Source organism: Proteiniphilum acetatigenes DSM 18083, assembly GCF_000380985.1.
Classification (GTDB): domain Bacteria; phylum Bacteroidota; class Bacteroidia; order Bacteroidales; family Dysgonomonadaceae; genus Proteiniphilum; species Proteiniphilum acetatigenes.
This window is the reverse complement of sequence record NZ_KB905697.1, coordinates 288,357-346,027: the sequence shown is the minus strand read 5'-3', so window position 1 is coordinate 346,027 and position 57,671 is coordinate 288,357. Positions and strand designations below refer to the sequence as shown.

The 57,671-nt window shown below is 43.2% G+C and carries 33 protein-coding genes and 1 tRNA gene (1 of these 34 only partly in view); 27 read left to right on the top strand and 7 right to left on the bottom strand.

All coding sequences use genetic code 11. From position 1 onward, the window contains the following. Positions 1–293: 293 nt before the first annotated feature. From F597_RS0111645 to F597_RS0111635, 3 genes are read left to right on the top strand one after another with little or no spacing between them, the layout of a single operon-like run. On the top strand, positions 294–3,422 hold the full coding sequence (locus F597_RS0111645; protein WP_019539923.1) for a SusC/RagA family TonB-linked outer membrane protein: 3,129 nt from the start codon (positions 294–296) through the stop codon (positions 3,420–3,422). A 5-nt stretch (positions 3,423–3,427) separates the two neighbouring features. Next, positions 3,428–5,269 (top strand): RagB/SusD family nutrient uptake outer membrane protein, encoded by a 1,842-nt coding sequence (locus F597_RS0111640; protein ID WP_019539922.1) that lies wholly within the window; start codon positions 3,428–3,430, stop codon positions 5,267–5,269. A gap of 35 nt (positions 5,270–5,304) precedes the next feature. Further along, on the top strand, positions 5,305–5,976 hold the full coding sequence (locus F597_RS0111635) for a DUF3823 domain-containing protein (RefSeq protein ID WP_026327383.1): 672 nt from the start codon (positions 5,305–5,307) through the stop codon (positions 5,974–5,976). A 150-nt stretch (positions 5,977–6,126) separates the two neighbouring features. Here F597_RS0111635 and F597_RS0111630 read toward each other — a convergent pair whose 3' ends face one another. Next, complete coding sequence (locus tag F597_RS0111630; RefSeq protein WP_019539920.1) at positions 6,127–6,846, bottom strand: TetR/AcrR family transcriptional regulator; 720 nt, start codon at positions 6,844–6,846, stop codon at positions 6,127–6,129. A gap of 102 nt (positions 6,847–6,948) precedes the next feature. Here F597_RS0111630 and F597_RS22400 point away from each other — a divergent pair, with 102 nt between their 5' ends. The 12 genes from F597_RS22400 (at position 6,949) to F597_RS0111575 (ending at position 27,572) form a co-directional block, all read left to right on the top strand. Further along, the gene (locus F597_RS22400; RefSeq protein ID WP_019539919.1) at positions 6,949–7,095 is read left to right on the top strand and encodes a hypothetical protein; all 147 of its coding nucleotides are present in this window, start codon (positions 6,949–6,951) and stop codon (positions 7,093–7,095) included. Positions 7,096–7,223: 128 nt separating this feature from the next. After that, entirely contained in the window at positions 7,224–9,767 is a 2,544-nt protein-coding gene (locus tag F597_RS0111625) for a glutaminase family protein (protein WP_019539918.1), read from the top strand. Between the two features lie 353 nt (positions 9,768–10,120). Next, the gene (locus F597_RS0111620; protein WP_019539917.1) at positions 10,121–13,141 is read left to right on the top strand and encodes a SusC/RagA family TonB-linked outer membrane protein; all 3,021 of its coding nucleotides are present in this window, start codon (positions 10,121–10,123) and stop codon (positions 13,139–13,141) included. A 20-nt stretch (positions 13,142–13,161) separates the two neighbouring features. After that, complete coding sequence (locus F597_RS0111615; protein ID WP_019539916.1) at positions 13,162–14,727, top strand: RagB/SusD family nutrient uptake outer membrane protein; 1,566 nt, start codon at positions 13,162–13,164, stop codon at positions 14,725–14,727. A gap of 58 nt (positions 14,728–14,785) precedes the next feature. Beyond that, positions 14,786–15,739, top strand: a complete 954-nt coding sequence (locus tag F597_RS0111610; RefSeq protein ID WP_019539915.1) for a glycoside hydrolase family 43 protein — start codon at positions 14,786–14,788, stop codon at positions 15,737–15,739. A gap of 80 nt (positions 15,740–15,819) precedes the next feature. Continuing rightward, entirely contained in the window at positions 15,820–19,827 is a 4,008-nt protein-coding gene (locus tag F597_RS0111605; RefSeq protein WP_019539914.1) for a hybrid sensor histidine kinase/response regulator transcription factor, read from the top strand. 205 nt (positions 19,828–20,032) lie between these two features. Further along, complete coding sequence (locus F597_RS0111600; RefSeq protein WP_019539913.1) at positions 20,033–21,844, top strand: glycoside hydrolase family 2 protein; 1,812 nt, start codon at positions 20,033–20,035, stop codon at positions 21,842–21,844. Further along, entirely contained in the window at positions 21,823–22,977 is a 1,155-nt protein-coding gene (locus F597_RS22235) for a sialidase family protein (protein WP_019539912.1), read from the top strand. Before F597_RS0111600 ends, F597_RS22235 begins: the two co-directional genes overlap by 22 nt. Before the next feature lie 3 nt (positions 22,978–22,980). After that, on the top strand, positions 22,981–23,988 hold the full coding sequence (locus F597_RS22230) for a family 43 glycosylhydrolase (RefSeq protein ID WP_019539911.1): 1,008 nt from the start codon (positions 22,981–22,983) through the stop codon (positions 23,986–23,988). 104 nt (positions 23,989–24,092) lie between these two features. Further along, the gene (locus F597_RS0111585; protein ID WP_026327381.1) at positions 24,093–26,120 is read left to right on the top strand and encodes a hypothetical protein; all 2,028 of its coding nucleotides are present in this window, start codon (positions 24,093–24,095) and stop codon (positions 26,118–26,120) included. 63 nt (positions 26,121–26,183) lie between these two features. Beyond that, positions 26,184–27,335 (top strand): aldose epimerase family protein, encoded by a 1,152-nt coding sequence (locus F597_RS0111580; RefSeq protein ID WP_019539909.1) that lies wholly within the window; start codon positions 26,184–26,186, stop codon positions 27,333–27,335. An 18-nt stretch (positions 27,336–27,353) separates the two neighbouring features. After that, on the top strand, positions 27,354–27,572 hold the full coding sequence (locus F597_RS0111575; protein ID WP_019539908.1) for a DUF5652 family protein: 219 nt from the start codon (positions 27,354–27,356) through the stop codon (positions 27,570–27,572). A gap of 9 nt (positions 27,573–27,581) precedes the next feature. Here F597_RS0111575 and nth read toward each other — a convergent pair whose 3' ends face one another. Then, positions 27,582–28,265 (bottom strand): endonuclease III, encoded by a 684-nt coding sequence (nth, locus tag F597_RS0111570; protein ID WP_019539907.1) that lies wholly within the window; start codon positions 28,263–28,265, stop codon positions 27,582–27,584. Between the two features lie 43 nt (positions 28,266–28,308). Further along, positions 28,309–29,871, bottom strand: a complete 1,563-nt coding sequence (locus F597_RS0111565; protein ID WP_019539906.1) for a M81 family metallopeptidase — start codon at positions 29,869–29,871, stop codon at positions 28,309–28,311. Between the two features lie 276 nt (positions 29,872–30,147). On the opposite strand from F597_RS0111565, the gene F597_RS0111555 reads away from it, so the two are divergent. Then, entirely contained in the window at positions 30,148–32,787 is a 2,640-nt protein-coding gene (locus F597_RS0111555) for an MG2 domain-containing protein (protein ID WP_019539904.1), read from the top strand. Between the two features lie 37 nt (positions 32,788–32,824). Here the strand turns inward: F597_RS0111555 and F597_RS0111550 are convergent, their stop codons facing one another. Next, positions 32,825–33,532, bottom strand: coding sequence for a 16S rRNA (uracil(1498)-N(3))-methyltransferase (locus F597_RS0111550; protein WP_026327380.1), 708 nt, complete (start codon positions 33,530–33,532; stop codon positions 32,825–32,827). 10 nt (positions 33,533–33,542) lie between these two features. After that, positions 33,543–34,136 (bottom strand): bifunctional nuclease family protein, encoded by a 594-nt coding sequence (locus F597_RS0111545; protein WP_019539902.1) that lies wholly within the window; start codon positions 34,134–34,136, stop codon positions 33,543–33,545. A 404-nt stretch (positions 34,137–34,540) separates the two neighbouring features. Here F597_RS0111545 and F597_RS21650 point away from each other — a divergent pair, with 404 nt between their 5' ends. Together F597_RS21650 and F597_RS0111535 are read left to right on the top strand one after the other, a co-directional pair. Further along, positions 34,541–35,845: a hypothetical protein gene (locus tag F597_RS21650; protein ID WP_019539901.1), complete on the top strand. Its 1,305-nt coding sequence runs from the start codon at positions 34,541–34,543 to the stop codon at positions 35,843–35,845. 159 nt (positions 35,846–36,004) lie between these two features. Continuing rightward, a tRNA-His gene (locus F597_RS0111535) sits at positions 36,005–36,080 on the top strand. Between the two features lie 126 nt (positions 36,081–36,206). Here the strand turns inward: F597_RS0111535 and F597_RS0111530 are convergent. Then, positions 36,207–36,962 (bottom strand): RNA methyltransferase, encoded by a 756-nt coding sequence (locus tag F597_RS0111530; protein ID WP_026327379.1) that lies wholly within the window; start codon positions 36,960–36,962, stop codon positions 36,207–36,209. Positions 36,963–37,164: 202 nt separating this feature from the next. Between F597_RS0111530 and F597_RS0111525 the strand changes: the two genes are divergently transcribed. The 6 genes from F597_RS0111525 to F597_RS0111500 all read left to right on the top strand — a co-directional run bounded on the left by F597_RS0111525 (position 37,165) and on the right by F597_RS0111500 (position 45,934). Further along, positions 37,165–39,189, top strand: a complete 2,025-nt coding sequence (locus tag F597_RS0111525) for a transketolase family protein (protein WP_026327378.1) — start codon at positions 37,165–37,167, stop codon at positions 39,187–39,189. A gap of 64 nt (positions 39,190–39,253) precedes the next feature. Next, a complete protein-coding gene (gene rpiB / locus F597_RS0111520) occupies positions 39,254–39,709 on the top strand; it encodes a ribose 5-phosphate isomerase B (protein WP_019539898.1) in 456 nt (151 codons plus the stop codon). A gap of 73 nt (positions 39,710–39,782) precedes the next feature. Beyond that, complete coding sequence (locus F597_RS0111515; RefSeq protein ID WP_026327377.1) at positions 39,783–40,793, top strand: S41 family peptidase; 1,011 nt, start codon at positions 39,783–39,785, stop codon at positions 40,791–40,793. A gap of 117 nt (positions 40,794–40,910) precedes the next feature. Beyond that, the gene (locus tag F597_RS0111510) at positions 40,911–42,302 is read left to right on the top strand and encodes an aminopeptidase P family protein (RefSeq protein ID WP_019539896.1); all 1,392 of its coding nucleotides are present in this window, start codon (positions 40,911–40,913) and stop codon (positions 42,300–42,302) included. 350 nt (positions 42,303–42,652) lie between these two features. After that, positions 42,653–45,016, top strand: coding sequence for a trans-4-hydroxy-L-proline dehydratase (hypD, locus tag F597_RS0111505; protein WP_026327376.1), 2,364 nt, complete (start codon positions 42,653–42,655; stop codon positions 45,014–45,016). 12 nt (positions 45,017–45,028) lie between these two features. Beyond that, a complete protein-coding gene (locus F597_RS0111500) occupies positions 45,029–45,934 on the top strand; it encodes a glycyl-radical enzyme activating protein (protein WP_019539894.1) in 906 nt (301 codons plus the stop codon). Here the strand turns inward: F597_RS0111500 and F597_RS0111495 are convergent. After that, positions 45,931–49,968 (bottom strand): hybrid sensor histidine kinase/response regulator transcription factor, encoded by a 4,038-nt coding sequence (locus tag F597_RS0111495; protein WP_019539893.1) that lies wholly within the window; start codon positions 49,966–49,968, stop codon positions 45,931–45,933. The two genes, F597_RS0111500 and F597_RS0111495, sit on opposite strands and share 4 nt — an antisense overlap. Positions 49,969–50,169: 201 nt before the next feature. Between F597_RS0111495 and F597_RS0111490 the strand changes: the two genes are divergently transcribed. The 3 genes in view from F597_RS0111490 to F597_RS0111480 are tightly spaced (at most 19 nt apart) and all read left to right on the top strand, a layout consistent with a single transcriptional unit that may run on beyond the window. Then, positions 50,170–53,232, top strand: coding sequence for a SusC/RagA family TonB-linked outer membrane protein (locus tag F597_RS0111490; protein WP_019539892.1), 3,063 nt, complete (start codon positions 50,170–50,172; stop codon positions 53,230–53,232). Positions 53,233–53,242: 10 nt separating this feature from the next. Next, entirely contained in the window at positions 53,243–54,850 is a 1,608-nt protein-coding gene (locus F597_RS0111485; protein ID WP_019539891.1) for a RagB/SusD family nutrient uptake outer membrane protein, read from the top strand. A gap of 19 nt (positions 54,851–54,869) precedes the next feature. Then, a protein-coding gene (locus F597_RS0111480; RefSeq protein WP_019539890.1) for a beta-L-arabinofuranosidase domain-containing protein crosses the window boundary here: on the top strand, positions 54,870–57,671 show its 5' portion. It continues 519 nt past the right edge of the window; the window shows 2,802 of its 3,321 coding nt (coding positions 1–2,802); it begins with the start codon at positions 54,870–54,872; its stop codon lies off the right edge, out of view.

Below are 57,671 nucleotides of genomic sequence, written 5' to 3'. Positions count from 1 at the left end.
TTACGTTCAACTCGCACTATGGGTCCCCACAAAATATCTGAATATCTCCGATTTAGTTGCATACATTCCAAATTTACAGGCGAAAATTGAGTAAGTTATTATGTAGAAAAGACCAGACCGTTAAGTAAGTGAAATCTAATTTTTAATTTAAAAAACGCAAAAGTTGTCAATTGTTTCTTGTTTGATGTGAAAGATGAAGTGCAAGATTAAGTGCACTTAAATTGTTGTGTGTTTATTTTTATTTTATAATCTAAACAAAATGAAGGATGAGAAGAAAAGTTTCGTTTAATTTAATGAAAAGTATACTATCCATATTTTTGGGGATAGTATGTTTTAGTGTGTCTGCTCAGAATATTAATGTGAGCGGTACGGTGATTGACACCTATGGTGAACCTCTTGTGGGAGTGACGGTGCAGTTGCAGGGGAAAGCTATTGGTACGGTTACCGATATAGATGGTAATTTTATATTGTCCAATATTGCACCGGATGCTGTGTTGGAAGTTTCTTATGTGGGTATGCGAACTCAGGTTGTGAATGTTAACGGAAGACATACGTTGAGTGTTACTCTTGAAGAAGATTCGGAAGTTTTGAGTGAAGTGGTTGTGACCGGATTTGGATTGGCGCAGAGAAAGGAGTCATTGACATCTGCAATTGCTGTAATTGGTGCCGAAGATATCAGCAGGTCTAAAGCTTCCACTTCATCGGGTGCCCTGGTCGGTAAGATTGCCGGTATCAATTCACGCCAGACGGATGGTCGCCCCGGCTCTACTACCAATATCCAAATACGAAATATGGGAAGGCCATTGTTTGTGATAGATGGTATACAGTCAGACGAAGGTCAGTTCAACAATATTGACTTCAATGATATCGAATCAATATCAGTGTTGAAAGATGCTTCCGCATCTATATACGGTGTGCGTGCTGCCAACGGGGTAGTTGTGGTAAATACCAAGAAAGGGTCACGTAATACCAAGAATACAGTGACTTTGAATGCTTATTACGGAATGCAGAGCCTGTATGATTTTCCAAGACCGGCAGATGCTGTTACCTATATTAAAAATTATATACAGTCTGAAACTGTCCAGGGACGAACTGATTACAGGTATACCAAAGAAGACTATCAGAAGTGGCAGCAGGGTACCGAGAAAGGATATGTACCTTTTGACTGGTATGATTACATTTGGGAAACATCACCGCAGACCTACATTAACGCGAATGTATCCGGTGGATCAGATAAAATAAACTATTACCTCAGTGTGGGGAATCTGAACCAGGATGCCATTATCGTAAATTATGGAGGATTCAACCGTACCAACGTGCAAATGAATGTGAATGCCAACATCACGGATCGTTTGAAAATTGGTGGGGGAATGAACGGCCGTATCGAGAGGCGTGTAAATCCCGGCGTACCCGGTGGAGATGATTATTGGTTGCCACGCTTTGGTACGTTCCGTAACCTGCCTACCAGAAGGCCGTTTGCAAACGATAATCCACTTTATCCGACCATGACTTCCACAGAAGCAGGAACTAATTTTGCCTGGTTAAATTACGATTTATCCGGAAAATATGAGGAAGCCTGGAGGGTTGTACAGTTGACTTTCGATGCTGAATATGAGATTATGGATGGTTTAAAGGCTCGTGCTTTGGCAAGTTATTACCTGGCAAATCAAAAGTTGGATAACCAGGAATATACTTATAAGTTGTATGATTACGACGAAAAAACAGATACCTATCCGGTGATGTTTGAAAATACCAATCCCTGGAGAGAAAGGCGGCAAGGTTATAATGAAGAGGTGACCTCTAATATTCAGTTGTCTTACAATAAGAGATTCGCCGATCACAATATCGCCGCAGTGCTTGGTTTGGAAGCCATTAAACGTGATGAACCCTCAACATGGGTACACTCAATTCCTACGTCTAACGCCCTGCATCTGATCGATTACGAGACCATGGATACTTATGATGACAGAGGCAATAATACACAGGCTCGGTTAGGTTACATGGGACGTATCAACTATGATTTTGCCAATAAATACCTGGTAGAATTATCCGGACGTTATGACGGCTCATGGAAATTTCCACCAAACCACCGCTGGGGATTCTTCCCTTCAGGTTCTTTTGGATGGAGAATTTCTGAAGAAAATTTCTGGCGTGACAGCAAGGTATCCGGGATATTCAGTGATCTGAAACTGAGGGCGTCTTATGGATTGGTTGGAGATGACAATGTGAGCGGTTATAATCCATTTGACTATATGAGCGGATATAATTACAAACAATACCGAAATAATAATGGAGATTGGGTCGGTACTGCCTCCTCCGTGATTGACGGAGTATATACGATAGGTACGCAACCCCGTGGCCTTCCCGTTACAACACTCTCATGGATTAAGGCTCGAATCCTGGACGTGGGATTGGATGCCAGCTTCCTGGGCGGAAAACTCTCTGGTTCTTTCGACTTCTTCCGTCGTATGCGTACAGGATTACCTGCCTCAAGGTATGACATTTTATTGCCATCGGAAGTAGGATTCAGTCTGCCAAGTGAAAATTTGAATTCGGATATGCACATGGGATATGATTTTGCTACTAACTGGAGCGATAAAATAAATGAATTGACTTATTCCATTGGAGCCAATGTGACCTATTCCCGTTTTTATGATTGGGAACAATATAAACCCCGTTTCAGTAACTCATGGAATGTATACCGGAATTCCATTAACCATCGTTTTGGATACCTTAACTGGGGATTGGAAGCTGACGGACAGTTCCAGAGCTGGGAAGAGATTGCATCGTGGCCGATCGATAACGACCGACAGGGTAACAGGACACTCCGTCCGGGTGATATAAAATACAAGGATGTGAATGGCGATGGTGTTATTAACGGGATGGATGAGCGTCCGATAGGTTATCGCCAGGATTCTACACCTGTTTTAAACTTCGGATTGAATTTTTCATTCTTATGGAGAGGATTTGATCTTGCATTTGACTTGACAGGTGGTGGCATGTCTACCTGGTATCAGGAGTGGGAACAGAGAAATCCATTCCACGATGGAGGAAACAATCCCCAGTATTATATGGAAGATACATGGCGCCTTACCGATATTTGGGATGCCAATAGTGAACTGATCCCGGGTAAATATCCCATGTTGTTAATCGGTAATAGCAGCCATAGTAATTACTGGAACAGTACTTTCTGGAAGAAAAACGTGAGATATATCAAAGTAAGGAATCTTGAGTTTGGCTATACGGTTCCCAAATCCATTGTAAATAAAGCTTCCATATCCGATCTGCGTTTGTATCTTGCGGGACAGAACCTGTTTGGATTGACCAACTTAATTAATGTTGACCCGGAAATCCAGGATACAAATGGTTTGGCATATCCGACTATGCGGATTATTAACGTTGGTTTAACTCTCAAATTCTGAAAATTATGAAGATAAAAAATATATTCGTAGCCTTGGCTATAATTCTTTTCTCGTTCAACAGTTGCAGCGATTTTCTGGAACGGGAACCTGATACCATCTTATCGGATGATCAGATATTCGGAGATGCTGTAATGATCAAATCTGTACTTTCCAATTTTTATGGCAGAATAACCTGGGGACAGCATATAGATGACTCTTATCCGTATACTATTCTGGATGAAGCTTCCAAATCGGATGGAGGTCCGGATACCCGTCAGGATTTTGAAAATGATCGTTGGCGGGTATATGACTATACGTTACTCCGCAATTTGAACCAGTTCCTAAAAGGGGTACGCGCATCGACTGTGTTGGATGACGAAACCCGGAATCAGTTGGAGGGTGAAGCCCGGTTTATCAGGGCATGGCTCTATTTTAATATGGGACGGGGAATGGGTGGTATGCCTATTATTGGTGACGAGGTGTTTGAATACACGCCCGGTATGGATATTACTACAATGCAATATGCCCGTTCCACTGAGGCTGGCCTCTATGACTATATCATTTCCGAATGTGAAGCCATTAAAAATTTCCTGCCGACAGATCCTTCTACTAATGCCGCAAGGGCCACCAAATGGGCTGCCTTGATGTTGAAAGCCCGTGCTGCCGTCTATGCCGGTTCAATAGCAAACTATAACAACAAAATGACTGCTCCGGTCCGGACTACCGGTGAGGAAGTGGGCATTCCGGCTGATTTGGCAGCAGGCTATTATGGAACTGCACTTGCAGCTGCTGAAGAGGTGATAGCCAGTGGCAAATATGAATTACAGCTGACTAAACCTGACGATAGGGGACGTAATTTCTATGAAGCCCTTTCGGTAAAAGAGAATAATAAAGAAGTGATCTGGGCACGTGATTACAAATACCCCGGACAAACGAACGGATTCACACAATCTAATATTCCTGCTTCGCATGCAGAAGATATCGACCGTGCATATGCAGGCCCAATATTGAATCTGGTGGAGGATTTTGAATATATCAATGACCGGAACGGACAAATCAGGACGAAAGAGGCTAACGGGGATTATGTTTATTATGACAATCCGGAAGATGCCTTTGCCAATAAAGATCCACGTTTATGGGGTACTGTTATTTATCCTGGTGCTATCTTTAAAGGTACGCCTGTAGTATTACAAGCCGGACAGAAATATTTGAGAGATGGAAAATGGGAAATAAGAACCAGTGAACCGGGTGAAAGAGATAATAATGACGTTCTTATCACATCTGTGAATGGTCCGACAACTACCAACAACCAATTTGTGAATAAATCAGGTTTCTTCTTCCGCAAATTTATGGATGAAACACCCAGTGCCTCTACCCGCGGACGCAGGAGCGAAATGTGGTTTCCCCGATTCCGTATCGCGGAAGCTTATATGATCGCTTCTGAAGCGGCACTTGAACTGGGACAATCAGGAAAAGCTTTGACATATATCAATGCAGTGCGTAATAGAGCCGGCATACAAGAACTTGCAACTGTAACCTTCAATGATATCGTTCGCGAGAGAAGGGTGGAATTTGCTTTTGAAGATCATCGTTATTGGGATTTGAAACGTTGGAGGCTGGCGCATCAAATCTGGAATGGAAACGGACAAAATGAGTATGTTGGTCAACAGTATGCCCAACAGATGGCTTTATTCCCTTATCTGATTAATGATCCCGGTAATCCCAACAATGGTAAATGGGTTTTTGATAAGTTCCCCACACACATGTCGCCTTATCCAAGACGTTTCGAGATGAGGAACTATTATAATTTTATTGATCAGGGATGGATTAATAATAATCCTAAATTGGTAAAGAATCCTTATCAATAAAAATTCAAATTGTAAATTTGTAAACGATGATAAATATGAGACTTTATAAATATTTCGTAATAATAATGGCAGCGGCTACACTTACCGCCTGTGGATTTGATAACTATGATGCTCCTCAATCGACATTGCAGGGCAAAATAACATACAACGGAGAGACATTGGGATTACGCGGTACCGGGGAAGCGATACAGTTGCAGCTTTATCAGGACGGGTATGAACTGAGAGATCATATACGGGTGTATGTGAAGCAAGACGGTACTTTTCAGGCAACACTGTTTGACGGTGAATATAAATTAGTAACCAGAAACCAGAATGGACCCTGGGTGAATACGCGGGACACGCTTGTCGTCAATCTCAAAGGATCGACCAATGTGGAAGTAAAAGTAACTCCCTATTTTACCATATCCAACGAAAGCCTGTCTCTTAGCGGTTCTGTGTTGAATGCAACCTTCAATGTAACCCAGATTGTGAATACGGCTGAAATAGACTATGTTTGTTTATTGGTCAGCAAGACCTCTTTTGTGGATGATGTGTCTTATCTTGCCCGTAAGGATTTCACAGATCTACAGGCTGGTACATTAAACTTGTCAATGGATATGTCCGGTAATAATAATTTTACTTCTGCTAAACATCTCTATGCAAGAGTAGGTGTAAGAGCCAAAGGTGCAGACCAGGCCATTTATTCCAAAGTTGTTCAATTGAAATAAAATAAAATCAAGAAACGAGGGTTGTAATGCAAAAAAATTACAACCCCTCGTTCGTTTTACTATTTTAATAATAAAATAAAAAACTGATCTCTAATTTTAAAAAAAAGTTATCGTTTTTTCCTGGACAGTATCAAAAAGCGATATAAAAACTTAAAGTTTTTGTAAAACAGTTTTTGGCACTTTCGTACATTCTGTAATAATATCACTTTCAATTCCTTTTTCTCTCATTTTCTTTGCAACTTCCAGTATTTTGTTGTCAAATGGCGACATGTTATCGAAGAAGAAATTTCCCATAAATTCGATTGCTTTGCATATTTTTCCATGTCCCTCCTCTGAATTTACATCTATACCGGCGAAAGGAGTTAAGTTTGCATGCAGCACAAGATAATAGATGCCTCCGATAATTAATGCTGAAATGACTTCTATCTCGAACGGGGCGTTTTTGAAAATCTCTTTGTATTTCTCGACTAAGGGGATTGTATGAAATTCTCTTAATCCTGCAGTACGTCGGGTCGTATCATTATGGTTGGAAATTTCCCAACGGAGTAACTGCTGCATCACCTTGTTCTCTTTTAAAGAAATGAAAAGATTCTTTATTATATGAAGATATTCCTCTTTATCGTTAATTTCCCCATCAGTTTTGGCGACATTCGTAAACCAATAGTCATATTTTTTTACAAATTCATCGATGTAATCTTCAATATTGCTATATCTGTTATAGAATACAACTGCTTCAATTTTTGCTTCTTCGGCAATGTTCCTTACTGTTACGTTTGTAAACCCTCCGGATTCGATCAGCGCAATAGCCGCTTTATTTATTATTTCGTCTATTTCTTCTTTTGATCTTCTTTTTCTTCGCTTAGTTGACATCTCGATAGATAATATTAAAATGCACCAATAATATTCTTGCTAACATTAATGTATAGACCAATTTGTCCATCGAATTTCGGTGACTTCCCATTTTCGACATAATTGCGAATATTAGCTTCGCTCGTCCCAACCATCGATGAAGATCGTACCGATCGCAGTAACTACAAGGTATTTGCTGAATTCTCAGGAGGGGAGACCGGTGGTGTTATCAATACGCAAATTCCGGATGAAGACCAGGCCATTGAATAGTAAATGACGAGTGTTACATAGGAGTTCTCTGTAAAAAGGGGGCTCCTGTGTACTTATTTCTTTATCTTTGTGGTAGCTTTGCATGAATAATTTTTCTAATAATTTAATTCTTTTAATCTCAGGAACGTATGAACAATAAATTTTTAGCGGTACTACTTTTATCAACTTTCATTTTATATGCATGTCAGCAAAATACATCCACAATCAATATAGTTTCCACCGATCTTATCACTGGGCTCCGTGCACCGGCCTATCCACTGGTTACGGTGGATCCTTATTTTAACGCATGGTCATATACCGATAATCTCTATGATGACCAGCCCCGCCATTGGACCGATAAAGGGTTTCCGTTGTTGGGAGCCTTAAGAGTGAATGGCGAAGTGTATAGGTTTATGGGAAAAGAAAGTCTGCCGTTGAAACCGCTTCTTTCAACGGTCCGTGAAGAAAAATGGGAAGGCAAATATACTTTTGATGAACCTGCGGGAGAAGGATGGAAGAGCCTGGAATTCAATGATGTATCCTGGCAAACGGGTAAGGCTGCTTTCGGCACGCCAAATGAACCCCATCTCTCCACTCTTTGGGAAACAAAAGATATTTGGGTAAGACGTACGTTCAATCTGGACGAAGACTTGAGCGGTAAAACCATCTATCTGCACTATTCGCACGACGATGATTTTGAGCTGTACATTAACGGGATCCCGGTTGTAAAAACCGGCTACACGTGGAAGTACAACGTGATAGAGGAACTTTCAGAAGAGGTGAAAGCTACACTCAGAAAAGGAGAGAATATCATTACCGCCCATGGTCATAACAGAACAGGTGGAGCCTATGTGGATTTCGGCCTGTATGAGAAAGAAGAGAATAAGGTATCGTTTGAACGTACTGCAGAGCAGAAATCGGTAAGCCTGCTGCCTACGCAAACCGTTTATACGTTTGACTGCGGCCCGGTAGAACTGGATGTAATCTTTACCACACCCCTACTTCTGAACGACCTGACACTTGTTTCACGGCCGGTAAGTTACATCACTTATCAGGTAAGATCTAACGACGGAGCATCGCATGATGTGCAGGTCTATTTTGAGGCAACCCCTCAGTGGGCGGTACACGATGATAGCCAGCCGGTCAATTTTGAGAAGATCGAAAAAGAAGGAAGAACCTTCCTCAAAACCGGCACCGTTGAACAACCCATGCTCCGGAAGAGTGGTGACGCCGTGCGCATCGATTGGGGGTATTTTTATCTGACCGGTACCGGTAATGACGGCGCAACCCTGAATTTCGGTGATAATTGGGATACCAAGGAAGCCTTTCAAACGACCGGACAGATCTCCGGGGCATTGGCCCAAGAACTTTCCGCAAATATGACGCAAGAGATGACGGTACTCGCTTACAGCCGTGATCTGGGTGAAGTGACATCCGAAAAGAGAGCCGGATTCATTATGCTGGGTTACGATGATATCTACTCCATACAATATTTCGGGAAGAACCTGAAAGGTTACTGGACTAACGACGGAACTGTGGATATTTTCCAGGCGTTCAAAAGTGCGGAAATTGACTATATATCGATCCTGGAACGTTGCGATGATTTCAACCGGACCATGATGGCGGATGCCGAAAAGGCAGGAGGCAGGAAATATGCCGAACTGGCTGCGCTGGCTTACCGGCAGGCAATTGCAGCCCATAAGTTAGTGAAGGATGAAAACGGAACACTCCTGTTCCTGTCGAAAGAGAACAATAGCAACGGTTCTATCGGTACGGTAGACATAACCTATCCCTCCTCTCCCTTATTCCTGCTCTATAACCCCGAATTGGTAAAAGGGCTGATGAACCATATTTTCTATTACAGTGAAAGTGGAAGATGGACTAAACCCTTTCCCGCACATGATATAGGTACCTATCCCCTTGGTAATGGTCAGACTTACGGAGAGGATATGCCGGTAGAGGAGGCTGGTAATATGTTGATCTTGACGGCTGCCATTGCCGAAATGGAAGGAAATGCCGGTTATGCCGCCCAACACTGGGATGTGCTGACCACCTGGACCGATTATCTGGTTGAGGAAGGATTGGATCCCGATGATCAGCTCTGTACCGATGACTTTGCTGGACATCTTGCCCATAACGCGAACCTCTCTGTCAAAGCGATCATGGGAATTGCTTCCTATGGGAAACTGGCTTCGATGCTGGAGAAAACCGATGTGTCGGAAAGGTATTTGAATATCGCTGCTGAAATGGCTGTGGAGTGGGAGAAGATGGCCCGCGACGGCGATCACCACTATAAGCTCACTTTCGATCAGGCAGGTACCTGGAGTCAGAAATATAATTTAGTGTGGGATAAATTGTTAGGGTTTAATGTTTTTGATCCGGAAATTGCCCGGAAAGAAATGGCTTATTATCTCACTAAACAGAATGAATATGGCTTGCCTCTGGACAATCGGGCCACGTATACCAAATCGGACTGGATCATGTGGACGGCGACTCTTACAGGTGATATGAATGATTTTAATGCATTGGTCGATCTCGTCTATAAATATGCGGATGAAACTTCGTCCCGTGTACCTGTCAGCGACTGGCATGATACGGTGACCGCAGAAAGAATGAACTTTAAAGCCCGCTCCGTGGTCGGCGGATATTTTATGAAGATGCTGGAACAGAAATTATTGGAGAAAGGTAAATAGTAATTATCTGTAAAATAAAATATAAACCCCAAAAGTTGGTGAAATTTTTGGGGTTTATCATGTTTGAGGATATCGGCATTCCTGTGTATTCCTTAAACAATTATTAATCATGTACATGTGAATTTATGATAAATTTTTAATACATTTTGAGACGATTATGACATGACAAGTGTAAAGAAGAAGGTTCTTTTGCTAATATAATAATTGCAAAAAATGAAAGGCGAGGCATTAATCTATTCCATCCGGAGGAAATCCATTTATTTCTTCAAACAATAGAGAAGATAAGCGTCTGATTAGCACTTATTTTTTGTAAATCTTTTTTACTTAATTCATAATCTAAACAAAATGTGAGAATGAAAAAACAAATTTTCAATTTATCGAATGGGGTTTTGTTCGTACTGATGTGGACATTATCCTTATGTTTGTATGCACAGGGAATTACCGTAAGAGGTGTGGTTACTGATACCAAAGGAGAACCACTGATCGGCGTAACAGTGCAGGTAGAAGGTACATCTACCGGAACCGTAACTGATATAGATGGTAATTTTACCTTGCAGAATGTGCCTTCAAATGCAACATTGGAAGTATCCTATGTAGGAATGACAACGCAGGTTGTCGCTCTTAACGGAAGAACATCCGTAAGCATTACATTAGAAGAAGATGCAGAACTGTTGGAAGAGGTAGTAGTCATCGGTTACCAGACAATCCGTAAGGCCGACCTGACAGGATCTGTTTCCGTATTTAATCCTGACGAGATGAAAAATACGATCGTAACCGGTACGGTGGGTGACGCATTGGGTACTCTTCCCGGGGTAACCGTACGTACTGCCGGTGCACCGGGTAGGGAAGGAAAAGTGGAAATTCGTGGTACGGGTACATTTGGAAATAGTACTCCACTGTATGTTGTCGATGGGGTTGTCTCCGGTGCAAACCGGGATTTCAATTTTAACGATATTGAAAGTATTCAGGTATTGAAAGATGCATCAGCAGCAGCTATTTACGGATCAAGAGCCGGTAACGGGGTAATTATTATTACCACCAAACAGGGGAAGGAAGGCAAAATGAAGATTGATGTATCTTCGCGTGCCACCATGCAATGGTTACCCAGATACAACCTCACGAACCGGGATCAATGGATTGAGCTGAACGACTTGGCTTTTGCCAATGCCGGACGGCAGCCGGCCAACCATTTCGATGGAAATACCGACTGGCAGGAAGAGGTATTTAAGACCGGTATCGTACAGGATCACAATATATCTTTCTCGGGGGGTAATAGCGGTAGCCGCTATTTTATTTCAGGTAACTACCAGCACAATTCCGGGACAACTATTGGGACCCAAAGCGAACGTTTTACTTTGCGGTCAAATACCTCGGCTACACGTGATTTTGGGGACAATGTTACGTTCCGTATCGGGGAAAATATTACGTTAAGCCATTTTGCTGTAGATGAACTGAATACGAATCCTATTGTCGATGTATATCGTATGCTCCCCACCATTCCTGTTTATGATGAGAACAATGCAGCCAGGGGTGGATATGGTTACGGTGATGGAAGCAGGGATGTTACTTTTGGAACAAATCCTTTTGCAAAGGAAGATTTTGAAGATACCAAAAACAGCAACTTACGCGTCAGGGGAAATCTCTTCACTGAACTTGAATTGCTGAAAGCCTTGAAATACAGGTTTAATCTCGGATTTGATTTCAGTAATGACAGACATTCTTATTTACGGAAAGAAGGCTATTGGACATACAACCAACCCTATGACCCTTCTTCTTTAAATAAAAACCAGGCTCAATACCAGGGATTGGTATTTGATAATACGCTGGAGTATAACAAAAAATTTGGCAAACACGATATCTCTGCGGTATTGGGTACAAGCTATTTTACCTCCACCTATGAGCAAATCTGGGGAACAAAGAACGATGTGTTGATGACGAGCGATGGTCGCTATTTTGATACGCTTGATGCAGCGCTTTCAAATCCAAAGACAGGAAATTACAGGGACTTACAGAAATTATTTTCGGTATTCGGCCGTGTAAACTATAACTACGACGAAAGGTATCTGTTGAGTTTCACTATGCGTCGCGACGAGTCTTCTAAATTTTCGCCTGACAACAGGGTAGGATATTTTCCTTCCGTATCGGCAGGGTGGAGGATCAGTAATGAAGATTTCTTTGAATCTTCCTGGATAGACGATCTGAAGATAAGGGCCAACTACGGGGTGCTGGGTAATTCAAATATCGGTGTATGGGATTGGGTGTCATTTATTACCACATTCCCTCAGGCTGTCTTCGGAACAGGCCAGAATGTACACACCGGTATGACGCAGATCAGACTGGCAAATAATGACTTAAAGTGGGAAAGGCTGACTCAGTTGAATGTCGGATTCGATGCCATGTTGCTTAATAACAGGTTGAATCTTGCAGTAGATTACTTCCTGAAAGAAACAAAGGATGTACTGGCTCCTATGCAGATACTGATGGTGACCGGCAATAACGGTGGAAATCCTTATGTGAATGCTGTTACCCTGCAGAATACCGGTGTGGAACTTTCTGCTACCTGGCGCGACAGGATAAATAGCGATTTTGGTTATAGCATTAATGTAAACGGTTCTTTCCTGAAGAATAAGATCACGGAGATTGCCTATAATTTGAAACAATTCACTCAATGGGATACGAAATCTCTTCCCGGAGAGCCGATAGGCGAATGGTATCTGATCAAAACAGATGGGTTATTCCGTACCCAGGAAGAAGTATATGCCCATACCAATAGTGAAGGGAAAATCATTCAACCCGATGCCAAACCCGGTGATGTGAAGTATATAGACTACAATGATGACGGAATAATAACCGATGACGACAGGCAGCACTGCGGATCTACCATTCCGAAATTCGAGTTAGGCATGAATCTTGGTTTTGAATACAAAAACTTCGATCTTCAAATCCAGATGGGAGGCGCGTTCGGACATAAATCGTTCAATGGCCCGAGAAGCGCGTTCGACCGTTTTGACGACAATTCGAATTACCGCGTGAGTTACGACCCATGGACTCCGGAAAACCCGAATGCCAAAGATCCACGTCCCATTTATGCTGATTCCCGTAATGTGCGAGGCAATCAGGACCGCTGGTTAGAGAACGGAAGCTATCTCAAAGTAAAACAGATGGCGTTGGGATATAACCTGCCGAAATCAATGCTTGGCAGTACGTTCAGTAATATTCGTGTATATGTAAATGCACAGAATCTGATCACATTTACTTCTTATACGGGATTGGATCCTGAGTTCCTCAATACCAATATCTGGGATCGCAGCTATGATGGCGGATATTTCCCAAATCCCTACGGAGTAACTTTTGGAGCACAAATATCATTCTAACCCTCAGAAAACTTATTACAATGAAAAGAATCATATATTTATTATTTGCTGTTTTCTTGTTAAATGCTTGTGATGTGACTGTGGAGAATCCGAATACCATCACTACGGCAACATTCTGGAAAACGGAGACCGATGCACAATATGGCATCAATGCAGTGTACAATATGTTTTATAAACCGGGAACATATAGCCGGTGGATATGGTTCCGGCTGGATCTTACCTCGGATGAAGGGTTTAGTCAAAGTCCCTGGGCAGAATTGAAAGAATGGACCGATTTCAGGTATAATAACTACAATTTCTGGGAAGGTAACGCCTGGACATACAGGGATTGCTACGAAGCAATATTCAGAGCCAATCAGGTATTGTATTTTGTACCTGACATAACGTTTGCCGACGAAAATGAAAAAAACAGGATTCTTAGCCAGGCATACTTTCTGAGGGGGCTTTACTATTATAATCTCGCTTTGTTATGGGGAGGTGATAATAAGAGTCTGGCTATCGTACTCGAACCGTCTACTCCAGGAATGCAACCCGAAGGGCATACTGGTTCCGAAGTATATCAACAGGCTATAAGTGATTTTACTGAAGCGCAGAAATTTTTACCGGAAGAGTGGGACGATGCCAATAAGGGACGCGCAACAAAAGGAGCGGCATTGGCTTTCAGGGCAAAATGTTATATGCAACTGCACCAATGGAATGAAGCCAAGAATGATTTACAATGGTTAGTGGAAGGTGAAGGCCAGAAGTACTACGATCTTACCGCCAATTATGCCGATAATTTCAGGAGAGACACTGAAAATAATAGAGAGTCTGTATTTGAGATTCAATATTCCGATGTGAATAAGGCGCCCGCAGGTGATGGTGACTTTGATGTAAATCCCAATCTGGGATTGAATCGCGGACAATTTTTCGCTCCTCCCGGAATAGGATGGACGGATGGTGAAATACGCCCGTGGCTCGTTGCCGAATTCAAAAAAGAGAAAAATCTGAATGATGGGTACGATATCCGTTTGAGGCATACTGCATTTTACAGTGAGCAACATCTGGATTTTCCTGATAACGAACGGATATATGGTGAGGTCAGCAACGAAGCAACGTGGAACAGGGACAACTGGAAAGGGCGTGTGTTTTACCGGAAATACAGTTCGGAGCATTATCGTGATTTTGATGATTATCATAATCCGACCAATGTAAGACTTATCCGTTTTGCAGACGTGTTGTTGATGTATGCAGAGTGTATCGTTCAATCGGGAGGAAGTGTCTCTGATGCTGTTGCACATGTCAACCGGGTAAGGGCAAGGGTGAATATGCCGGCACTTGCTGTAAACCACGCTGCTGCGACTTCCGATAAAGATGCTTTCCTGAAGCGTTTGCAGATGGAAAGAGCGCTTGAGTTGGCCACGGAAGGTCAACGCTGGGCCGATATCAAACGTTGGGGATTGGTCGACAGCCAGGCTGGCATAGACGAACTGAAATCGCGTGATTCCGATTTCAACAATTTCGTGATCGGCCGTCATAGCCGTCTGCCTATCCCGTCTGATGAAGTGAGTAATAATCCTAATATTGAACAAAATCCTAATTATTAAATTAATGATAAACCTTCCTGGCTTTCGGGTCAGGAAGGTTTTTTAAATTACAATAGAGATGAAAAAATACCGGTATCTGCTGTTTATATGTTTCTTTGTCGTAGTGTCGTCCTGTAAAGGAACTGATAAACCGGAAGAGACTATCCATAATCCAGCCCCCGTAAGATTGGCCGACCCGTTCATTATGTTACACGATGATGTCTATTATGCTTACGGCACCAATGCCAATGACGGAATTGAAGTATATACATCGGATGATTTGAAAGAGTGGAAAAAAGCGTCGGAACTGGCTCTGCATAAAGATAATTCATATGGTGACAGATGGTTTTGGGCACCGGAAGTCTATTATGTCAACGGAAAGTTTTACATGTATTATTCGGCTGAAGAACACATGTGTGTTGCAATAGCAGATTCACCTTTTGGACCTTTTAAACAACCTGTTCAAAAACCCATGCTCGAAGGTGAAAAAACGATTGATAATTCACTGTTTATTGATGACGATGGCAAACCATATCTGTTTTTTGACCGGTTCAACGATGGTTTAAATATCTGGGTTGCAGAATTGGAAGAGGATCTGATGACCATCAAAACGGAAACATTGCATCCCTGTATTCATGTTTCTCAGGAGTGGGAACAGGTCTGGCCCCGGGTCAATGAAGGAGCTTTTATTGTGAAGCACAATGGAATATACTATATGACTTACTCTGCAAACAGTTATGAAAGCCAGTTTTACGGGATCGGCTGTGCCACCGCCACAGATATTTTCGGTGAATGGACAAAATATACTGACAATCCCCTTTTGCAAAAACCCGGAAATCTGGTCGGGGTAGGGCATAGCGCTATGTTCCGGGATAAACAGGGTGATTTGCGTATTGTTTTCCATGCACATCATGATGATAAGAATATTCATCCGAGGGCAATGTATATCGCAAGAGCCGGATTTAAAAAGGTCGATGGCGTGGATAAGATGTATATTGAAGAACAATACGATACGCCGGTGATGGCTGAATAAAAATATTTCCTTATCTTGTTGTCGGAAAATTGCTGGATGCTTTCCGGAATATATGACAGGTGGTTTGTGCTTTTGGTTCAATGAGTAAGAAGAAACAGAATTTACACCATATTATTTTGTTGTTCATTATTTTGATGATGGACAGCGGGAAACTGTTCTGTTTACCAGGCTATTCCTTTAAACATTACAATATAAATAACGGATTATCCCAGAATACTGTTTTTACCATTTTTCAGGATAATCAGGGATTTATGTGGTTCGGTACAAAAGACGGTTTAAACCGTTTTGACGGTACTTCATTCAAGATCTTTAAATTCTCTCCCGGTGGGAACCTGCGTGACAATGTGTTCCACCGTATTCTTCAGGATAAAAATGATAACCTCTGGGTAGGGACTGATGACGGGATCTATATTTATAATCCCCGTAGTGAGGAGTTCAACCGTTTCGAAAAGACTCCGGCCGATCATGTATCGATGGATGGTGTTGTCAGCGATATCTTGTTGGATAACGACGGTGATATGTGGATTTCCGTAGAGGAAAAGGGTGTTTTCTGTTATAATTTCAGGGCAGATACGCTTACCTATTATCCTATACCCCAGACCCCGGGAGGGATGAGAATGATAAGTCTTTGTCTTGGCCGGGACGGACACATCTGGGCATTTCCTTATAATCTGCCTTTTATCCGGATCGATAAAAAAACGGGAGAGGTTTCCGAGCATCGCCTGAGAGACGACGAAGATCTGGTATATAATACAGGGGAGATATGGAAAGTGGTGGCAGACGAGTATAACCAACTGCTGATTGCTTCATCTACGAAAGGTATTATAAGTGTAAATACCGTTAATATGACACATCGTGTTTTATTGGATGAAGACGCATATGGTGAACCGATATTTGCCCGGTGTTTGGCGAGGATTGATCCGCAGACGATCTGGATCGGTAGTGAATCTGGATTGTATATCTATAACACTGAAACCGGAGAAGTCAACAATCTTCGTCACAACAGGTATATCCCATACTCCTTGTCCGACAACGCGATTTATTCCATTTATAAAGACAGGGAAGGTGGAATTTGGATCGGCTCGTTTTTTGGAGGAGTCGATTATTATTCCAACCAGTATAACCAATTCGAGTTATTCTATCCTGTTGCCCAGGATAACGGTATGAAAGGTAGCCGTGTGCGTGAATTTTGCAGCGCTCCCGACGGAAAAATATGGATAGGTACGGAAGATAACGGCCTGAATTTGTTCGATCCGGTAAGGAATGAATTTTTGCCGTTACCGTCTGCCTTGCAATCGCTTTATACGAATATTCATGCTCTGTATGCTGATGGAGATTATCTATGGATTGGTACCTTTTCGAAAGGATTGAACCGGTATAACCTGAGAACAGGAGAGTTGGTTACTTACATACAGTCTGATGACCCGAACTCTATCAGCCATAACAGTACTTTTGCCATCCATAAAGACCGCCAGAATACATTGTGGATAGGCAACCTGTCCGGGTTGAATATTTATAATTATAATGAAGACAACTTTACCCGTATTGAGGAATTTCAGGGAATTTATATTCAGGATATTTTTGAAGACACAGATGGGAAGATATGGGTATCTACTTTTACTAAAGGTCTTTACCGGTATGACCCTGCTACCCGTGAGTGGGACGTTTTCCTGTATGATCCTTCCGGTGCAAGAAACACGTTATACAATAAGTTGACAAGCGTTTTTGAGGATAGCCGGAAACGGTTGTGGGTTACCACGGAAGGCGGAGGATTTTACCGTTTCGATAAACAGACTGAAGAATTTATTACATTCAACAGTGCCAAAGGATTGCCAAACGACGTGGTGTATCAAATAGTAGAGGATGATAATGCCAATTTATGGCTCTCTACTAATTCAGGGCTTGTCTGTTATAATCCTTTATCGGGAACTTTCAGAAATTATACAGTGGATAATGGGTTAAAAACCAATCAGTTCAATTATAAATCGAGTTACAAGGCTTCCGATGGAACGATCTATTTCGGTTCTACTGATGGTTTTGTTCGTTTTAATCCTTCTGCTTTTAGTGAAACAAAACTTGATGTACCCATTGTCTTTACGGAATTATTTGTGAAAAATGAGCGGGTAAGTCCTGCAGACGAAAGATCATTATTAAAGGGAAGTATTCTCTATACCAATGAGTTGATCTTACCATATAGTAAGAATTCTTTCAGATTGGAATATGCCGTACTCAACTATTCCAACTTGAATGCCAATAATATCTTATATAAACTGGAAGGGTTTGATAAAGAGTGGATTCGTGTAAAGGATAAACAAGATATCATATATTCAAATCTGATGCCGGGGAAATACAGACTTATAGTCAAATTGAATGGAGATGAAGAAAATGAAAATGCGGGGAATATAAAGACGCTTGCCATTCAGATACGTCCGCCATTCTGGTTAAGTGGATGGGCTTATTTAATTTATTTCTTGCTGCTTACATTTTCAATTATACTATTATTCCGTGTTTTAAATATGCGTGAACAACGTGTTCAACGACGTAAAATGAGGATATTTGAGAGTGAAAAAGAACGGGAATTATACCGGTCGAAGATCGACTTTTTCACCAATGTGGCGCATGAGATACGTACACCGTTATCATTAATTAAAGCACCACTCGATCATGTGATCATGACTGAACAGGTCTCCGATAATGTAAAGGAGAATCTTCAAATTATGAGTAAGAATACCGATAGACTGCTCAATCTGACCAATCAGTTATTAGATTTTCGCAAGACTGAATCGGATGCTTATTCTCTGAACCTCCGCAGGCAGAATGCTTCGGAACTGATCAGGGAGACATTTCTGCGTTTCACCCCTCTGGCAAGGCAACGTAATTTGACCTTTGAACTTGATCTGCCAGATAATGATATTTTTGTGCTGCTTGATAAAGAAGCTTTCCTGAAAATAGTCAGTAATTTAGTGAATAATGCCATTAAGTATTGTGACAGTTGTGTACGGATGAAGGCGTATATTTCAACCGATGAACAGAACAACATGTTTCATCTGCTTACAGAAAACGACGGAGAGAAAATTCCGGATGAATATAGGGAGGAGATCTTCAAACCTTTTGTGCATCTCGATAAAGAGAAAGATGGTAAAACTGCAGGTACAGGTATCGGGTTGGCGCTCTCCAAATCTTTGGCTGAACTGCATAAAGGAAATCTGGTTTTGGAAAATGAGGATGAATGGATCCTTTTTCACCTTACACTGCCGGTTGGTGAGACCGATAAAGCTGTATCCGAAACAGAAAGAGAATTGGGAAAAAGGGAGCCGGGTATAAATGTTGAAAAAACGGTAGCGGCTTATACCATACTTTTGGTCGACGATGATGTGGAATTGTTGCGGTTTGAAGAAAAGTTTCTATCGTCGCATTATCATATAAAGACGGCAGAAAACGGGATGCAGGCACTGGAAATACTCCGTGAGGAAAATGTGAGTCTTATTGTGAGCGATATTATGATGCCGGAAATGGATGGTCTGGAACTGACCAAAAGGGTGAAACTCGATATTGAATTCAGCCATATACCGGTGATACTGCTCACGGCAAAAGTAAATGTAGAATCTAAAGTACAGGGATTTGAGACAGGCGCCGATGCCTATATTGATAAACCCTTTTCTTTAGAAGTGCTGATGGCGCAGATCGCTAATCTGCTGCAGAACCGGGAAAAACTGCGTGAAACATTTCTGAAAAATCCGTTTATCGGTGCCAACAGCATAGTACGTACCAAATCAGATGAAGAATTTGTTAAAAAACTACATGCCATCGTACAGGAAAATCTTGACAATTCCGAATTCATTGTGGAAGATATATCGGAACAGTTCAATATGAGCCGTGCCAGTTTTTACCGAAAAATAAAAGGTGTGCTGGATCTGACCCCTAATGAGTATATCAGGGTAGAGCGTCTGAAAAAAGCAGCACAGTTACTCAAGGAAAAAGTTTACAAAGTAAATGAGATCTGTTATATGGTTGGATTTAATTCACCTTCTTACTTCACCAAGTGTTTTCAACAGCAATTTGGGGTTTTACCCAAAGATTTTGAATAAAAGAAATCAGAATGAGATTGTATTTGTACTTTTTGACTAATTTGTACTTTTTTGTTTATTTATAAACATCTATTTTCGTAAACTCAAAATTATAATTTTATTTAAAATAATATCAACATGAAACGAGCAGGAACATTATTACACTAAAGATAATGATTAAATGCGAGTTCCATATGACTTTAATGTTAATAATAAATATTGTCTTATGAAATCGAAACTAGTTTTATTTATTTTACTTGTAACAACTTTTTCTGTCTCAGCCCAGTGGCAACCGGCTGGAGACAAGATTAAAACCCGGTGGGCAACGCAAATCGACGTGAATAATGTGTTACCCGAGTATCCAAGACCCATTATGGAGCGCGGTGAATGGCAGAATCTTAATGGGTTGTGGAATTATGCCATCCTTCCGGTTGGAAAACAAAAACCGACCAATTTCGACGGCCAGATCCTGGTGCCGTTTGCCGTAGAATCAAGCCTCTCGGGAGTACAAAAAAGGGTGGGCAGCGACAATGAACTATGGTATCAGCGTGAGTTTACCGTACCGTCTAAATGGAGAAACAATAAGATACTCCTTCATTTTGGGGCGGTGGACTGGAAAGCGGATGTATGGGTAAACGGTGTGAAAGTAGGACAACATACCGGTGGATATACCCCTTTCTCTTTCGATATTACTCCCGCACTTGTCAATGGCAATAACACACTCGTTGTAAAAGTGTGGGATTCCACTGACGAGGGATACCAACCACGCGGAAAACAAGTGAATAAACCGGAAGGTATCTGGTATACGCCGGTGACCGGGATCTGGCAGACGGTGTGGCTGGAGCCGGTACCTGAAACACATATCGAAAATATCAGGATTACGCCTGATGTAGATAAAAATATATTAGCAGTCCAGGCTATCACTAATGTGTGCACTTCTGCTGCTAAGGTAGAAGTGAAAGTAAAGGAAGGTTCCCGTGTTGTAGCAACCGGGCAGGCCATCAACAACCTGCCGGTGGAAATCACGATGCCGGAAAATGTAAAACTCTGGTCGCCTGACAGTCCGTATCTCTACGACCTGGAAATTACCCTTTGGGATGGTAATAAGCAGCTCGATAAAGTGGCAAGTTATGCCGCTATGCGTAAATATTCCATGAAGCGCGATGATAAGGGAATTGTACGTTTACAACTCAATAACAAAGATCTTTTCCATTTCGGCCCCCTCGACCAGGGATGGTGGCCCGACGGACTCTATACAGCACCTAGCGATGAGGCTCTGGAATACGATGTGGTGAAAACCAAGGAACTTGGGTTCAATATGATCCGTAAGCATGTGAAAGTAGAGCCGGCACGGTGGTATACACACTGCGACCGTCACGGAATAATTGTATGGCAGGATATGCCTAATGGTGACAGGGGCCCCGAATGGCAGATGCGAAAGTATTTCGACGGTGCGGAAAGGGTGCGTTCCGCCGAGTCGGAGGCCAATTTCCGTAAAGAATGGAAAGAGATCATGGATTATCTCTATTCTTATCCGTCGATTGGCGTGTGGGTTCCTTTTAATGAAGCGTGGGGACAATTCAAAACCCAGGAGATTGCCGAGTGGACAAAACAATATGACCCCTCCCGCTTAGTGAATCCTGCCAGCGGTGGTAATCATTACACTGTGGGAGACATACTCGACCTGCACCAATATCCCGCTCCCCAACTCTATCTGTACGATGCCCAGCGTGCTACCGTGCTTGGTGAATATGGCGGAATCGGATGGGCTAACAAGGAACATCTCTGGGAACCCGATCGTAACTGGGGTTATGTGCAGTTCAATAGTTCCAAAGAGGTGACCGATGAGTATATCAAATATGCCGAGCAACTGAAACAACTGATCCGTCAGGGATTCTCCGCCGCTGTTTATACCCAGACTACCGATGTCGAAGTCGAAGTAAACGGATTATTGACTTATGACAGGAAACTGGTCAAAGTAGATGAGGATAGAGTGAGAAAAGTGAATCAGGAGATATGCAATATATTAAGCAAATAAATCTATTTCTGTTCCTGTTTTTCACTTTCATTACTTGTCAAAGTGAGGAAAAACAGGGAAGTGAAGATTATTTCATTGCATGGGAAAAGAATACCCTCATCTGCATTGCAGATGAGGGTGGCTATCCCCGTCTGCGGAGGTTAAAGGATAACTCTCTTATCGTGGTGTATGAGAACAGGAGAGGTGATCTGATGGTGAAAAAAAGTACCGATGAAGGTACAACCTGGAGTGAACCGGTGATGGCATACGAAGCATTTAATTATACAGATGAACAAACCGGTGAAAGTACAAGAGTGAATATAGCCAATCCTGAAGTAATCCAACTGGACAATGGTGACATCCTTCTTGCCTCTAACCTGCGTCCACGTGATGAAGGTGTTTTCCCTTTTTCTATCGCATTGAAAAGGAGTAGGGATAATGGAGCTACATGGACGGAGGCGGATATTCTTTACCAGGCCGGAACTTATTTCAGGGACGGATGTTGGGAGCCTTCTTTCCTCATATTACCCAACGGTACATTACATCTTTATTTCGCCAATGAATCGCCTTATCGCGATTCCGATGAGCAGGAGATCTCTATGCTCTATTCCACTGATAACGGTGCTTCATGGTCGGAAGAACATACCACAGTCTCTTTCCGGAAAGGGAAACGGGATGGAATGCCTGTGGCAGTACATGATGGCAGTAAAATATATGTGGCTATTGAAGACAACTTGTCAAAGCAGTTTAAACCCTGGCTGGTACAGAGTCCGGTTGAACAGGCCTGGGCAAACCCTGTTCTGGAAGATTCACCTTATCGTTATTCGGCTTTGAGAGACCCACTGGGGAGTGAGGTCTATGCCGGAGCTCCTTATCTGGTACTTACCGATAAAGGGGTCTATGTGCTCTCTTACCAGACTACGAAAAACAGGTCTTCCGATTGGGAACTGTCTACCATGGAAGTTGTAGTGAGCGATAGTCCCTCTGGTTTCAGGAATCCTTCGCAGCCTTTTGATGTACCACTGTCGAAAGAGGCAAAATGGAATTCATTGTATGATTTAGGAGATAATACCATTGCTGCTCTGGCTTCTACAAACTTTAATTCCGATAAGATCGGTGTATGGATGATCAAAGGAAAAATTATTAAAAAATAAAGAATGATCCGCTTAGTTACATTTCTTTTTCTAATCACCGTGTTTACTTCTTGTAAAAGTGCTGAACCGGTAGATAATAAGCCAGTTAATGATAAAGAGAATATTTATAAAAATCCTGTAGTTAATTACAGTCTTCCTGATCCCACCATTATACGGGCAGATGACGGTTATTTCTATCTCTTTGCAACAGAAGATACCAGGAATATGCCTATTCACCGTTCTGAAGATCTGGTCAACTGGGAAATGACAGGTACCGCATTTACCAATGCAACCCGCCCTACGTTTGAACCCAATGGCGGATTGTGGGCACCCGATATCAATTTCATCGACGGAAAGTATGTGCTGTACTATTCCATGTCGGTCTGGGGTGGTGAATGGACCTGCGGCATCGGTGTTGCGACAGCGGATAAGCCCGAAGGACCTTATACCGATCACGGTAAGCTTTTCCGCAGCAACGAGATCAATGTGCAAAACTCTATCGATCCTTTTTATATCGAAGAGGAAGGGAAAAAATATCTCTTTTGGGGAAGCTTCCGCGGCATTTATGCCATTGAACTTTCGGATGATGGCCTTTCCCTGAAGCCGGGAGCAGAAAAACAACAGGTGGCCGGGACAGCATACGAAGGAGTGTATATACACAAACGGAACGGTTACTATTATATGTTTGCTTCCATCGGATCCTGCTGTGAAGGACTGAACAGTACCTATACTACTGTAGCAGGTCGTTCCGATAATCTTTTCGGCCCTTATCTTGACAAGCAGGGCAGGTCGATGATGGATAATCATCATGAAATAATTATTCAAAAAAATCAGAAATTTGTGGGAACAGGGCATAATTCCGAGATTGTGGAGGATAAGGAGGGACAGGACTGGATCTTCTATCACGCTGTATCCGTAGATAATCCCAAAGGACGTGTGCTGGTAATGGATCAGGTGCAATGGGAAAACGACTGGCCTTATATTGAAGGGGGCAGCCCCTCTTTTGAAGCCGAAAAACCCATATTTAAATAAGATAAATTTTGTATGAAACGAGCATGATAACCGTTATCACATAAGTACATGATTAAATTGTCTTGGTTCTTGTGTCTTGGTTCTTGTATCTAAATTTTAATCGTATGCAAATCAAAAAAATCACTTTATATTCTATCGCTATTTTGTGTCTGCTGAATGTGAGATACATAACTGCTCAGATTCCTGTAACCAACTTAGATGCTTCAATAGCGTTAAAAAATCCCGGTAACAACGCCGTCCACTATCCATTGAAAGGAACAACGGGAGAGCGGTCAGTTCAATTAAAAGCAGATAAGGATATTCCGGTTGTCATTACACGGACAGTGGAAAAGAATAGAATAGAAGTGGTGATCTCAGCTCAGGAAGATATCTATTTTAATTTCAAACAGCGGATCAATACCACTTACTCTCATGATGATTGTCAATTCTATATGCCCGGATTTTGGTATCGCCGTAATCTGCGTTCACCCAAAGAAGCGCCTTCTTTTCATACATCTGATAGCTGGACGGTACGTGAAGACCGGTTGAGTGTGCCGATGACCGCTGTTTTCAATGAAAGGACAGGGGAGTATCTTTCAGTTATGCGAATGGACGATTTTAAGGAAGAAGCGCTTACAACACATAAAGAAGGAGAAGTGATCGTTTCCGGTAAAACATCGATTGGTTATACCGGATTTGAAAATGTGAACAGTAATGCCAATATCTCTTTCGGGTTTCCCTATTATGAAACTCCGAAGACGTATATCAGGAAACTTACGTTGGCGCCGCCGGTAGAAGCATTCCAATATCTTGAAAAAGGAGAATCGATCAAACTGGCATGGCTCCTGCAATCGGGTAAAGTTTCTGATTTTTCGGGACTTATCCGTCAATTATGGGAATACAGTTACGATACCTGGCGTCCAGAACCAGTGGATATCCCTTTCAGCGATGATTTCGTAAAAGAAACCCTTACCGGATTTTTCACCCAGAGTTTTGTGAGCGACCATCCCCTGAAATTCAATTCGGGAGAAGCAATGGTCGTGGCTACCTGCGAAAGTGTAGGCCGGGCGGAGATAGGTTTTGTAGGGAGGGTGCTGTTGAATGCATTCAATGCATTGGAATACGGACAGCAGAATAATCGTGCCGAATTGGTATCCAATAGTTATTCCGTTTTCGATAGTTATCTGGATCATGGTTTTACACCCAACGGGCTTTTCCGTGAATTTGTGAATTTTGATGATGACAGGGCGAAACCCAATACACTTACACTTAGTATTCGTCGTCAATCCGAAGGCTTATATGCTATGTTCCATTTCCTTCAGTATGAAAAAGAGAACGGCCGAAAACATCCGGAATGGGAGAGTAAAATGAAATCTCTATTGGAGAAAATCCTGCTTCTGCAAAATGAAGACGGAAGTTTTCCACGTAAGTTTAATGATGACCTGACTATCGAAGATGGAAGCGGTGGTAGTACGCCTTCGGTAACGGTACCATTGGTAATGGCTTATAAATATTTTAACGACAAAAAATACCTGAATGCCGCTAAAAAAACAGCTGATTATCTGGAGAAGGAAATTATTTCCAAAGCCGACTATTTTTCCTCTACCTTGGATGCTAACTGCGAAGATAAAGAGGCCTCTTTGTATGCTGCAACGGCAATGTACTATCTGGCACTGATTTCCAAAGGGAATGAACAACAGCGCTATTCCGATCTCTCTCTTAAAGCATCCTACTTTGCTCTTTCCTGGTATTACATGTGGGATGTGCCGTTTGCCCAGGGGCAGATGATAGGTGACATCGGTCTGGAAACCAGAGGATGGGGGAATGTATCGGTAGAGAACAACCATATCGATGTGTTTATCTTCGAGTTCGGTTCAGTGCTGAACTGGCTATCTAAACGATATGATGAACCTCGTTTTGACGATTTTGTCAAAGTCATCTCTTCATCGATGCGTCAGCTGTTGCCGTTTGAAAACCATATGTGCGGTGTAGCAAAAACAGGATATTATCCCGAAGTGGTGCAGCACACCAATTGGGATTACGGACGCAATGGAAAAGGATTTTATAATGATATTTTTGCTCCGGGATGGACGGTGGCATCGCTATGGGAATTGCTCTCTCCCGGCAGAGCTGAAAAATTTTTATCGAAGTAAATCATAGGTACATAAATAAAATCATGTAAATTTGCGAAAGAATTTATTAAATATAAAGGAAAAATGATAAAAATCAATCGATTAATCCTGCTGCTGGCAATCATAGCCATAGCCGGATGTACCAACAAACAAAAAGAGGCTCCCGCGGAGGAAACAACACTCTCGGGATTGAAGAAGAGCGACTTTCAGGCAGTCGTAAACGGTGACTCGGTCAACCTTTATGTACTGAAGAATGCGAACGGTGTGGAGGTTACCGTAACCAACTACGGTGGAAGAATTGTCTCGGTGATGGTTCCCGACAGGGATGGTAAATTACAGGATGTAGTGCTTGGGTTTAATAACATACAGGACTATATCAATATCAACAATAATTTCGGTGCTACTATCGGTCGTTACGGCAATCGGATTGCACACGGAAAGATTACTGTGGACGGTGTGGAATATGAATTGCCCCAGAACAATTTCGGACATACCCTGCATGGGGGGCCGGAAGGATTTGATTCTAAAGTTTTTGATGCTGTCCAGCCGAATGAGCAATCAGTGGTATTAACTTACCTGTCGGAAGACGGAGAAGCCGGATTTCCCGGTAACCTGAATGTGAAGGTGACGATGACGTTGACAAATGATAATGCCATTGACCTGCAATATGAAGCTGAAACGGACAAGGAGACGGTGGTTAATCTGACCAATCACTCTTATTTCAATCTGTCGGGTGATGCCAATAACACTATCCTCAATGACCTGTTGATGATCAATGCGGATGAGTACACTCCGGTGGATGACACATTTATGACGACAGGGAAAATCGAAAAAGTGGAGGGTACGCCGATGGATTTCAGGACACCTACTGCTATAGGTGAGCGTATCGACCAATATGATTTTGATCAGTTGAAAAATGGTGATGGTTACGACCATAATTGGGTGCTGAATACCAAAGGCGACATTTCGCAGGTGGCAGCTACGGTTTATTCGCCTGTTACCGGTATTCAACTGGAAGTATACACAATTGAACCGGGAGTACAGGTGTATACAGGAAACTTCCTTGATGGAACGATAACCGGTAAGTATGGTGCCGTATATAATAAACGCAATGCTATTTGTCTGGAAACACAAAAATATCCGGACTCTCCTAACAAGCCGGACTGGCCATCACCCTACCTTAAGCCTGGGGAGAAATATACCAGCCGGTGTATTTACAAATTTTCAGTTCAATAATTTAAAACATTTTTAATTATGCCCGACAGCTTAGCAAATCTCCCGATTTGGGGCATCATTGTAATTGTGGTGCTTGCACTATTCGATGCAGTGATGAAAGTGATCGCTATGTGGAAATCGGCACGAAACAATCATCTGGTGTGGTTTATCTTTATTGCGATATTCAATACCGTTGGAATTCTGCCGATCGTGTATCTGGTGCTGCATAGGAAAAAAGAAATACCTAACGCAGAATAGACTAAAAAATTAAGGGCTTATAGAGGAGGGATTTATCGTAACACCAGATAACCCTCCTCTTTTTTTCTTGTAATACTTACACCATGGGCTGAGACCGCAGATCTCACATTTCGGTCTTCGCGCCACGCAGATGTATCGCCCATGTAGGATAAGCCAATGATGTGCTTTTGAGAGCAATTCTGCCGGAATATATTTCACCAGTTCCCGTTCTGTTTCAAGTGGTGTTTTGGAATTGTCGGTCAATCCGATGCGGTTTGCTACACGGAAAACATGCGTATCTACGGGCATGGCAGGTTTATTGAATGCGACAGCCAGCATCACATTGGCTGTTTTACGGCCAACGCCCGGGATGGTAAGCAACGAGTCGATATCGTTAGGCACTTCACCCCCGAAGTCGGAGAGCAGCTTTTTTGCCATCCCGACCAGATTTTTTGCTTTGTTATTGGGATAGGAGCAGGATTTGATGTATTCGAAAACTGCTTCGGGGGTTGAAACAGCCATCACGTCAGGTGTGGGAAACGCTTCGAACAAAGCAGGCGTGACCATATTCACCCGCCTGTCGGTACACTGCGCGGAGAGTATTACCGCTACCAGCAATTGATAATCGTTCTGGTAATGCAATTCCGTCTCGGCTGATTCCGCATTTTCTATAAACCAGTCGAGTACCTTTTTGTAACGCTCCTTTTTGGTCATTATTCAGCTAATTAATTCTGCAATATCATTTTTCCAAATCACTTTATCTTTTTATTTCGTCTGAAAGAGGAATAAACCGTGCACTGAGATCGGGATCTTCCATATCCGGGTCAAGCGGATAGATCGGGCGTTGAACTCTCTCATACGGTAACCTCAACAGATCCTGATCCACACCACCGGGTGTAAGCGCCATCACCCAATCGCCGCGCATATCGTACAATTCTGGCACAAGGTATCCTATCTTCACCACTAAAATATCAGTTTCTCTCGGATTTAATCCCAGGTCGGTGAAGTTCTTCTCGTAGTGATAGGCCGTCCTTTTTTCCGTTACAATGGTGTAGATATTGCCACTTTTCACCACAGCTTTGGCATTGTCTTCATCTTCATCAATGGCCGTCACCTCTCCCTTCAGGCGAATTGGCGGCGCATAACGATTATCCACTTCGGCACCCGCCATACCATCTACCTGTCCGCCAATCCCTGCTTCAATGGCTTGTCTGACCAATTCCGGACCGGGAATGGATGCATAGATCAAAGTTTTGTTCCCGGACGACCGGAACTCGGGGCGTTTGAAAAGCTCATGCAATGTCCAGGTGACATCTCCCGCACCACCGGCAGTAGGATTATCTCCCATATCACTAATGATAAATGGTTTTTTATCGCTTGCCAATGCTTGTGCCAATGCATTATCCAGATAAGTAGTGGGAGCTACAAAATCAAATTCTTTCCTTACGTTCCAGAAATGATGTGCCAGCTTTTCAGCTACCCTGGCTACTGCTTCTTTATCGTCTCCATATGCCATTACCACTCCATGGTTTCGCGGTGCATCAGCCCAGGGGTAAGATAACCAGACGGAGGCATCGATCACCTTATCCTCTTCAAGCAGCCCGGGAATCTGGCCGGTAAGAGTTTTCCCCGGTTCGATGCGGGTACTTGTTTTTTCACCCGGGAGCAGAATAGGAACAGGAATCCACGCTTTATAAGCTGGTTTTCCCTTTCCGCCTTCCAGCCTGTCGAGCAGGTTGGTGACGGCCCTTTTTTTCGTTTCGATAGCATCTTCGTGGGGAGAGAGCCGGTAGCTGGTTATCAGGTCGGTATTCTGTGCCAGGCGGGGTGAGACACTTCCGTGCGGATCCATCGATGTGGAGATCAATACATCAGTGCCTACTACGTCACGAATGCGAACCAGAAAATCACCTTCCGGATCATCTAACCCCTGTACACTCATTGCGCCGTGAATATCGAAGAAAACTGCGTCCAAAGGCAATATCTCTTTCAACATGTCCAAAGTCTTTATCACCAACGATTCATATGCCTCGCGTGTGACAATACCTCCAGGCATGGCATGTCCGCGGAGGGTGGGAAGCCATTCGGCACGGTTAATTATTCCCGAGTCGGGGGACATAAAGGGATAGTAAGAGAATATCTCTTCTCCTGTGCGCGCTCTGAAAGCCTCTTCATGTGTCACCGCCGGTGAAAATGTGCTGGACTCGATGGCAATGCCCGCGATGGCAATTCTTGGCAACTCTTTTTTCGCACTGTCAACATTACAACCTGTTGCAAGAAATAACAGGCCAAAAGCGAGGATAAGAAGGTTCTTTTTCATTGCAGTAATACCTAAAAAATTAATAAAAGTTGTATGTTTCGGGCAAAATTTTGATTATCAAAGTGCTGAAACGAAAAAAATATTTACCCAAGCATAATATTAAGACAAAAATACAAAAAAATATCATTTCTTCCTGCACGGTAAAGAAAGAAGTCTGATAAGGTCAAAAAGAGACAGACTTTACTCTATGGAAATGTAAAATCCGTCGAAACCTTTACTTTTGTCGGAAAAATGCCCTATATTTGCCTTAGTGATTGATAATAAATTTCTTGTATCATGCAAAAGTTAATCTCCATCCTTTTTCTTTTGAGTATTTCCGGGATTATTTTCGCCCAGGAGCCGGATGAGGTGACCAATCGGTTTATGGAACAACTGGCAAGGTTTTCCCATGAAAAAATACACGTCCAAACGGATAAATCTGCTTATTTATCGGGCGAACGTGTTTGGCTCCGAAGCCATCTGGTTGAAGCGACCACCAATATGCCTGCTTTTTTAAGCAGGTATGTGTATGTTGAATTATTCAGTCCTTTTGACCAGATGATACAGCGGATCAAAATCAGACCCGACAGCATCGGTGTTTATTCGGGTTATCTCGATCTGGATGAAGAGCTTCCGGAAGGCAATTATACCATAAGGGCATACACCCGGTATATGAAAAATCAGGGGAACGAGGCTTTCTTTAAGAAGACAATTCAGGTGCTGGATCCTTATTCCTTACAGATTGAGCCTGTCCCCAATTTTGTGGTAAACGGAAACAGGGTAAATGTGAATTTCAAATTTGTAGATACTGCAGGCAAAGATACCATAACCCCCGACATTGTGACTTTTCAACTTTTAGATGAAGCTGAAAGAAGAATCTCTCCGGATAGTAGCAGCAATTTTAAATGGGATTTCTTATTCACAAGGAAAAGGAATAACCGCAATTTGCTGTTAGGTGTTGTACATAACGGAAGAAAATATAACAAATATTATCCGATACCGTATGATACAAACGATTTTGACATCACCTTCCACCCCGAGGGAGGTTATCTCGTTCCCGGTCAGACATGTCAGGTAGGTTTTAAAGCCATTAATCCTTCAGGATTGAGTGAAGAGGTGACCGGTACCCTGTTCAATTCGAAAGACGAGGAGATTGTACAATTCAGAGCCTTGAAATTCGGTATGGGTTTTTTTAATTTTATTCCCCAGGCAAATGAAAAGTATTACGCTGTCTGCAAGACGAAAACCAGTGATACAAAACGGATAGATCTCCCTATTCCCGACTTTCGCTCAAGAACGGTTTCTGCCAGGCTTACCGGCGAAAATAGAATCGTAGTCTCGATGCTGAGAGGGAATGCGGTGCCGGATGATCCCGTATATATCCTGGTACACAACAAAGGCGTAGTTTATTTCCATCAGCTTTGGGAAAACCCATCAAGAACCTATTCCTTTGCTGCTAATAATTTCCCAACCGGAATCATAAGCATTCTCCTCTTGAGTAATAAGAATGAAATTCTCAGCGAGCGGATGGTATTTAATTTGAATCCGAATGATTTTGCTGCTTTGGATACCGAATTATCATCCCCGGCATACAAGCGGAGGCAACTCATCCGTCTCAGGCTGCGACTGGCAGATTCCGACACAATTGCCTTCTCCGACAATATAGCAGTGGCTGTGACCGATAAAAACGCTGTTCGCCAGGACACGACAACCAGCTTGCTTTCTACTCTTTTACTCTCTTCAGAACTGAAAGGTTTTATAGAATCACCCGCCAGTTATTTTAAAGACTATGCTATTGCGGATAAATATGCACTCGATGCATTAATGCTGACCCAAGGGTGGAGACGATACGATATCCCTGAAGTGCTTAAGGGAAATATAGCTGTTCCCGATCAGTTTCGTCCTGAGGAATTTCAGGAAATAAGTGGAAGATCAGAAGTTTTATTTGGAAGTCTGAAGGAAGGAGAGATTAGCCTGTATGCCACCCTGGATTCACTGTATAGCGGGGAAACAACGAAGGCAGATGAGAAAGGGCGCTTTATGTTTAAAGTGGAATATCCTGAAAACACCGAAATTACGGTACAATCATTGAGCAAGAAAGGAGGAAGACGTAATATTATTCATTTAGACCAGGAAACTTTTCCTGATTACACTTTTTCTACTATTCCCATACGCAGCCTGGCGACTGGTCAGCCGACTGTTGATTTAGACGCTTATATGAAGAAAGCCAATGAAGAGTATAGTTTGAAATACGGCATACGTACAATTATGCTGGAAGAGGTTACTGTCTCTGCTCCAAAATTAGAAAAATACAAAGAATCAATGTACTATTCTTCTCTCTATGCATCGGGACTGGTTACTGCGGAAGATCTGGAAAAACGGAATTACAGTAGCTTCCGATCGTTGTTGGTCTCCAACCCCAGTCTGGTTGTCAGTGGCTTCGATAAAGTGACCACTACTCAATCTGATAAACCCGTGTTATTTATTATTGATGGTGTAAAATACGAAAATTTCCAGATTGAATCGATTGATATAGGTGATGTCGATAACTTGTTTGTTCTTAAAAATAATTTGGGCTTGTTTACTTATGCTCCTAATACCGAGGGTGCTGTTGTAATAACGACAAAACGTGGCTTTGTTCAGAAAAACGTAAAATCGTTGAATATCGACAGGATAAAACCCTTGGGCTATCAGCTTCCTGCAGAATTTTATACACCGGCTTATGAAACGCAGGAACAGAAAGAGTCATCATCACCCGATCTCCGCACTACAATCTATTGGAGACCGAATGTGCAGTTCTCTAAGGAGGGAGAAGCATGGGTGGAGTTTTATTCTGCCGATACGCCGACCACTTATCAGGTCATTGGCGAAGGTGTTACCAGCGCAGGCAAAATAATCCGGTTGGAAAAAGAAGTTACGGTAGAAAGCACATATTAAGCTGCTGTGGCAAGATGATTTGTCTGGGGATAGATTATTATAGGGAGTTTATCACATGTATAGTCTGTACTGCCGCAAGGCAGGCAGTTTCAGTCCGAAGCCGCGATTCGCTTAGGGTGACAGGTTCAAAACCGGCAGCAATTGCTTCTTCTACCTCCTCCTGGCTGAAATCTCCTTCGGGCCCGATAAGGATAAGGACATTTTTACCCTTTTTGTAGTGTTGTGCCAGTGGTTCTTTGGGAAGATCATAGCAATGGGCAATAAATTTTTTACCGTTAAACGGCCGGGATATGATATCCTTGAATCCTGTTAACTTTTCAATCTCAGGAAGGAAAGCCTGTTGTGATTGTTTCATTGCCGAAACGGCAATTTTTTCCAAACGTTCTGTTTTGATATCTTTTCGTTCGGAATAGTGACAGAGAATCGGTATAACGGTATCAATCCCTACTTCTACGGCTTTTTCCACAAACCATTCGTTCCGTTCCATCTGTTTGGTAGGGGCAAAAGCCACCCGGAGATTATAATCCCACCCTTTAGGTTTCTCAATGCTGTTTTGAATACTCACCATGCATTGCTTTGGATTGGCCTGGATAAGTATGCATTCGTAAAAGAAACCTTTCCCGTCGGTGACGGTTAACTTGTCCCCTTCCCGCATACGAAGTACTTTTACACAGTGCTGTGATTCCTTTTCTGGAAGTCGGCAACTTTGCAGGATAGTGGGTGAATAGAAGAGTGTGTCAGCCATAAGCCTGGGTTCAGGATTTATTTTCCCTTCGGTTTATTTCATCACGCAGGCGGGTCGCCAGTTCGTAATTCTCCTCCTTCACTGCATCGTTAAGACGATTCTTAAGAGTGTCCAATCTTAGATCCGATAATTCCTCGTCCCCCTGAACGGGTTCACTACTTTCCAACTCTGTTGAACTTGCGGGTGCCTGCTCATCGAAAACGATTGCCATCTTTTGCATGATCTCCTCAGTCGTGAAAATCGGGGAGTGGGTGCGGATCGCTAATGCTACTGCGTCGGAGGTGCGGGAGTCGATGCGATACTCTTTGCCGTTTTGTAATAGTAGTAATTCCGAGAAAAATGCACCGTCTTCAAACTTATGGATCAAAACTTCCAACAATTCAATCCCCAGTTCATTCCAGATAGAACAAATAAGGTCGTGCGAAAGAGGTCTGGGTGGGATAATCCCTTCCATTACAATGGCAATGGATTGTGCCTCAGGTGTACCAATGACAATCGGTAGCCGGCGTATACCGTTCTCCTCCGCAAAAATAAGTGCATAAGCTCCGGCCTGCACCTGACTGAAAGATATTCCCAATACGGACAGTTTGACTTTTTTTGACACAGTCTATTCGTTTTTTGATTAAAACAACTTCAAATATAGTGAAAACCGAGAGACAAGCCAAACTCGTTTGAGCTTGTCCGAGGCGCATCTAATATTCTGTAAATATAATATTTTTTCGTGCAAGAAGAATATATCAGAGGAAATTTTACTGTTTTGAAGCATAAAAATCTTATGTTCGCAGGTATTGGTTCAGGTTGTTCTTCGCAATCATAATCTTTTGATTTTTGTGAATGGGTAAATTGTCAATATATTTCCATAGATTGATTAAAAATATATAAAAATTTGTTTTTGTCGTTTTATTGCTCTATATTTCAGCCACATTGTGCCTGGTTAACTTTTAATAAAAAATGATCTTCCGTTAATCTTGAAGGTAAAAGATATATCAACTTTTTAAAAGAAGTAGTATGAAACACATTATTCTGGTCTTGTTAATTGCTTTCGGATCACTTTCTCTTTCTTCTCAAACGAGAAATTACGATCAGGAATTGGTAGATATGTTATACAGATCGCGATTTGATGAGGCAATCAATTTTTACGACCACCACAAAGACAGTATTTATCACCCTTTTACTACAGATTCTTATAGCCTTCTGACAAGTATGCATCTGGATAGGCCGGATAGCTTTTTCCAGCAGTTGCCTTTGTTTCTGGAAAAATATTATGGAAGTGTGTTTGAAGATGATATGATACCTTTCTTGCAGTCTCTGTATTTCAATAAAGGAGATAATGAAAATGGTTTGAAAACGGTTGAAATTCTGGATTCGTTTCTCTTGATACAGAAAGAGAGAAAGAAGCAGAGGATGGAAGAATATGCCGGCACAATAAATGAATTTAAAGGTGACATTTATGAACTCGCAGAGTTGAAGAATATAACGCTTCCATCAATTCCCTGGCATCTGATGGTGCTCAGTTGGGATTATGCAGACTCTATACCCGATTTCCAGCGGATAGATATGGATATAACGATTGACCGGGACGTGTCGACAGATTATTTTCTCTATATAGCCCCTTTTAACGGCGCTTTTAACGGTGAGACATTTTATGCCGGGATTCAGACTAATATAGGAGGATTTACTACCAAAGAGATGACTAAAAGGGTAGGTGGAGGCAAAGGAGGTATTTTCTCTCGTTGGAGTCGTGACCACGTAACTCCCATAGGCCTGGAATACGTGGAGATGTACGAGAACGGACTGTGCGAGAGTGCGGGATATGAAGGGGAGTTTTGCAGTGTAAGGCGGCCTTATGAATGGACGGAAGGAACCTATACGCTATCATTGGTCAAGGAAGAGACTATAGAGTTCAAAGGGGAATCCCATTCCTGGGTCTGTATGATGGTAACCGACAAAAAGGATGGCACGGTAACTCGGATAGGGCGTTTGTTATTCTCCGGTGAAAAGCTTGAATGGAGAAGTGGAAATCATGCCTTCGTCGAAACATATGATTTTAAGGATGGCTTTAGGCATGTGCCTGAAGCTGCGATAACATTTCATCGCCCGATGATCGGTGATAAAACAATTCCATTGACATACCTTAGGGCTCATCAACCTATCTCTGGTGTTGAGGAACCAAATGGAAATACCCCAAATTGCGCTTATATCACCTCTGAAAATACCGATGTAACGGTGCATATTACATCAGATGTGAGGCCTCAATCCAAGAATGAAATCTATTATGTTATTATACCTGACGGAATTGCAGCAGATTTTTAATGATCGCGTTTATAACGGATAGCGATGATATGTTATTAAACGCTGGTACATGTGGTAGATAACCATTATTGTGAATTTAAAAATTTTGGACTGGAAATTTTTGCTGATTTGTGTGAGAATTTAGAAAAAAGATGTACCTTTGCACTCGATTTGAAACACGGTGGATGTAGCTCAGCTGGTTAGAGCGTCGGATTGTGGTTCCGAAGGTCGCGGGTTCGAGCCCCGTTCTCCACCCACTCTCACGGAAGTGAGTTTTTATCCTTTTTAGATTTGTTTTAGGTGATCACGTATTTTACATACGTGATTTTTTTTTTTGCTTTATCCTGTGTATAGCCGAGCAGGGGGCGGTTATCCGGAAAAACTACCGTGCCCTACGCCGAAACTCCGCACAGGTGATAGCCGTGGCTGCTGCCACGTTCAATGATTCGGAAGTAGCTCTTCCTTCCGGAAAATTCGGGATAAAAAGTTTTTTGTTGATCAACTTCTTCGTTTCATTGCCAATACCCCTGCCTTCACTTCCCATAACAATGAAACCGTTATCGGAAAGCGTAGTAGAATAAATATCATCCCCTTCCAGGAAAGTGCCGTAAATGGGAAGATGCGATTGTTGTCGCAGGAACTCAACAAGATCGGTATAAAATACAGTTACCCGGGCAATGGCTCCCATGGTAGCTTGTACGGTTTTAGGGTTAAAGATATCCACCGTATCGTAAGAGCTGATGATATGTTCAATTCCGAACCAGTCGGCAATACGGACAATGGCCCCCATATTGCCCGGATCCTGAATGCCGTCGAGTACGAGGCATAACCGGTTATCGAAATCAATTTTTTCAATCTTTTGCGATGGATGATAAAAGACGGCTATGATTTGCGGTGCTGTTTTTAAAAAAGTAGCCTTTTTTAATTCGTTTTCATCCGCCGTGATAACCTCTTCTGCCTTTAATTCGGGATGAGACGATAAGATGGAAGGTAGTGCCGCAATAAGTTGACAACGGCAGGTGGCTATCAGGTCGAAAACCAGTTTTGTTCCTTCGGCCACGAAAGTATTGTGTTCGTTGCGAAATTTCTTTTCATTCAACGACCGGATATATTTTATTTTGCTTTTACTTAAACTCATCACACGCAAAAATAGCAATATTCCCCGGTAAGATTGGCAAGCTAGCATGAAAATCCGTGAAATCATGCCAAAAAAAGTCTCAAACATATCAATTATTTCAGTCTGAAAATTAAAAAAAGAATTACCTTTGTGAATAATAACCCTTTCGATATTAAATTACATGTGAATTGTAAATTAAGACTTTATATTTTACCGATATTTTATGAACGATAACACCTTAATGAACAAAGCGGCCGATAATATTCGAATTCTTTCGGCATCGATGGTAGAGCGGGCAAAATCAGGCCATCCCGGCGGACCAATGGGGGGAGCCGATTTTATCAATGTCCTTTTTTCTGAGTTTTTAGAATATGATCCCGAAGATCCGACATGGGAATCAAGAGACCGGTTTTTCCTTGATCCGGGACATATGTCGCCGATGCTGTATTCTGTGCTTTGTCTCAGCGGCAAATTTTCCCTGGATGAATTAAAAGAGTTTCGTCAGTGGGGTAGTCCCACACCGGGGCATCCTGAGATCGATGTGATGCGGGGTGTAGAGAATACCTCCGGTCCGTTGGGACAAGGTCATGCTTTCGCAGCCGGGGCGGCTGTTGCAGCCAGATTTTTGCAGGCGAGGTTGGGAGATATCGTAGATCATACTATTTATACCTATATCTCCGACGGAGGCATCCAGGAAGAAATTTCTCAGGGAGTAGGGCGTATTGCCGGCCATTTGGGATTGGGTAACCTGATCATGTTTTATGATTCTAACAATATACAGCTCTCCACTACTACGGACGTAGTCACCAGTGAAGATGTGGCCAAAAAGTATGAAGCATGGAATTGGAAAGTGATATCTATCGATGGTAATGATGTGGAGGAGATCCGCAGTGCATTGACAGAGGCGAAAGCCGAAAAAGAGAAACCGACACTGATCATAGGGGATACCGTGATGGGACGTGGCGCATTGGCGGCAGACTGTACTTCGTTCGAATGCCAGGTATCTACACATGGACAACCATTAAGTGCTGCAGGCGCTGATTTCGACCAAACGATCAAAAATTTAGGCGGTGATTCCGAAAATCCTTTTGTGATCTTCCCGGAGGCGGAAAAACTGTATGCCGGACGGAAAGAGCAACTGAAAGAAATAGTATCGGCAAAAAGGGCGAAGCAGGAGGAATGGGCCAAAGCCAATCCCAAACTGGCGGAGAAAAAACGTAAATGGTTTGCACGCGAACTGCCGCAAATCGATTGGTCAACTATTCAGCAAAAACCGAATAGCGCCACCCGTGCAGCTTCGGCTGCTGTGTTGGGCGAATTGGCTAAACAGGTGGAAAATATGGTGGTGGCATCTGCCGACCTTTCCAATTCCGATAAAACAGACGGTTTTTTGAAATATACGAAAGCTTTTGCAAAGGATGATTTTTCAGGCGCTTTCTTGCAGGTTGGAGTTTCTGAATTTACCATGTCCTGCTTGTGCATCGGAATGAGCCTTCATGGAGGTGTTATTCCTGCTTGCGGAACATTTTTCGCTTTCTCCGATTATATGAAACCATCCATTCGGGTAGCAGCGTTAATGGAAACACCAGTCATTTTTATCTGGACGCATGACGCGTTCCGTGTGGGGGAAGACGGACCTACCCATCAACCGGTAGAACAAGAGGCACAGATACGCCTGCTGGAGAAATTGCAGAATCATCACAGTAAAAACTCCATGCTTGTGCTTCGTCCTGCCGATGCCCATGAGACGACCGTAGCCTGGAAAATGGCAATAGAAAACAGTGGGACGCCGACAGGTCTGATCCTCTCCCGTCAGGATATCAAAGACCTTCCGGCCGGTGAGTCGCGTTTCAGTGAAGCGCTGAACGCAGCAAAGGGGGCCTATATTGTACAGGACGATACAAATTATGATGTGATATTGCTTGCATCAGGATCGGAAGTGGCTACTTTGGTAGAAGGAGCGGACCTGTTACGCGCCGATGGAGTGAAGGTACGCATAGTTTCCGTTCCTTCAGAGGGATTATTCAGAGCTCAATCCCCTGAATACCAGGATTCCGTGTTACCCAAAGGAAAGAAAAAGTTTGGCCTTACTGCAGGACTTCCCGTGACCCTGGAAGGGTTGGTCGGTTCTGACGGAGCAGTATGGGGAATGACGTCTTTTGGATTTTCTGCGCCTTATAAGGTCCTCGACGAGAAACTGGGATATACCGGTAAGAATGTTTACGAACAGGTGAAAAAACTGTTATAATAAAAAGGCACGGACGGTTGTCGGCGATTATAGCGGATGACCGTTCCTACTTAAACTGATCAACATGTCTTTATTCGATAATTCAGAAAAGCCTATAGGATTGGCATCCGATCATGCGGGCTATAAAGTAAAGCAATTCATCATCAAAGTGTTTGAAGAAAAAGGAATCCCTTACAGGGATTTTGGGGCCTACTCTGAAGAAAGCAGTGACTATCCCGATTTTGCGCATCCTTTGGCAAAGGCCATCGAGAACGGCGAATGTTACCCGGGAGTGGCTATTTGCGGAACAGGAATAGGAATCAGCATTGCGCTGAATAAACACCAGGGAGTCCGTGCCGCTTTGTGCTGGAATCCGGAAGTGGCTTTCCTGGCAAGAGCACATAATGATGCAAATGTACTCGCACTGCCGGGCAGATTGCTCAGTGAGGAGGAAATCTATGAAATACTGGTGATGTTTCTGAATACACCTTTTGAAGGAGGACGCCACGGAAGGAGAGTGAGTAAGATCCCTTGCGGATAAACTTTATACTGTCCGGCTCATATAGCCCGGGACATTCTATAATTGGAACTGTCTTCCCCTATTCAATATGCGCATGAAGAAGAGGAGAATGTACACTGCACTTTTATTATTGCAACTTGTCTTTTGGCTGGGTTGTAGTGATATGGGTATGCAATTCGATAACCATCCGAAAGGTAATTTCGATGCATTATGGACTATTCTGGACAGGAATTACTGTTTTTTTGAATATAAGGATATCGATTGGGATGAAGTGTATAAGGAGTACAGCGTGCGCATTACTTCCGAGATGGACAATGATGCCCTCTTTAAGCTCATGGGACAGATGCTCGCAGAATTAAAGGACGGACATGTAAATTTATCTGCTGCCCATGATGTAACCCGTTATTGGGAATGGCAGGACGATTATCCTGCTAATTTTGACTCATCTATCCAGGAATATTATCTCGGGAAAGATTACAGTATTGCCTCCGGAATGAGGTATAAGATACTGGAAGACAACATCGGTTATCTCTATTACGGAAGTTTTTCCAATGATGTGGGACATGGGAATCTTGATCAGGTGTTGAACAGGATGGCTATTTGCCAGGGACTTATTATTGATGTAAGAAGCAACGGAGGAGGGAGCCTTACCAATGTGGAAAGGATTGCAAGCCGCTTTTTTAACGAACGCCGGCTTATCGGTTATATTTCCCATAAAGTCGGACCCGGTCATAACGATTTCTCCTCCCTGTATCCGAAATATGTGGAGAGTTCCGACAGGGTACGTTATCAGAAGCCGGTGGTCGTTCTCACCAACAGAGGATGTTACAGTGCTACCAATGAATTTGTCAGCATAATGAAATACGCCCCGAATGTAACTGTCATGGGCGACAAGACAGGTGGAGGCAGTGGATTGCCATTCACCTCCGAACTGCCTAACGGCTGGTCGGTCCGTTTCTCAGCTTCCCCCATGTTCAATGCGGAGAAAGAGCATATTGAATTTGGAGTAGAACCCGATATCTATGTGGATATGCTGGGAGAAGACAGGGAAAAAAACCGGGATACGATAATCGAGAGGGCACGGACATTGTTAAAAAATCAGTGATCCCGGGTAATAGCGGTTCGTGATGTGGCTTCACCGATAGAAGGATAATGCACTTCGTGCGATAATGCTGTGTGATAATGGATTTCGCCAAGAGACCATAAAACAAATAATATAGGTATGTTTGCAAAAGAAATTTATGTCGAAAGAAGAGCAAAACTGAAAGCCCGGTTTCAAACAGGAAAACTGCTTTTTCTCGGGAATGATGAATGTGGTATCAATTACGCTGATAATACCTACTATTACCGTCAGGATAGTACATTTCTATATTATTTTGGAGTCAGTAAACCCGGTTTGATCGCACTGATCGATATCGATGAGGATAAAGAATATATTTTCGGTGATGATCCTACGATCGATTCAATTGTCTGGACAGGCTCCCAGCCTAAGATCAGTGAACTGGCCGAAAAAGCCGGTATCCGCTATACAGGCGATCTGTCAGTGTTCCGGAAGAAAATTGCCGGATTCGACAAACAATCGGTAAAATATCTGCCGCCTTACAGGGCTGAGCATTTTCTCAAACTCAATGACTTTCTCGGGTATCCGGTAACGGAAGCAACAGCTAAAGTGAGCAAAGATTTGATCGTGGCGATCGCCGACCAGCGTAATATCAAATCGGAGGAAGAAATCGAAGAAATTGAAAAGGCAGTCGATATTACGGCCGATATGCATTTTACAGCCATGCATTATGCCCGTGCAGGCATGACGGAGGCGCAGGTAACCGCCAGGGTGCATGAAGTGGCTATCGCAGCGGGAGGCAATCTTTCTTTTCCGATTATTGCTACCATCAACGGACAGTTTCTGCATAACCATTATCACGGAAATACACTCAAAGAGGGAGACCTGTTTCTTTTGGATGCAGGATATGAAACGCCATTGGGATATGCCGGCGATATGAGCAGTACCTTTCCTGTATCCAGGAAGTTTACAGAAAGGCAAAAAGATATCTACCGGATAACGCTTGATGCACATCATAAAGCGATTGAACTGGCGAAACCGGGTGTCAATTTCAGGGATGTACATCTCCGGGTGGGTGAGGTAATTTTCGACGGACTGAAAGCATTGGGATTAACCAGGGGAGATAGCAAAGAGGCGGTAGCCAATGGTGCACATGCACTTTTCTTTCCGTGCGGGACCGGTCATCTGATGGGATTAGATGTACATGATATGGAAAATCTCGGCGAACAGATTGTCGGTTACGCCGGTGTGCCGAAGAGTACTCAATTCGGGCTGAAATCGTTACGCCTGGGACGGGAACTGCAACCGGGTTTTGTACTGACTATTGAACCGGGGATTTACTTCATTCCGGAATTGATCGATCATTGGGAAAGTAATAAAATAAATGCCGATTTTATAAACTTCAACGAAGTGCGTCGATATGGCGATTTTGGAGGGATTCGCAACGAAGAAGATATTCTGATCACCGAAACAGGGAACCGCGTGCTCGGAAAACCGCTGGCCAAGACAATTGAAGAAGTAGAACTGGAACGGGAGAAAGCGTGGATTAATTAATGTGCCAATATGCTAATGTGCTAATGTGAATAATGGATTAATAGGTAACTACTCATCCATTCCCAATTGTCAATTATCAATTATCAATTAACATGTACCGTACTCAACACATAATATCCCTATACCATAACAACGGGAAGCGCTTGTTCTCCTGCTGGATGTGTTGATCTGCTCTCTTTCTGTTCGTTTTTTATTTACTCGGACCCTTCCGGGTAATTTTCTGCTTATCTATCTATTTACCCTTAAAATTTACGAATATGTTTGAAGAGCTTAAAATAAAAAATAATGTCCCTGAACGGAAAGCATATCAGGAGGGCAATTTCTATACAGGCAGTACTCCGAAACCGGGAATGAACGACCGGATACGTACTCTGAGGGAAGAGAGCGTCTCAACTCCGGCATCTCTTTCCATCGAGCGTGCACTGATAGAAACCGCATTCTATAAGGAGAACGACGGGAAATATGCTATTCCTGTGATGCGTGCGTTGAATTTTTTAGAGATCTGCGAAAAAAAGAGCATTTACATCGGAACGAATGAGCTGATAGTCGGTGAACGCGGAGAGAAACCCAAGGCAGTATACACATTTCCCGAACTGACCTGCCATTCTGTGGAAGATCTGCATGTGTTGAATACACGTGAACAGCAACGTTATGTGATCAGTGAGGAGGATATCGATATTTACCGGCATGAGGTGATCCCTTATTGGGAAGGCCGTTCACAACGTGACCGTATTTTCAACCATGTTCCCGGTGAGTGGAAAGCGGCTTACGAAGCCGGTCTGTTCACCGAATTCATGGAACAGCGAGCACCCGGACATACCTGTATGGATGGAAAAATCTACCGGAAAGGGATGCTCGATTTCAAAAGGGAGATAGAGGAAGAAATAGCAAAACTCGATTATTGCAATGATCCGGAAGCACTTGACAAAGAAGACCAGTTACATGCCATGGCCATATCCTGCGATGCCATTATCCGACTGGCCGAGCGTCATGCCGAAAAAGCCGAAGAGATGGCCCGCCATGAAAAGGATCCGGCACGGGTAGAAGAATTGAATCGTATCGCCGAAGTATGCCGGAGGGTGCCCGCCCATGCCCCGCGTAACTTTTGGGAAGCGATCCAGATGTATTGGTTTATTCATCTGGGGGTGATTACGGAGCTGAACGGATGGGATGCCTTTAATCCCGGACATTTTGACCAGCATCTGGTGCCGTTCTATCAAAACGATCTTGAGAACGGTACATTAACACGTGAAGAGGCAAAGGAACTGCTCTGCTGTTTCTGGATCAAGGTGAACAACCAGCCGGCACCGCCAAAAGTGGGGATCACAGCCAATGAAAGCGGCACCTATAACGATTTCACCAATATTAATATCGGAGGTGTTAAACCTGACGGCTCGGATGGTGTGAATGATGTTTCCTACCTGATGCTTGAGGTGATCGAGGAGTTGCATATCCTTCAACCGGGCAATTCGGTGCATATCGCCTCAGTAACCCCTAACCGTTTCCTGCATGCGGCTATCAAAGTGATCCGTCAGGGACATGGTTATCCGTCGGTGTTCAATCCCGATGTCTATATCCAGGAGATGCTGCGTTCCGGAAAATCTTTGAAAGATGCGCGGGAGGGGGGATGTAGCGGATGTATTGAGGTAGGTACGTTCGGAAAAGAGGCTTATCTGCTGACTGGCTATTTAAATGTTCCCAAGATACTGGAAATTACACTCTTCAACGGCGTTGATCCGGTAACCGGAAAAAAAGTAGGTATCGAGACAGGTGATCCGCGGAATTTTACATCCTATGATGAGTTATATCACGCCTTTCATGCCCAATTGAAATATATCATCGACCTGAAAATAAAAGTCAATCATTACATCGACCGGATGTATGCCCGCTATTTTCCGGCTACTTTCCTGTCGGTGCTGATCGATGACTGCATCAAAAAAGGACGCGATTATTATAACGGCGGCCCGCGGTATAATACTACCTACATCCAATGTACCGGTCTGGGAACAGTAACCGATTCTCTCTCCGCCCTCAAAAAACATGTTTTCGAGGTGAGAGATATCAGAATGGATCAGTTGCTGTATGCGATTTCCGTCAATTTTGAAGGAGAAGAGGTGTTGCGCCAGCGGATCATCAACCATACGCCTTTCTTCGGAAACGACAACGATTACGCTGATGAGATCGCGGTGAAGGTATATGATGATATGTTCGACCTGATTGATAACCGTCCGAATGGAAAGCCAGGCGGTAAATACCATCTGAATATGTTGTCCACCACCTGCCACAACTATTTTGGAAACGTGATGGGCGCCATGCCTAACGGGCGTCTGGCAGGAAAAGCCATTTCCGATGGTACGTCCCCCTCACACGGATGCGATACGCACGGCCCTTCTGCGGTGATTCGTTCCCTCAGTAAACTGGATCAAATAAAGTCGGGGGGTACGTTGTTGAATTTACGATTCCTCCCCAGTCTGCTTCGACGTGACGAAGATGTAGCAAAACTCGGGAATCTTATCCGGAGTTATTTTGCCCAGGGAGGGCACCATGTGCAATTCAATATTGTGGACACGGCTACGTTAATTGCTGCCCGCGACAATCCCGAAGAGTACAAGGATCTGTTGGTACGGATGGCGGGGTACAGTGATTATTTCAATGATATGCACGAAAACCTGAAACAGGAGATCATCGAACGGACCGAAAACGAATCGTTCTAAAAACGGAAGTCGATGCCATTCCTCTTCGACATAAAACGGTATTCGATCAACGACGGCCCTGGAGTACGGGTTACGGTCTTTTTCAAAGGCTGCCCACTCTCATGTCGATGGTGTCATAATCCTGAGAGCATCTCCTTTAAAACCGAAAAGCTGTATAATAAAAGCAAATGCATCGGATGTGGATCGTGTGTGGCTATATGCCCGGAAAATGCGTTAACGCTGACAAAAACGGACGGAGTCATTACCGATTTCGATAAATGTACCCTTTGTGGAAAGTGTGCCGAAGTGTGTCCCACCAAAGCCATTGAGATGAGTGGGCGGGATTATTCCGAAGAGGAAGTGATGACTGCTGTCTTAAAAGAGACCAATATAATGGATGCTTCGGGCGGTGGGGTTACTTTCTCAGGCGGTGAACCGTTGATGTATCCCGAAGCATTGAAAAGCCTGCTGATCAGGTGCGGACGGGAAGGGATTCATCGGGCGGTCGATACCTCAGGTAGTGTGAGGTCGGCGGTGGTGGAAGATATCCTGGACCATACCGACCTTTTCCTGTATGATCTGAAACTAATGAATACACAGGATCATCGTAAGTGGGTGGGAGCGGATAATACACTCATTCTGAAAAACCTCAAACTGATTTCCGGTCACGATAAAGAATATCATATCCGTATTCCTTTGGTGGAAGGGGTAAATACCGATAATGAAAATATCATGGAGACAATCGCTTTTCTGAACGGATTGCAACGAAAACCAACCGTTGTGGGATTGCTGCCTTATCATAATATTGCTTCAAAAAAATACGAAAAACTGGGGAAGACCTACAACGAAAACGGTATGGCAGAACCATCAAAAGAAAAGATAGCATACATCCACTCTGTTTTTATTGAAAACAGATTGAATGCGGTTATCGGGGGTTAATCTTCCGTTTTTTCATCCGGATCGCTGATAAAATCTTTTGGGAGTTTTCTGAATTGTTTCTGGAAACATTTTGCAAAATAAGACGGGTTGTTGAAGCCTACCCTGTAACACACTTCATTTACCCTGTATCTTCCTCCACTTAACAGTTCAGCCGCTTTCTTCAGTCGCATGGACAGAATAAGCCTGTTGGGCGTCATTCCGGATATCTGTTTTATCTTTGCAAACAATCCCGAACTGCTGATGCCCATCTCTTTCGCCAGATTATCGATAGAGAAATCGGAATTTTCAATATTCTTTTCAATGATCTCGTTCAATTTTACCAGAAAATCTTCATCTGTTTTGTTTCCTGCGATACTTTTCAGGGAAGCATGCGGTGTCTGGGAGAATTTTTGGAACAGTAATCTGCGTGATTCCAGCAGGTTCCGGATGCGTGTGGACAAATAGGAAATATGGAAAGGCTTTTCCAGATACGCATCAGCGCCCGTCTCAAAGGCTTCGATCTTTGATCCGACATTTGTTTTTGCCGTCAGCATAATCACCGGAATATGGCTCCATAAAAAATTCTGTTTGACGGTTTTGCAAAATGTGATGCCATCCATATTCGGCATCATCATATCTGTAACGATGATATCTATTGGATGATTTTCCAGGATGTCAATACCCTCATTTCCATCGCTTGCCGTATAAACGAGGTAATTGTTCAGGAACTGTTTCCGGATGAACGCCTGCATATCTTTGTCGTCTTCCACGATCAGCAGCGATGGTTTTTCATCATTACCCGAATCGCAACAAATGTTGCCTGAATCGCAACTTTCGGGTTCTATACCGGAGCTCATTTGTGTTTCCGTAGAATATTCTCCGGGGGGAGGATATTCTACCTGCCTGTTTATTTTAGGAAGAACGACTGAAATGGAAAAACTCTCACCGGGATTATTTATTAGTGCTATTTTTCCGTCAAGTGCATCCACTATCGATTTTACCAGGAATAATCCGAGGCCTGTACCGGAGTTGTATTGTCCCGGCGCCTGATAAAACGGTTTGAATATATGCTCGGTTTCCGATTCAGACAAACCGGCACCGTTATCTTTTACCGATATTTCATAGTAATCCGCGGAGAGATGTGCATTCAATTTCAGTAATATGTGATCGGTCGTGTATTTCGATGCGTTGCTCAACAGGTTGCTTACCACTTTTGTGAGGTTTTCCGCATCGGTCATCGTCTCGAAATCCGTATCATTACAGATGTATTCAAACAGAATGTGTTTATGTTCGATGAATGGTTTAAACCGTGGATAGATCTCTGCCAGTAAGTGATGAATGTTCTGATTGGACAGTGAGATCTGGATACACCCCCCTTTTTCAATCTTTGAAAAATCGAGTAACTGATTGACTAATGTTAAGAGGCGTTGACTATTGCTTCTCATGATATCCAGATTCTCCTTGATTGCATCCGGCATCGCGTCCGAGGCTTCGATTACCTGTTCCAAAGGAGCAATGATCAAACTTAGAGGTGTTCTTATCTCGTGTGCCACATTGGTGAAAAACTCTATTTTGGAACGATACATCTCTTTTTCCTGTTCGCTTCTGATCCTGGAGATTTTTTCCTCGTTTTTCCGTTTGTCTTTTTCCCGAAGGAAATGAAACAGATAGAGGATGCCGGTAATGAGAAGTAACATATAGAGTGTGATTGACCATCCGTTCCACCAAAGAGGTGGTTTTATGATGATTGCCAGGGTATAATCTTTGTCGTTCCAGATACCATCGTTATTCGATGCTTTTATCCTGAAAGTGTAATTTCCGGGTGGGATATTCGTGTATGTCGCCCTCCGTTCTTTACCGGGAGCATTCCAACTCTTGTCGAATCCTTCCAGCATAAAGGAATACCTGTTTTTCTCGGGAGCAAAGAAACTCAATGCCGTAAATCCGAAGCTGAATGAATTTTTATTGTGTGGCAGTGTAAGAACGGGTTGATTTTGTTTATTTCCGGTGACGAAATCGTCCATATTCACCGGTTTGTTGAACAGTTGAAAATCCGTTATCGCGATAGGAGGCACGTGTGTGTTCTTAGATATTTGTTTGGGGTAGAAGGCATTGAATCCGTTGGGTGTTCCTAGGTAAATTTTGCCCGAAGAGGTTTTGAATCCGGAGTTTGGTGTGAACAGGTCGCTCAGCAATCCGTCGCTTTTGGTGAATTGACGGTATTGCTTTGTAGAAGGTGTATAACAGATCAATCCCTTCAGCGTTGCAATCCATAGGTTTCCGTTTTCGACAAAGACCTTACAAATATAATTGCTCTGAAATTCCACTTTTTCATTGATAAAAATATCATTTTTTGGGTCATACCGGCATAATCCGTGGTTGGTACCGATCCATAACTGTTGCTTTTCATCGGTCCCCAGGCAAATCACATCGTTACTGATTAATGAATTTTCGTTATCGGATTCGAACAGGTATTCCGTCCATTGGCCGGATTCGAGATCGAATTTTTGTAATCCCCTATTGATCGTCGCAAACCAGATATGGTTTCCTGTCTGTAAAATATCCATTACTATTTCATTCAGGTGACGGGCACGGGTGAAATTATCCGATTGCCGGTTATACAGGTTTATTCCTGATGAGGTCCCAATCCAGATATTTGCCAGCGAATCACGATATATCGAATAGATGTTATTCGCATCCAGTGTGTTTTTATCTGCATGATCCGAAACATAATGTTTGATCTTCTTCGTGTGAAGATCCATTACATTGAGTCCTCCCGTATATGTTCCGACCCACAGGTTGTTGTTATCTATCAGGAGAGCATGCACATTATCAAACGACAGGCCATTCGTCTTATCCTTATAACTATATGCATGAAATTTTCCGGTTTTTACATTCAGTTCGTTCAGTCCGCCGTCTTCGGTTCCGATCCATATATTTCCTGACGGATCTTCGCAGAAACAGCTAACCACGTTTCCCGTAACAGAATTCTCGTGTTTGATATATGTATATCCTGTGAAATAGTTTCTGTTGGGCGACGCATAATTTATTCCGCCGTAATATGTTCCGATCCAGAGACCCCCTTCGTTATCCTTATAAATGGGATACACAAAACAATTGGAGAGCATTGGCTCCCGGAAATGTTGATCCGGCCGGTTGCCGGCTATGGGTGATATTTTGAAGGAAGTAAGCCCGTCATTCGACCCGATCAGTAGGGTGCCCGGATCGTACTCCGTTAATTGATGGATATGCAGGATTCTGTCTTTACCGGGGATATGTAAATGTCTTTCGGTGATGATCCCTTTGTGTTTATCTACTGCGATCAGGCCGTTTGTCCATGTTCCGAACCACAATGTCCCGAAAGTATCTTCCAGCATGCTGTAGGCACGCAATTGCTTTTGTTCATCGAAACACATATCCGGAAAGCCGGGAGTAAATTTTCCCGATTCCTTATTAAACCTGTATATCTGATGTCCGGTATTGTCCACCGAAGCCCAGATAATATTTTCTTTGTCTTTATAGATCCCTGTTACCCATATCTGTTCGTCCGGGTTTATTTTGAATTCCTCGAAAGAATGCAGGGATAGCTTATTATTTTCATACACAAAAACCCCCTGCCTTGCAGACGTGATCCATATTTTCCCGTTATCGGGAATCAGATTTTGAATTCTTCCTGAGACCGGAATGCCTTTTTCGGTTTTTAATATAAACGGACTGAACCCGTCTTTTCCCAGGTCAAACGTACATACACCCCGTTCGGTTCCGATCCAGAGTGTTTGATCCCCATCTTCAATAAGACAATATACATAATTGTTTATCAGGGAATTTTCATTTCGTGGGATATTCCGGTAGGCGGTAAATGTGTAACCGTCGAATCGGTTCAACCCGTTTTCGGTCCCGAACCACATAAATCCTCTCGAGTCCTGGAGAACAGCATACACCGTATTCGAGGATAAACCGTCCTCTACCTTGTAATATTGGAAATTCAGTTCAATGGAGAACGATTTCAAACACAATATCCAAAATATGAAGAATATGGAAAGTATTGTTTGCATGGATTTTTACGTCTATATTCAGGCTTATTTTAAATTCCCCTCAAAGATATAGTGTTAAATTGACACTTAAAATAGAATTGTGTTATTTTTTTGGATTTTTTTTGTATTACAAGTTCTTTTTTCACCTCAAATTTGCAAACAGAACCAGTGGGTTACACATTACTTCGAATATTATTTTTTACTTTTTTATATTTTAACCCTATGAGAGCAAATTCAAAAAACAACAAACACGGATTGAAATGCTATGTCTGTTTTATTTCATTTTTACTACTATTCTTCATCTACCCGGAAGGATCGCTATTTGCGAATAGGAATGAATATCTGCAAGCTTCTGTGAAAATCGGGGGAATCATTGTGGATGAAGCAGGGATTCCGATTATCGGAGCGAATATTATCGAAAAAGGAACCGCTAACGGTACGGTAACCGACACGGAAGGAAATTTTTCACTTGATGTGAAAGATTCGAATGCGGTATTAGTCGTTTCCTATATTGGGTATAAAACGGCTGAATATCCTATTGAGCAGGATCGGCTGATGACCATCACGCTGATAGAAGATTTAAAAATTATGGAGGAGGTTGTCGTGATTGGTTATGGTACCCAGAAAAGGGTGGATGTGACAAGTTCCGTGGCAAGTGTGAAATCCGAAATGTTTAATAAAGGAGCCATCCTTGATGCGGGACAATTGGTACAGGGCAAGGTGGCAGGGTTACAAATCTCACTGCCCACCGGTGATCCGTCGGCCAGTACTTCCGTTATGCTTCGCGGTAATTCCACCTTAATGGGATTAACGTCTCCGTTGATATTGGTGGATGGTGTGCCGGGATCATTTGCTACGGTTGCGCCTGAAGATATTGAGTCGATCGATGTTTTAAAAGATGGTTCCGCAACCGCTATATACGGTACACGGGGTACCAATGGGGTGATTATTATCACAACTAAAGGCGGAAGACGCGATGCTCCGGCAACCATTGAATATAACGGGTATGTATCGATCTCCCAACAAGCAAGGGTTGCCGACTTTATGAATGCGGGTGAACTGAGAGCGCGATTTCAGGAAGGTTATGAATTCTCGGGGGCAAATGATCAGGATTACGGGCATGATACGGATTGGCTAAAGGAGGTAAGCCGGACAGGAATTTCCAACGTGCATAATCTGACATATAGAGGTGGTAGTTCCCAAACAAGTATCATTGCCAATCTTACGTATGACAAAAAAGAGGGGACATTCAAAAAATCCGATTCTGAAAATATCAGAGGACGTTTAGAGTTTGCACATCGTATGTTTGATGATAAACTGATCTCAAATATTTCCTTAATAGCAAATGAACAAAATACCGGCCCCGGATTTAATACCAATGTGTACCGGTATGCATGCATTCAAAATCCGACACAGGGAATTTACAACGACGATGGGTCTTATGTTGAGCGTCCCGTTTATTTCTATGACAACCCTGTTTCATTATTGAATGAAACAATAGGGATGACGCGTTCACGTAATATCCGTTTTACGGGAAGTATGGAATTTCGCCCTGTCGATAATTTTGCCGTAAAAGGAATGATAACGCGTAAAGGGCAAAGCTACCTTAACGGCTATTATTATACGAAACAGCATCCTACGACTACTGAAGGGGGGTATAACGGATATGCATCGCGCTATACTTCGGATTATATAAATAACCTTGCTGAAATTACCGTTGACTGGAGTCATACATTTAACAAACAACAGATAAATGCCATTGCCGGATATAATTATGAAGATTCTTCGAGCGAGAATTTCAGCGTTTCAAACAGGGATTTCCCTACGGATAGTTATACCTATAATAAGCTGGAATCCGGATTAGCACTATCCAGAGGTGAAGCAAGTATGACTTCTTACAGGAAAACCGAAAAACTGATCGGTTTATTTGCCCGGGTAACATACAATTATGATGACCGTTATCTATTGATGGCTTCTGTACGACGGGAAGGATCTTCGAAGTTCGGCGCCGATCATAAATGGGGGAATTTCCCTGGAATATCGGCCGGGTGGCGTATCAATCAGCAATCCTTCATGAAGAACTGTGATTGGCTGGAAAATTTAAAACTCAGGGCCGGGTTTGGCATTACGGGAATCAATATCAGCAACCCGTATGTCTCCCTTGCTTCGTTAAATTATGACGGTTATTTTATGTATGGTGGAGAATGGATAAATACGTTGATACCTGTCAGGAATCCGAATCCCGATTTGCGTTGGGAAAAAAAGTATGAATATAATGTCGGGCTGGATTTTGATGTATTCCAGGGACGCTTAGGAGGTGCGTTTGATTGGTACTTAAGGCAGACAAAAGACGCTTTGTGGGATTATTCTGTACCGGTGCCTCCCTATCAATATGGCACTATCACGGCCAATGTGGGGCAGATAGAAAATACCGGATTTGAAGCATTGATACGTGCTATTCCGGTACAATCGGGAGATTTTGAATGGAATACGAGTGTTACCTATTCTAATAATAAAAATAAACTGATATCCATATCCAATGATCAGTTCTCCATGTCGACAGACTGGTTCACGACAGGGCATACGGGAGAACCTATCCAAACGACTACCCATCGTGTGAAAGTGGGTGATCCCATAGGAAATTTCTTCGGACTCAAATCGGTCGGGCTGAATGAAGATGGACTATGGGTTGTGGAACGGTTGAAGAAAAACGATGCAGGAGAAGTGATCGAAAGATATTATGATCTGGCCAAAGATGCAACGGATGAAGACCGCCAGGTGCTGGGAAATGGTGTTCCCAAACACAATCTTAACTGGAGCAATCAGTTGAGATATAAGAATATTGACGTATCTATAGGAATGCGTGGAGCTTTCGGTTTCCAGATATTGAACTATCAGAAAATGTATTATGGAAATCCGACCATCCAGTACAATGTCCTGAATTCGGCCTTCGATCAATATGATGTTGTTGACCTGACAACAGGTAAGCCGACCGGAAAGAAAGCGACCATTAACGACTCTCAACGCTATATCAGTGAGTTTGTGGAGAACGGTGACTACTGGAAAATTGACAACGTAACGGTAGGTTATACTTTTAATGTGAAGATTATTAAGTATATAAGGAATTTACGCCTTTATGTGTCCTGCTTAAACCTGGCAACCATTACCGGATATACAGGTATTGACCCTGAAGTGCAGATAACGGGGTTGGAAGCCGGTACCGACAGCAGGGATAAATATCCCACAAACAGATCATATACTTTTGGAATCAATGTAACATTTTAAAAAAACAATCATGATGAATAAATTTAAGATTGGATTTTTTGCTTTGACAGCACTTCCGTTTTTCACACTCTATAGTTGTTTTAATCTCGATGAACAAGTTTTTTCGGAAGTAACGGAAGATTCTTTTATTCCAACGGAAAAAGATATGGCTGCTTTGTTGGCAAGCGCATATTCCCCGTTGACCTATATTATGAACTGGCAGGGATATTTCGATTTGCAGGAAGAACCCGCCGATTGTATTATTACTCCCACACGTCCGAACGGGTGGGATGACGGAGGTACTTATCGCAGGATGCATCAGCACCAATGGACTTCGGAACAGTGGCAACCTTATAACACATACTTAACAGCCTATGAAGGTATCAATAACGCAAACCGGGTAATGGATCAGGTGAAAAGCGGCTCGTTACCGGTAGGAGATCTGGGCGATGCGACCATTGCCGAATTACGGGCTATACGTGCTTTATGGTATTCTATTCTTTTGGATACCCACGGGAATATACCCTTGGTTACGGCTTTTACAGATGAGATACCTGAACAGGCCTCACGACAGCAAATATATGAATTTGTGGTTACAGAGCTTACGGAAGCCATGCCCGATTTAAGTGAGAAGAGCGACCAGGATACATATGGACGTATGAATAAATGGGCTGCATATATGGTGTTGGCAAGAGTCTATCTAAATGCCCGGGTTTATACCGGAACAGAACAATATGCAAAAGCCCTTGATTGTGCAAATAAAGTAATTGAATCGGGATTATTTGAACTTAGTACCGATTTTTCTGATAATTTTGTATCCGACGTGGATTATAAAAATAAAGAATTTATTTTTGCAGTTCCTTATGATAAGATTTATGCGGGTGCTGCCCAACACGCAAAATGGTATCCGCCAACAGCCCGTTTCCATTTCGGATCGACATTTCAGACCTGGGACGGATCATGCGCCAATCCTCAATTCATCAACTCTTATCAGGAAGGAGATAAACGGCTGGAAAAGACCTGGCTGATAGGGCCTCAATATAGTTATACGGATCCTACGGAATTAGTCTGGACTTGTTTAAATTATCTTCCTTCTTTGACATGTTTTAAAGGGACCGTCAACCATACCAGTATCGATTACGGTTATAGAGTGGCAAAATGGGAATTTGACAATACGGCGACCTTTAATTGGGGACATGATTTCCCGTTTTTCCGTTATGCCGAGACATTGTTGATCAAAGCCGAATGTTTGCTCCGGTTAGGGGAAGACGAGGAAATTGCCGCAGACTTGGTAACTCAAATACGAAGACGCGTATTTGATGATGCGGAAAAAGCAAAAGTTACGGTTGCCGGTTTAAAAGCCGATACGAAAATAAAATATGGCACACTTGACTGGGATAACAACCTGGATGTATTGGGTGATCAGACGCCTGTTCAGTTTGGAGGATTATACGATGAATGGGGATGGGAGTTTGCTTGCGAAGCACAACGTCGCATCCATATGATTCGTTTCGGGACATTCTCCACCAAGAACTGGTTTAATCACACTGCGGTGATGGATGGGCATACAGCCATTTTTCCAATCCCCTATGAAGAACTACAGTCAAATAGTAATTTATCCCAGAATCCGGGATACTGAATATAACCGATGAGAGTAAATGATGATGAACAGGTCAAATCTTATAATCGCTGCATTGGGCGGCGTATTGTGGCTGATACCATTGTTTGGTATTGCTTCAAATTCTTTCGCTGTAAAAACCTCCAATCCTTCCGGGACCAGGGAAATTATCCGGGTTGAACCGGTGTTTGTTGAATGCCCGGTTGGTATGGCGCCGAAATTACCTTATCGGCTTTGGGTGACTTATTCCGACGGGAAATCGGAATTCCGCCAGACCAGATGGTCTAATTCGGCGCGTAACGTGGAAGAAGACCAGGCCAATCCGGATATGAACCCTGTCGGCCATGAATATACGGTCAGTGGTTTTATTACAGGCGATCATACTACACCCTACGGTTATCCGATCATAGCCAAAGTTAAAGTGGTTTCAGGCGGGCAGGCCGCTCCATCTCCTGTTCCGGTGGCAGAGGCGGTTCCGTTAAATAAGGTCATGATAATCGGGGACAACAGGCTGACTTCCAACAGGGAACTGGCGATCCGTGAAATTATAAGCTGGGATGTTACCCAGCAACTTTATAATTACAGGGATACGTATGGACTAAGTACAGAAGGGTACACGAAATCCGATGGCTGGGATTCTCCCACCACCAAGCTGAAAGGACACGGGTCGGGACATTATATGTCTGCGCTGGCTTTAGCTTTCGCCAGCGCTGCCGACCCGGAACAAAAAAAGAAACTGCGTGATAATATGACCCGGATGGTCAACGAGTTGCGGGAATGCCAGGAAAGGACGTTCGTCTGGAATGAAGATCTTGGAAGGTATTGGGAAGCACGTGACTTTGCGCCCGAAGCCGAACTGCGGGACATGAAGGGTACCTGGAAGGACTTCGACATTCATAAAACGGAATGGACGAAATACGGTTACGGTTACCTCAACGCAATTCCTGCACACCATGCGGCCCTGATAGAGATGTACCGCGCGTATAACAACGAGAGTTGGGTGTGGGCGCCCTATTATTCCATTCATAAGCAGTTAGCGGGACTGATCGATATTGCCACGTATGTCGATGATCCGGAAGTGGCGGCCAAAGCCCTTCTTATAGCCAAAGATATGGGTTTATGGATATGGAACCGGCTGCATTACCGCACCTATGTGATGACAGACGGGACGCAGGAGGAACGGAGAGCCCGTCCCGGCAACCGCTATGAAATGTGGAATATGTATATCGCTGGCGAAGACGGTGGAACCGGGGAGTCGTTGGCGCGGCTTTCCGAAATGGTGGACGATCCCGTTGAGAAAGCACATCTGCTCGAAGCGTCGAATTTCTTCGACAGTCCGGCTTTCTATGATCCGCTGGCAAGGAATATCGATGATATACGCACGCGGCATGCTAACCAGCATATTCCCAAGATCACCAGCGCGCTTCGTAGTTTTAGAGGGAACCATAAACCGTATTATTATCATTTGTCTCAAAATTTTTGGGAAATGATACAGGGACGTTACCGCTATTCTACCGGCGGTGTGGGTAACGGTGAGATGTTCAGGCAACCTTATACCCAGATACTGAGCATGGCAACCAATCCTACTCCCACTTTAAACGAGACATGTTGTGCTTATAATCTGGCTAAACTGACCAGAGACCTAAACTGTTTCGATCCCGGCGATGCCCGATATATGGATTACTACGAGCGTGTCCTGTATAACCAACTCGTGGGTTCACTCCACAGTACCTGCTACCTTACAATCTATCATTATGCAGTGGGACTCAACGCTTCAAAGCCCTGGGGCAATAGAACTCCCCAATCCACATGCTGCGGGGGTACGGGTTCCGAAAACCATGTCAAGTATCAGGAAGCCACGTATTTTGTGTCAGAGAATACGCTTTGGGTTGCATTGTATATGCCGACTGTCCTCCAGTGGGATGCCAAAGGTGTTACTATCCAGCAGGATTGTTTGTGGCCGGCCGAAAGTGCTACCATCAGGGTTACGGACGGTAAGGCGAATTTTGAGATGAAGCTGCGTGTGCCGTATTGGGCTACCGAAGGGTTCGATATCCGGCTGAATGGTGTTCCGGTCGCTTCCTCTTATCAGCCAAGTTCTTACGTGACTATTCCTGCACGTGACTGGACCGACGCCGACATCGTGGAGGTCATCATGCCTTTTGGAAAGCATATCGATTACGGGCCTGATAAAATGGAGACAGCCACCACAGGGGAAAATCAACCCGACACCCAGTTCGATCCCATGTGGGCGGGTACCATCATGTACGGCCCGCTGGCCATGACCGCTACAGGTGTAAACAGTTGGGAAGAGGCAAGGCTTGCGATCGATCCTTCTTTGAACAATATTGTGCTCAACGGTCCCGGCGGTGGTTCGAACGGCACTGACGGTAACCTCTATACATTGACGGTAGGCGATAGAACGTTTGAACCGGATTATTACAGGGATAAGAATTCTACCCACTATTTCAGGATCGATCTTGTGGACGACCTTCTCGCCGAGTTCAGGAAGATGCTATCGGAAAAATTACAAGAAGCAACGGTGTTCCGGCCTGAAAACTATTCGAAAGAGTCTTATGAGGCACTGAAAGCATCTGTTGAGGCCGGTAGAGAGCTGAGCCGATCCGAACAGGCTACCCAGGAGCAGATCGTTGATCAGATCGCCGCGATAGGACGTAGCGTGCAAGAGCTACAATCTGCCAAACTGGATAAATCACAACTGTCTGAGGCTATACAAGAGGCTGAGACGAAAGAAGAAAAGGATTTCACATGGGATAAATACCTTGCCCTCCGAATAGCGATAACTGCGGCGAAAGAGGTGGAAAAAACCGGAGAGTCGCAG

What these genes read in the sequence shown, in the direction of transcription:
- F597_RS0111550 (WP_026327380.1), bottom strand. Translation starts at nt 33,532, where the DNA reads ATGGCTGACACACTCTTCTATTCACCCACTATCCTGCAAAGTTGCCGA.
- F597_RS0111490 (WP_019539892.1), top strand. Translation starts at nt 50,170, where the DNA reads ATGAGAGCAAATTCAAAAAACAACAAACACGGATTGAAATGCTATGTC.
- F597_RS0111495 (WP_019539893.1), bottom strand. Translation starts at nt 49,968, where the DNA reads ATGCAAACAATACTTTCCATATTCTTCATATTTTGGATATTGTGTTTG.
- F597_RS0111645 (WP_019539923.1), top strand. Translation starts at nt 294, where the DNA reads ATGAAAAGTATACTATCCATATTTTTGGGGATAGTATGTTTTAGTGTG.
- F597_RS21650 (WP_019539901.1), top strand. Translation starts at nt 34,541, where the DNA reads ATGAAACACATTATTCTGGTCTTGTTAATTGCTTTCGGATCACTTTCT.
- F597_RS0111485 (WP_019539891.1), top strand. Translation starts at nt 53,243, where the DNA reads ATGATGAATAAATTTAAGATTGGATTTTTTGCTTTGACAGCACTTCCG.
- F597_RS0111640 (WP_019539922.1), top strand. Translation starts at nt 3,428, where the DNA reads ATGAAGATAAAAAATATATTCGTAGCCTTGGCTATAATTCTTTTCTCG.
- F597_RS0111630 (WP_019539920.1), bottom strand. Translation starts at nt 6,846, where the DNA reads ATGTCAACTAAGCGAAGAAAAAGAAGATCAAAAGAAGAAATAGACGAA.
- F597_RS0111600 (WP_019539913.1), top strand. Translation starts at nt 20,033, where the DNA reads ATGAAATCGAAACTAGTTTTATTTATTTTACTTGTAACAACTTTTTCT.
- rpiB (WP_019539898.1), top strand. Translation starts at nt 39,254, where the DNA reads ATGTCTTTATTCGATAATTCAGAAAAGCCTATAGGATTGGCATCCGAT.
- F597_RS0111530 (WP_026327379.1), bottom strand. Translation starts at nt 36,962, where the DNA reads ATGAGTTTAAGTAAAAGCAAAATAAAATATATCCGGTCGTTGAATGAA.
- F597_RS0111580 (WP_019539909.1), top strand. Translation starts at nt 26,184, where the DNA reads ATGATAAAAATCAATCGATTAATCCTGCTGCTGGCAATCATAGCCATA.
- F597_RS0111635 (WP_026327383.1), top strand. Translation starts at nt 5,305, where the DNA reads ATGAGACTTTATAAATATTTCGTAATAATAATGGCAGCGGCTACACTT.
- F597_RS0111515 (WP_026327377.1), top strand. Translation starts at nt 39,783, where the DNA reads ATGAAGAAGAGGAGAATGTACACTGCACTTTTATTATTGCAACTTGTC.
- F597_RS0111625 (WP_019539918.1), top strand. Translation starts at nt 7,224, where the DNA reads ATGAACAATAAATTTTTAGCGGTACTACTTTTATCAACTTTCATTTTA.
- F597_RS0111605 (WP_019539914.1), top strand. Translation starts at nt 15,820, where the DNA reads ATGAGTAAGAAGAAACAGAATTTACACCATATTATTTTGTTGTTCATT.
- F597_RS0111500 (WP_019539894.1), top strand. Translation starts at nt 45,029, where the DNA reads ATGCCATTCCTCTTCGACATAAAACGGTATTCGATCAACGACGGCCCT.
- nth (WP_019539907.1), bottom strand. Translation starts at nt 28,265, where the DNA reads ATGACCAAAAAGGAGCGTTACAAAAAGGTACTCGACTGGTTTATAGAA.
- F597_RS0111525 (WP_026327378.1), top strand. Translation starts at nt 37,165, where the DNA reads ATGAACGATAACACCTTAATGAACAAAGCGGCCGATAATATTCGAATT.
- F597_RS0111610 (WP_019539915.1), top strand. Translation starts at nt 14,786, where the DNA reads ATGAAAAAATACCGGTATCTGCTGTTTATATGTTTCTTTGTCGTAGTG.
- F597_RS0111575 (WP_019539908.1), top strand. Translation starts at nt 27,354, where the DNA reads ATGCCCGACAGCTTAGCAAATCTCCCGATTTGGGGCATCATTGTAATT.
- F597_RS22230 (WP_019539911.1), top strand. Translation starts at nt 22,981, where the DNA reads ATGATCCGCTTAGTTACATTTCTTTTTCTAATCACCGTGTTTACTTCT.
- hypD (WP_026327376.1), top strand. Translation starts at nt 42,653, where the DNA reads ATGAACGACCGGATACGTACTCTGAGGGAAGAGAGCGTCTCAACTCCG.
- F597_RS0111615 (WP_019539916.1), top strand. Translation starts at nt 13,162, where the DNA reads ATGAAAAGAATCATATATTTATTATTTGCTGTTTTCTTGTTAAATGCT.
- F597_RS0111510 (WP_019539896.1), top strand. Translation starts at nt 40,911, where the DNA reads ATGTTTGCAAAAGAAATTTATGTCGAAAGAAGAGCAAAACTGAAAGCC.
- F597_RS0111585 (WP_026327381.1), top strand. Translation starts at nt 24,093, where the DNA reads ATGCAAATCAAAAAAATCACTTTATATTCTATCGCTATTTTGTGTCTG.
- F597_RS0111555 (WP_019539904.1), top strand. Translation starts at nt 30,148, where the DNA reads ATGCAAAAGTTAATCTCCATCCTTTTTCTTTTGAGTATTTCCGGGATT.
- F597_RS0111565 (WP_019539906.1), bottom strand. Translation starts at nt 29,871, where the DNA reads ATGAAAAAGAACCTTCTTATCCTCGCTTTTGGCCTGTTATTTCTTGCA.
- F597_RS0111620 (WP_019539917.1), top strand. Translation starts at nt 10,121, where the DNA reads ATGAAAAAACAAATTTTCAATTTATCGAATGGGGTTTTGTTCGTACTG.
- F597_RS22235 (WP_019539912.1), top strand. Translation starts at nt 21,823, where the DNA reads ATGCAATATATTAAGCAAATAAATCTATTTCTGTTCCTGTTTTTCACT.